Annotated in this window: 36 protein-coding genes, 2 tRNA genes and 3 pseudogenes; 31 read left to right on the top strand and 10 right to left on the bottom strand. The window is 55.2% G+C overall.

Going from position 1 to position 42,261, the window contains the following annotated elements:
• The 17 genes and pseudogenes from B472_RS15735 to B472_RS15655 form a co-directional block, all read left to right on the top strand.
• Positions 1-86, top strand: a pseudogene (locus tag B472_RS15735) (elongation factor Tu); the annotation flags it as partial.
• A 12-nt stretch (positions 87-98) separates the two neighbouring features.
• A tRNA-Trp gene (locus B472_RS15730) sits at positions 99-174 on the top strand.
• 99 nt (positions 175-273) lie between these two features.
• The gene (gene secE / locus B472_RS15725; protein ID WP_019428458.1) at positions 274-657 is read left to right on the top strand and encodes a preprotein translocase subunit SecE; all 384 of its coding nucleotides are present in this window, start codon (positions 274-276) and stop codon (positions 655-657) included.
• On the top strand, positions 657-1,238 hold the full coding sequence (gene nusG / locus B472_RS15720) for a transcription termination/antitermination protein NusG (RefSeq protein WP_019428457.1): 582 nt from the start codon (positions 657-659) through the stop codon (positions 1,236-1,238). The genes secE and nusG overlap by 1 nt, the downstream gene beginning before the upstream one ends.
• 117 nt (positions 1,239-1,355) lie before the next feature.
• On the top strand, positions 1,356-1,787 hold the full coding sequence (gene rplK, locus B472_RS15715; RefSeq protein ID WP_019428456.1) for a 50S ribosomal protein L11: 432 nt from the start codon (positions 1,356-1,358) through the stop codon (positions 1,785-1,787).
• Positions 1,788-2,483 carry a 50S ribosomal protein L1 gene (gene rplA / locus B472_RS15710; protein ID WP_019428455.1) on the top strand — a complete coding sequence of 232 codons (696 nt, stop codon included), beginning with the start codon at positions 1,788-1,790 and terminating at the stop codon, positions 2,481-2,483.
• A gap of 254 nt (positions 2,484-2,737) precedes the next feature.
• Entirely contained in the window at positions 2,738-3,244 is a 507-nt protein-coding gene (gene rplJ / locus B472_RS15705; RefSeq protein ID WP_026039834.1) for a 50S ribosomal protein L10, read from the top strand.
• A 40-nt stretch (positions 3,245-3,284) separates the two neighbouring features.
• Positions 3,285-3,659, top strand: a complete 375-nt coding sequence (gene rplL / locus B472_RS15700) for a 50S ribosomal protein L7/L12 (protein ID WP_019428453.1) — start codon at positions 3,285-3,287, stop codon at positions 3,657-3,659.
• A gap of 252 nt (positions 3,660-3,911) precedes the next feature.
• Positions 3,912-8,036 (top strand): DNA-directed RNA polymerase subunit beta, encoded by a 4,125-nt coding sequence (gene rpoB / locus B472_RS15695; RefSeq protein ID WP_019428452.1) that lies wholly within the window; start codon positions 3,912-3,914, stop codon positions 8,034-8,036.
• Between the two features lie 23 nt (positions 8,037-8,059).
• Positions 8,060-12,274 carry a DNA-directed RNA polymerase subunit beta' gene (gene rpoC, locus B472_RS15690; RefSeq protein WP_019428451.1) on the top strand — a complete coding sequence of 1,405 codons (4,215 nt, stop codon included), beginning with the start codon at positions 8,060-8,062 and terminating at the stop codon, positions 12,272-12,274.
• A 101-nt stretch (positions 12,275-12,375) separates the two neighbouring features.
• Positions 12,376-13,809 carry a 16S rRNA (cytosine(967)-C(5))-methyltransferase RsmB gene (gene rsmB / locus B472_RS15685; RefSeq protein ID WP_081505009.1) on the top strand — a complete coding sequence of 478 codons (1,434 nt, stop codon included), beginning with the start codon at positions 12,376-12,378 and terminating at the stop codon, positions 13,807-13,809.
• Positions 13,769-14,404 carry a DUF4390 domain-containing protein gene (locus B472_RS15680; RefSeq protein WP_116798708.1) on the top strand — a complete coding sequence of 212 codons (636 nt, stop codon included), beginning with the start codon at positions 13,769-13,771 and terminating at the stop codon, positions 14,402-14,404. Before rsmB ends, B472_RS15680 begins: the two co-directional genes overlap by 41 nt.
• Position 14,405: 1 nt before the next feature.
• Positions 14,406-16,703 (top strand): ATP-binding protein, encoded by a 2,298-nt coding sequence (locus tag B472_RS15675; protein ID WP_019428448.1) that lies wholly within the window; start codon positions 14,406-14,408, stop codon positions 16,701-16,703.
• Positions 16,704-16,721: 18 nt separating this feature from the next.
• Entirely contained in the window at positions 16,722-17,384 is a 663-nt protein-coding gene (locus B472_RS15670) for a response regulator (protein WP_026039833.1), read from the top strand.
• Between the two features lie 54 nt (positions 17,385-17,438).
• Positions 17,439-17,514 (top strand) — tRNA-Phe (locus B472_RS15665).
• 226 nt (positions 17,515-17,740) lie between these two features.
• Positions 17,741-19,036, top strand: a complete 1,296-nt coding sequence (locus B472_RS15660; RefSeq protein ID WP_133176116.1) for a site-specific integrase — start codon at positions 17,741-17,743, stop codon at positions 19,034-19,036.
• 16 nt (positions 19,037-19,052) lie between these two features.
• Entirely contained in the window at positions 19,053-19,547 is a 495-nt protein-coding gene (locus tag B472_RS15655) for a hypothetical protein (RefSeq protein ID WP_019428445.1), read from the top strand.
• 7 nt (positions 19,548-19,554) lie between these two features.
• Here B472_RS15655 and B472_RS15650 read toward each other — a convergent pair whose 3' ends face one another.
• On the bottom strand, positions 19,555-20,157 hold the full coding sequence (locus B472_RS15650) for a hypothetical protein (RefSeq protein ID WP_019428444.1): 603 nt from the start codon (positions 20,155-20,157) through the stop codon (positions 19,555-19,557).
• Positions 20,154-21,365, bottom strand: coding sequence for a S1C family serine protease (locus B472_RS15645; RefSeq protein WP_157951993.1), 1,212 nt, complete (start codon positions 21,363-21,365; stop codon positions 20,154-20,156). Before B472_RS15645 ends, B472_RS15650 begins: the two co-directional genes overlap by 4 nt.
• Positions 21,366-21,741: 376 nt before the next feature.
• Here B472_RS15645 and B472_RS15640 point away from each other — a divergent pair, with 376 nt between their 5' ends.
• The gene (locus tag B472_RS15640; protein WP_019428441.1) at positions 21,742-22,221 is read left to right on the top strand and encodes a thermonuclease family protein; all 480 of its coding nucleotides are present in this window, start codon (positions 21,742-21,744) and stop codon (positions 22,219-22,221) included.
• A gap of 54 nt (positions 22,222-22,275) precedes the next feature.
• Here the strand turns inward: B472_RS15640 and B472_RS15635 are convergent, their stop codons facing one another.
• The 4 genes from B472_RS15635 to B472_RS15620 form a co-directional block, all read right to left on the bottom strand.
• Positions 22,276-22,941, bottom strand: a complete 666-nt coding sequence (locus tag B472_RS15635; RefSeq protein ID WP_133176114.1) for a hypothetical protein — start codon at positions 22,939-22,941, stop codon at positions 22,276-22,278.
• Between the two features lie 93 nt (positions 22,942-23,034).
• Positions 23,035-23,463, bottom strand: a complete 429-nt coding sequence (locus B472_RS15630; RefSeq protein ID WP_019428439.1) for a DUF3293 domain-containing protein — start codon at positions 23,461-23,463, stop codon at positions 23,035-23,037.
• Between the two features lie 29 nt (positions 23,464-23,492).
• Positions 23,493-23,765 carry a hypothetical protein gene (locus B472_RS15625; RefSeq protein WP_133176113.1) on the bottom strand — a complete coding sequence of 91 codons (273 nt, stop codon included), beginning with the start codon at positions 23,763-23,765 and terminating at the stop codon, positions 23,493-23,495.
• A 123-nt stretch (positions 23,766-23,888) separates the two neighbouring features.
• Positions 23,889-24,497 carry an ADP-ribosylglycohydrolase family protein gene (locus B472_RS15620; protein ID WP_157951992.1) on the bottom strand — a complete coding sequence of 203 codons (609 nt, stop codon included), beginning with the start codon at positions 24,495-24,497 and terminating at the stop codon, positions 23,889-23,891.
• A 28-nt stretch (positions 24,498-24,525) separates the two neighbouring features.
• Between B472_RS15620 and B472_RS15615 the strand changes: the two are divergent.
• The 9 genes and pseudogenes from B472_RS15615 to B472_RS15575 form a co-directional block, all read left to right on the top strand.
• Positions 24,526-24,852, top strand: a pseudogene (locus B472_RS15615) (transposase); the annotation flags it as partial.
• A gap of 287 nt (positions 24,853-25,139) precedes the next feature.
• Complete coding sequence (locus B472_RS15610) at positions 25,140-26,717, top strand: ABC transporter substrate-binding protein (RefSeq protein ID WP_157951991.1); 1,578 nt, start codon at positions 25,140-25,142, stop codon at positions 26,715-26,717.
• 12 nt (positions 26,718-26,729) lie between these two features.
• Complete coding sequence (locus B472_RS15605) at positions 26,730-27,725, top strand: ABC transporter permease (RefSeq protein ID WP_040506130.1); 996 nt, start codon at positions 26,730-26,732, stop codon at positions 27,723-27,725.
• Complete coding sequence (locus tag B472_RS15600) at positions 27,700-28,572, top strand: ABC transporter permease (protein WP_238147464.1); 873 nt, start codon at positions 27,700-27,702, stop codon at positions 28,570-28,572. The genes B472_RS15605 and B472_RS15600 overlap by 26 nt, the downstream gene beginning before the upstream one ends.
• A complete protein-coding gene (locus B472_RS15595; protein ID WP_238147463.1) occupies positions 28,572-29,633 on the top strand; it encodes an ABC transporter ATP-binding protein in 1,062 nt (353 codons plus the stop codon). The genes B472_RS15600 and B472_RS15595 overlap by 1 nt, the downstream gene beginning before the upstream one ends.
• Positions 29,630-30,628 (top strand): ABC transporter ATP-binding protein, encoded by a 999-nt coding sequence (locus B472_RS15590; protein WP_081505007.1) that lies wholly within the window; start codon positions 29,630-29,632, stop codon positions 30,626-30,628. Before B472_RS15595 ends, B472_RS15590 begins: the two co-directional genes overlap by 4 nt.
• Complete coding sequence (locus tag B472_RS15585; protein ID WP_040506127.1) at positions 30,612-31,247, top strand: glutathione S-transferase N-terminal domain-containing protein; 636 nt, start codon at positions 30,612-30,614, stop codon at positions 31,245-31,247. Before B472_RS15590 ends, B472_RS15585 begins: the two co-directional genes overlap by 17 nt.
• A 60-nt stretch (positions 31,248-31,307) precedes the next feature.
• Positions 31,308-31,754, top strand: coding sequence for a cupin domain-containing protein (locus tag B472_RS15580; protein ID WP_019428430.1), 447 nt, complete (start codon positions 31,308-31,310; stop codon positions 31,752-31,754).
• A 34-nt stretch (positions 31,755-31,788) separates the two neighbouring features.
• Complete coding sequence (locus tag B472_RS15575) at positions 31,789-34,008, top strand: CaiB/BaiF CoA-transferase family protein (protein WP_019428429.1); 2,220 nt, start codon at positions 31,789-31,791, stop codon at positions 34,006-34,008.
• On the opposite strand, the gene B472_RS15570 is transcribed toward B472_RS15575, so the two are convergent.
• On the bottom strand, positions 33,983-34,975 hold the full coding sequence (locus B472_RS15570) for an AraC family transcriptional regulator (protein ID WP_157951990.1): 993 nt from the start codon (positions 34,973-34,975) through the stop codon (positions 33,983-33,985). The two genes, B472_RS15575 and B472_RS15570, sit on opposite strands and share 26 nt — an antisense overlap.
• Before the next feature lie 463 nt (positions 34,976-35,438).
• Between B472_RS15570 and B472_RS15565 the strand changes: the two genes are divergently transcribed.
• On the top strand, positions 35,439-36,029 hold the full coding sequence (locus B472_RS15565; protein WP_019428426.1) for a DedA family protein: 591 nt from the start codon (positions 35,439-35,441) through the stop codon (positions 36,027-36,029).
• 62 nt (positions 36,030-36,091) lie between these two features.
• Here the strand turns inward: B472_RS15565 and B472_RS15560 are convergent, their stop codons facing one another.
• From B472_RS15560 to B472_RS17505, 3 genes and pseudogenes are all read right to left on the bottom strand, one after another.
• A complete protein-coding gene (locus B472_RS15560) occupies positions 36,092-36,325 on the bottom strand; it encodes a hypothetical protein (RefSeq protein WP_157951988.1) in 234 nt (77 codons plus the stop codon).
• A gap of 548 nt (positions 36,326-36,873) precedes the next feature.
• Positions 36,874-38,427 (bottom strand): annotated as a pseudogene (locus B472_RS15550) (IS3 family transposase).
• Positions 38,428-38,490: 63 nt separating this feature from the next.
• Complete coding sequence (locus B472_RS17505; RefSeq protein ID WP_019428420.1) at positions 38,491-38,838, bottom strand: integrase arm-type DNA-binding domain-containing protein; 348 nt, start codon at positions 38,836-38,838, stop codon at positions 38,491-38,493.
• Positions 38,839-38,939: 101 nt separating this feature from the next.
• Between B472_RS17505 and istA the strand changes: the two genes are divergently transcribed.
• The 3 genes from istA (at position 38,940) to B472_RS15530 (ending at position 42,073) form a co-directional block, all read left to right on the top strand.
• Complete coding sequence (gene istA / locus B472_RS15540) at positions 38,940-40,460, top strand: IS21-like element ISLisp1 family transposase (protein WP_040506123.1); 1,521 nt, start codon at positions 38,940-38,942, stop codon at positions 40,458-40,460.
• Positions 40,453-41,268, top strand: coding sequence for an IS21-like element helper ATPase IstB (gene istB, locus B472_RS15535; RefSeq protein ID WP_019428418.1), 816 nt, complete (start codon positions 40,453-40,455; stop codon positions 41,266-41,268). Before istA ends, istB begins: the two co-directional genes overlap by 8 nt.
• Positions 41,269-41,329: 61 nt before the next feature.
• Positions 41,330-42,073, top strand: a complete 744-nt coding sequence (locus tag B472_RS15530; protein ID WP_019428417.1) for a GntR family transcriptional regulator — start codon at positions 41,330-41,332, stop codon at positions 42,071-42,073.
• Positions 42,074-42,261: the final 188 nt, after the last annotated feature.

The raw sequence follows: 42,261 nt of genomic DNA, 5'->3' as shown, positions 1-42,261 counted from the left end.
TTGCGATGGAAGAAGGCTTGCGCTTTGCCATCCGCGAAGGTGGCCGCACGGTTGGCGCTGGCGTTGTTGCCAAGATTCTTGCTTAATTCTTTTGATGTAGGGGTATAGCTCAATTGGCAGAGCGTCGGTCTCCAAAACCGAAGGTTGTAGGTTCGATTCCTACTGCCCCTGCCACCTGAAAAGGTGGAATTTTCAAGCCCGCTAGACCCTAGCGGGCTTCCTTGTCTGATAAGAGTCATCTGTTGAAGAGGCTCAACAAAGGTTTCAAGCCGTATGGCAACGTCCGAAGTTCAAACAGTGAATACTGCTGGTGACAAGATGCGATTGGCTTTAGCCATTGCATTGGTCCTGGCAGGATTGGTTGCTTACTACATGCTCGCAGCCCAAGGCAATTGGGTTCAGTGGGGTGGTTTGCTCGTGGCTTTGGTGGCGGCTGTGGTGGTCTTTTTCACCTCCGAAACCGGTCGCGAATTGGTGGCTTTTGGCCGAGATGCTGTTCGTGAAACCAAAAAAGTGGTTTGGCCTGAGCGCAAAGAAGCGCTCCAAATCACTTTGTACGTCTTTGCGTTTGTGGTGGTGATGGCACTTTTCCTGTGGCTCACCGACAAAACTCTCGAATGGGTTTTTTACGATCTGATTCTGGGGTGGAAAAAATAATGAACGATGTCGTCGTGAACGCGCCAATGGCAGGCTCCTCCACCAACCCGGACCTCAAGTGGTACGTGGTTCATGCCTATTCGGGCATGGAAAAAGCGGTTGAGCGCAACATCGTCGAGCGCATTGCGCGCTCGGGCATGGAAACCAAATTTGGTCGCATTTTGGTGCCCACTGAAGAAGTGGTTGAAATCAAGAACGGCCAGAAAAAAACCACCGAAAGAAAATTCTTTCCCGGTTATGTGCTGGTTGAAATGGTCATGGACGACGAAACCTGGCACCTCGTCAAGCACACCAACAAAGTCACCGGCTTTGTGGGCGGCGCCAAAAACCGTCCTGCCCCGATCTCCGAGGCCGATGTGGCCAAGATCGTGAACCAGATGCAAGAGGGCACTGACAAGCCGCGCCATAAGGTTGAGTTTGAAGTGGGCGAGTACATCCGCGTCAAAGAAGGTCCGTTTACAGACTTCAATGGCACGGTTGAAGAGGTCAACTACGAGCGCAACAAAATGCGCGTCTCCGTCACCATTTTTGGCCGAGCCACGCCGGTAGAGCTTGAATTTGGTCAGGTTGAGAAAACCTGATTTGTTTTTCCGGACAGGCGCTTCCCGACTCGGCGTCCGTCTTTGATCTTGAGTCGTTAACCCCGGGGAGCCGAGGGCCCAAAAGCCCAAAGCGTTAAAACCCGCAAGGAGAAAAGCATGGCGAAAAAAATCGTCGGCTTCATCAAGCTGCAAGTGCCAGCTGGTAAAGCCAACCCATCACCACCCATTGGTCCTGCACTGGGCCAACGTGGTTTGAACATCATGGAATTCTGCAAGGCGTTCAACGCCCAGACCCAAGGCGTTGAGCCAGGTCTGCCATTGCCTGTGGTCATCACGGCGTTTGCAGACAAGTCCTTCACCTTCATCATCAAGACCCCGCCCGCAGCGACCTTGATCAAGAAGTCACTGAAGCTCGACAAAGCTTCCACCAAGCCTGGCTTGGAAAAAGTGGGCAAGATCACTCGCGCTCAACTGGAAGACATCGCCAAAGCCAAGATGAAAGACTTGACCGCTGCCGATCTGGACGCGGCAGTTCGCACCATCGCTGGTACTGCCCGTTCCATGGGCGTGAATGTGGAGGGCGTGTAAATGTCCAAGCTCACTAAAAAACAAAAAGCCCTTGTTGGCAAAGTGGACAGCCTGAAGCTGTACGCCCTGGCCGATGCCTTGACCATGGTCAAAGAGTGCGCGACCGCCAAGTTTGATGAGTCCATCGACGTGGCCGTGCAACTCGGTATCGACGCCAAGAAGTCTGACCAGGTGGTGCGTGGCGCCGTGGTGTTGCCCAACGGCACCGGCAAAACTGCCCGCGTGGCTGTGTTTGCCCAAGGCGCTAAGGCTGAAGAAGCTTTGGCTGCTGGTGCGGACGTGGTCGGCATGGACGATCTGGCTGCACGCGTCAAGGCTGGCGACATGCCTTTTGACGTGGTCATCGCAGCCCCTGACGCGATGCGCGTTGTGGGTACTTTGGGTCAGATCTTGGGCCCACGTGGTCTGATGCCTAACCCCAAAGTCGGTACTGTGACACCAGACGTTGCCACCGCTGTGCGCAATGCCAAAGCAGGTCAGGTTCAGTTCCGTGTCGACAAAGCCGGTATCGTGCATGGCACCATCGGTCGCCGTTCGTTCGACACCGACAAGTTGCAAGGCAACTTGGCTGCACTGATCGAAGCTTTGGTCAAAGCCAAGCCTGCGACCAGCAAAGGCATTTACCTGCGCAAAGTGGCTGTCTCGTCGACCATGGGTGTGGGCGTTCGCGTCGACACGCAATCCATCTCGGCGTGATGGCAAAGATTTGAGGGGCTCGAAAGAGCGCCTCAATGTGGTGGGCCGCTGTCCTTGCAAAAGTACAGCGGGCCATCCAAGACCGTTGGTGCACACCCTGTGTGCTTAATCAACAAAGTCTCAAGACATCTTGAGATTTTGGGCCAACGCAGATGGCGATCCCGCTGCAGATGGATGAAGATCCAAAACAGTTGGTCGCTGCAAATAGGCGTGTTTCAGGGGCAACCCGAAAAGCACATACAAAGGAGTAGACCTTGAGTCTGAATCGCAGTGAGAAAGAAGCGGTCATTTCCGAAGTGACCGACCTCGCCGCTAAAGCTCAAACGCTTGTGATGGCGGAATACCGTGGTATCACGGTCGCTGACATGACCAATCTGCGTGTCAAAGCTCGCAGCCTCGGCGTTTCGCTGACGGTGTTGAAAAACACCTTGGCTCGCCGTGCTGTGGCAGGTACGCAGTTTGAAGTTGTCGCCGACCAGATGACCGGTCCGCTGATCTATGGCTTCTCTGAAGATGCAGTGGCTGCCGCGAAAGTGGTGGCTGACTTCTCGAAAACCAACGACAAGTTGGTCATTCGTGCAGGTGCATTCGCAGGCAAAGCTTTGGACGTGAACGGCGTTAAGCAATTGGCAAACATCCCTTCGAAAGAAGTTTTGTTGGCCCAGTTGTGTGGCTTGTTGATGTCGCCCATGTCGCGTACAGCCGTTGTGCTGGGTGCGCTGGCGGCCAAAAAAGGCGAAGGCGAAGCTGTTGCCGCTTGAGGCCAGCGTTCGTGTTTTAACCAATTGTTAGGAAATAAAAATGGCATTCGATAAAGACGCATTTTTGACCGCGCTGGACAGCATGACGGTCATGGAACTCAACGACCTGGTGAAAGCCATCGAAGAGAAGTTTGGCGTGAGCGCAGCCGCAATGGCTGCGCCTGCTGCTGCCGGCGGCGGTGCTGCTGCTGCTGCTGAAGAGAAGACAGACTTCAACGTCATGTTGCTCGAAGCTGGCGCCAACAAAGTGTCCGTGATCAAAGCGGTGCGTGAAATCACAGGTCTGGGCTTGAAAGAAGCCAAAGACTTGGTGGACGGCGCTCCTAAGGCGGTCAAAGAAGGCCTGCCAAAGGCTGACGCTGAAGCTGCCAAGAAGAAGCTGGAAGAAGCTGGCGCCAAGGCCGAACTGAAGTAATTCGGTTTTGTTCCAAGGCTGGAGTGTCCGAAAGGGCCTCCAGCCTTTGGTGCTTGAAGAGCACACCGAAAAGCGGCCCCTTTGAAGCTGTTTTTCAGTGTTTTCTGACCCGACTGCAGAAAACCCTTGGTTCGGGTTGCGTGCAATGCGCAATCGTCCGCCAAGGCTGGTAGAGGCCAGCCGCCAAGACCGTTGAGGGGGTGCAACAGCCCATTCAACACACAGTTCTGAAAGATCAAGCCCGGAGATCTCATGGCCTATTCATACACCGAACGCAAGCGAATCCGCAAAAGTTTCGGCAGCCGCGAAAGCGTGCTCGAAGTTCCTTACCTGCTGCAAATGCAAAAAGACGCTTACACGTCCTTCTTGCAAGCAGGTGTCATTTCATCCAAGCGCACACACGAGGGCCTGCAAGCCGCCTTTGAGTCGGCCTTCCCGATCGTGTCCCACAACGGTTTTGTGGAGATGAAATTCATCGAGTACAACCTGGCCAAACCAGCGTTCGATGTGCGCGAGTGCCAAACCCGTGGCCTGACCTTCTCGTCGGCCGTGCGTGCGCGCGTTCAACTCATCATTTACGACCGTGACTCTTCGACCTCACAAAACAAGGTGGTCAAAGAAGTCAAAGAGCAAGAGGTCTACATGGGCGAAGTGCCCCTGATGACCGACAAAGGCTCCTTCATCATCAACGGCACCGAGCGCGTCATCGTGTCTCAGTTGCACCGCTCACCCGGCGTGTTCTTCGAGCACGACAAGGGCAAGACGCATAGCTCGGGCAAATTGTTGTTCTCGGCGCGCATCATCCCTTACCGCGGTTCATGGCTCGACTTCGAATTCGACCCGAAGGACATCTTGTACTTCCGCGTCGACCGTCGTCGCAAGATGCCGGTCTCCATTCTGCTCAAGGCCATTGGCTTGAACCCAGAATCCATCTTGGCGAACTTCTTCGTCAACGACAACTTCCGCCTGATGGACAGCGGCGCCCAAATGGAATTTGTGGCCGAGCGTCTGCGCGGCGAAGTCGCCCGTTTTGACATCACCGACAAATCCGGCAAAGTGGTGGTCGCCAAAGACAAGCGCATCACCGTGCGCCACACCCGCGAGTTGGAGCAGTCCGGCACCACGCACATCAGCGTGCCCGAAGACTTCCTGATTGGCCGCGTGGTGGCCCGCAGCATTGTCGAAGCCGATACCGGTGAGATCATCGCCAAGGCCAACGAAGAGTTGACTGAAGCGCTGCTGAAAAAACTCCGCAGCTCTGGCGTGCAAGATCTGCCTTGCATTTACACCAACGAACTCGACCAAGGCGCGTACATTTCGCAAACCTTGCGCATCGACGAAACCGTGGACGAATTCGCTGCACGCGTGGCCATCTACCGCATGATGCGTCCTGGCGAGCCGCCCACAGAAGACGCTGTGCAAGCTCTGTTCCAGCGCTTGTTCTACAACCCCGACACCTATGATTTGTCGCGCGTTGGCCGCATGAAATTCAATGCCCGAGTGGGCCGTGGCGAGTCCACAGGTCCCATGGTGTTGACCAATGAGGACATCTTGGCCGTGGTCAAGATCTTGGTGGACCTGCGCAACGGCAACGGCGAAGTCGATGACATCGACCACCTGGGCAACCGCCGCGTGCGCTGTGTCGGCGAATTGGCCGAGAACCAGTACCGCACAGGTCTGGCGCGCATCGAAAAAGCCGTCAAAGAACGTTTGGGCCAAGCCGAGCAAGAGCCGCTCATGCCGCATGACCTGATCAATTCCAAGCCGATTTCTGCTGCCCTCAAAGAGTTCTTTGGTGCATCGCAGTTGTCGCAGTTCATGGACCAGACCAACCCCTTGGCTGAAATCACCCACAAGCGCCGCGTATCGGCCTTGGGCCCAGGTGGTTTGACCCGCGAGCGTGCCGGTTTCGAAGTGCGTGACGTGCACGTGACCCACTACGGTCGAGTCTGCCCCATTGAAACGCCTGAAGGCCCCAACATTGGTCTGATCAACTCCTTGGCTTTGTACGCCCGCTTGAACGAGTACGGTTTCATCGAAACCCCTTACCGCCGAGTGGTCGAGGGCAAAGTCACGATGGACATCGACTACCTGTCGGCCATCGAAGAAGGCAAATACGTCATTGCCCAGGCCAATGCCGCATTGGACAAAGACGGAAAGCTGACCGGCGACTTGGTGTCTGCCCGTGAAAAAGGTGAATCCATCCTGTGCGGTGCCGAGCGCATCCAGTACATGGACGTGTCACCAGCGCAGATCGTTTCGGTGGCGGCATCTTTGGTGCCGTTCCTGGAGCACGACGACGCGAACCGCGCTTTGATGGGTGCCAACATGTCGCGTCAGGCTGTGCCTGTGCTGCGCCCTGAAAAGCCCATGGTCGGCACTGGCATCGAGCGCGTTGCAGCGGTTGACTCGGGCACTGTGGTGACCGCTACGCGTGGCGGTATCGTCGATTACGTCGACGCGACCCGCATCGTGATCCGTGTGAACGACGCTGAAGCACTGGCCGGCGAAGTGGGTGTGGACATCTACAACCTGATCAAGTACCAGCGTTCCAACCAGAACACCAACATCCACCAGCGCCCCATCGTCAAGCGTGGCGACAAGCTGGCCAAAGGTGATGTGATCGCCGACGGTGCATCGACCGACCTGGGCGAAATCGCCATTGGCCAGAACATGCTGATCGCCTTCATGCCTTGGAACGGTTACAACTTCGAAGACTCGATCTTGATCTCTGAGCGTGTCGTGTCAGAAGACCGTTACACCTCGATCCACATCGAAGAACTCGTGGTCATGGCCCGCGACACCAAGTTGGGTGCCGAAGAAATTTCGCGCGACATCCCCAACCTGTCCGAGCAGCAATTGGGCCGTTTGGACGACTCCGGCATCATTTACGTGGGTGCAGAAGTGCAACCAGGCGATGTCTTGGTCGGCAAGGTCACACCGAAAGGCGAGACCACCCTGACGCCTGAAGAGAAACTGCTGCGCGCCATCTTCGGCGAAAAAGCCAGCGATGTGAAAGACACTTCATTGCGCGTGGACCAGGGCTCTCAGGGCACGGTGATCGACGTTCAAGTCTTCACCCGCGAAGGCATCGTGCGCGACAAGCGTGCCCAGCAGATCATCGACGACGAACTCAAGCGTTTCCGCTTGGATCTGAACGACCAGCTGCGCATTGTGGAAGCCGACGCATTTGACCGCATCGAAAAGCTGCTGGTAGGCCGCGTGGCCAACGGTGGCCCACAAAAGCTTGCCAAAGGCACCAAGCTCGACAAAGCCTACATGGAGTCGGTCGAAAAATTCCATTGGTTCGACATCCGTCCAGCCGAAGACGACGTGGCCATGCAACTCGAGTCCATCAAGAACTCGCTGGAGCAAACCCGCCATAGCTTCGATTTGTCGTTTGAAGAAAAGCGCAAGAAGCTCACCCAAGGCGACGAGTTGCCTGCGGGCGTGCTTAAGATGGTCAAGGTCTACTTGGCCGTCAAGCGCCGCTTGCAGCCGGGTGACAAGATGGCCGGCCGTCACGGTAACAAGGGCGTGGTCTCCAAGATCGTTCCTGTTGAAGACATGCCTTTCATGGCCGACGGCACCCCTGCCGACATCGTGCTCAACCCGCTGGGCGTGCCATCGCGCATGAACGTGGGTCAGGTGCTCGAGGTGCACTTGGGCTGGGCCGGCAAAGGCATTGGCCAGCGCATTGGCAACATGTTGCAAGCCGAAACCCAGCGCCTGGAAAAGATTGCCGAACTGCGCAAGTTGTTCGAGCAGCTCTACAACAGCATGGGCCGCAAAGAAGACCTGACGCAGCTGACCGACGATGAAGTGTTGGCCATGGCCGACAACCTCAAAGAAGGCTTCCCATTCGCCACGCCCGTGTTCGACGGCGCGGCCGAAGAGGAAATCCGCGCCATGCTGCACCTGGCCTACCCAGACGACTTGGCCAAAGCCAAGGGCCTGACCGCCACACGCACACAAGCCAACCTGTTTGACGGCCGCACGGGCGACGCCTTTGACCGTCCCACCACCATTGGCTACATGCACTTCTTGAAACTGCACCACTTGGTGGACGACAAGATGCACGCCCGTTCGACCGGTCCTTACAGCTTGGTCACACAGCAGCCGCTGGGTGGCAAGGCGCAGTTCGGTGGTCAGCGTTTCGGTGAGATGGAAGTGTGGGCATTGGAAGCGTATGGCGCCTCTTACGTTCTGCAAGAGATGCTCACCGTGAAGTCCGACGACGTGCAAGGCCGTACCAAGGTGTACGAGAGCATCGTCAAAGGCGAACACTCCATCGAAGCGGGCATGCCCGAGTCGTTCAACGTGCTGGTCAAGGAAATCCGTTCGCTGGGCCTTGACATCGAGCTCGAGCGTTCTTAATTCACAGGCAAAGGATTTAAACCATGAAATCACTACTCGACCTGTTCAAGCAGTTCACGCCCGATGACCATTTCGATGCCATCCGCATCGGCCTGGCATCGCCCGAAAAGATCCGTTCGTGGTCTTTCGGTGAAGTGAAAAAGCCGGAAACCATCAACTACCGTACCTTCAAGCCTGAGCGTGATGGTCTGTTTTGCGCCAAGATTTTTGGCCCCATCAAAGACTACGAATGCTTGTGCGGCAAGTACAAACGCCTCAAGCACCGCGGTGTGATCTGCGAGAAGTGCGGCGTTGAAGTCACGCAGACCAAAGTGCGCCGCGAGCGCATGGGCCACATCGATCTGGCCGCGCCTTGCGCCCACATCTGGTTCCTCAAGTCCTTGCCATCGCGTTTGGGCCTGGTGCTCGACATGACACTGCGCGACATTGAGCGTGTCTTGTACTTTGAAGCGTATGTCGTGACCGACCCCGGCATGACCCCGCTGAAAAAGTTCGGCATCATGTCCGAGGACGACTACGACGCCAAGATCAAGGAATACGGCGATGAATTCGTCGCCAAGATGGGCGCCGAAGGCATCAAGGAATTGCTGCAAAGCATCGACATCGAAAGCGAAATCGAGCGCCTGCGCGGTGACTTGACCGGCTCCGAACTCAAGGTCAAGAAAAATTCCAAGCGCCTCAAAGTGCTGGAAGCTTTCAAGAAGTCGGGCATCAAGCCCGAGTGGATGGTGCTCGAAGTGTTGCCCGTGTTGCCACCGGACCTGCGTCCTTTGGTGCCACTGGACGGTGGCCGTTTTGCCACCTCCGACCTGAACGACCTGTATCGCCGCGTCATCAACCGCAACAGCCGTCTGCGCCGCTTGCTGGAGCTGAAGGCGCCCGAGATCATTGCGCGCAACGAAAAGCGCATGTTGCAAGAAGCCGTGGACAGCTTGCTGGACAACGGCCGTCGCGGCAAAGCCATGACCGGCGCCAACAAGCGTGCTTTGAAGTCTTTGGCCGACATGATCAAAGGCAAGAGCGGTCGTTTCCGTCAGAACTTGCTGGGCAAGCGCGTCGATTACTCCGGTCGTTCTGTCATCACCGTGGGCCCAACGCTCAAGCTGCACCAGTGCGGTTTGCCCAAGTTGATGGCCATCGAGTTGTTCAAGCCGTTCATCTTTGCCCGTCTTGAGTCGATGGGCATCGCCACCACCATCAAGGCGGCCAAGAAAGAAGTCGAAGCCGGTACACCGGTGGTCTGGGACATCTTGGAAGAGGTCATCAAAGAGCACCCCGTGATGCTGAACCGTGCGCCTACCTTGCACCGTTTGGGCATCCAAGCTTTTGAGCCTTTGCTCATCGAAGGTAAAGCCATCCAGTTGCACCCCCTCGTTTGCGCGGCCTTCAACGCCGACTTCGACGGTGACCAAATGGCTGTGCACGTGCCGCTGTCGGTCGAAGCCCAGATGGAAGCCCGCACCCTGATGCTGGCTTCGAACAACATCTTGTTCCCAGCTTCCGGCGAACCCTCCATCGTCCCGTCGCAAGACGTGGTGCTGGGTTTGTACTACGCCACGCGTGACCGCATCAATGCCCGTGGTGAAGGCCTGATCTTTGCCGACATCGGTGAAGTGCAGCGCGCCTTGGACGCCGACGCCGTCGAGTTGACGGCCAAAATCAACGTGCGCATGACCGAGTGGACCAAAGACAAAACGACCGGTGAATTCACCCCGTCTGTGTCGATGGTGGAAACCACCGTGGGCCGTGCTCTGTTGTCAGAGATCTTGCCCAAGGGCCTGCCCTTCAGCAACCTGAACAAGGCGCTGAAGAAGAAGGAAATCTCTAAGCTGATCAACACGGCATTCCGCAAGTGCGGCTTGAAAGAGACGGTGGTGTTTGCCGACAAGTTGTTGCAAAACGGTTTCCGTTTGGCCACACGCGCCGGTATCTCGATTGGTATCGACGACATGTTGGTGCCGCCTGAGAAGCCCGCCATCATCGAAGCCGCCGAAAAAGAAGTCAAAGACATCGAGCAGCAATACGTCTCGGGTCTGGTGACCTCTGGCGAGCGCTACAACAAGGTGGTGGACATCTGGGGCAAAGCCGGTGATGTCGTCTCTAAAGTGATGATGGACCAACTCCGCAAAGAGAAGACCATCGACCGTCACGGCAACGAAGTCGACCAAGAATCGTTCAACTCGATTTACATGATGGCCGACTCCGGTGCCCGTGGTTCTGCTGCGCAGATCCGTCAGCTGGCCGGCATGCGTGGCCTGATGGCCAAGCCAGACGGCTCCATCATTGAGACCCCCATCACGGCGAACTTCCGTGAAGGCCTGAACGTGTTGCAGTACTTCATCTCGACACACGGTGCCCGTAAAGGCTTGGCCGACACGGCTTTGAAGACCGCCAACTCGGGTTACCTGACCCGTCGTTTGTGCGACGTGGTGCAAGACTTGGTCGTGACCGAGCAAGACTGCGGAACCCGCAACGGTTCCCTGATGCGCGCCATCGTTGAAGGTGGTGAAGTGATCGAATCCCTGCGCGACCGCGCTTTGGGCCGCACCGTTGTCGAAGACGTGCTGCACCCCGAAACACGCGCTGTCATGGTCAAGACCGGCGTCATGCTGGACGAAGACATGTTGGACGAGTTGGAATTGGTCGGCGTGGACGAAGTCAAAGTTCGCACCGCCCTGACTTGCGAGACCCGCTTTGGTTTGTGCGCCAGCTGCTACGGCCGCGATTTGGGCCGTGGTGGCTTGATCAACACCGGCGAAGCTGTGGGCATCATTGCCGCTCAGTCGATCGGTGAGCCAGGCACACAGTTGACCATGCGTACCTTCCACATTGGTGGTGCGGCGTCGCGTGCGGCAGTGGCCTCCAGCGTGGAAGCCAAGTCCAGCGGCACGATTGGTTTCAATGCCACGATGCGTTATGTGACCAACACCAAAGGCGAGTTGGTGGTGATTTCCCGTTCCGGTGAAATCGTCATCTCCGATGCGGGTCGTGAGCGCGAGCGCCACAAAGTGCCGTACGGTGCGATCTTGGCCATCAAGCCCGACCAAACCATCAAGGCCGGCGTCATCTTGGCCAACTGGGATCCGTTGACACGTCCCATCATCACCGAGTTTGCCGGTAAGGTTCAATTCGAAAACGTCGAAGAAGGCCTCACTGTGGCCAAGCAAATGGACGAGGTCACGGGCCTGTCCACCTTGGTGGTCATTGACCCCAAGCGCCGTGGTGCTGCCAAGGTCATTCGCCCCCAGGTCAAGTTGATCGACGCCTCTGGCAAAGAAGTCAAAATCCCCGGCACCGACCATTCGGTGACGATTGGCTTCCAGATCGGCTCGCTGATTCAGGTGCGCGACGGCATGGACGTGGGCCCAGGCGAGGTGCTGGCCCGTATCCCTGTTGAAGGTCAAAAGACCCGAGACATCACCGGCGGTTTGCCACGTGTGGCCGAACTGTTCGAAGCCCGTACACCCAAAGACAAGGGCATGCTGGCCGAGATGACCGGTACCGTGTCGTTCGGTAAAGAGACCAAGGGCAAAGTCCGCTTGCAGATCACCGATCCAGATGGCAAGGTCTGGGATGAACTGATCCCCAAGGAAAAGAACATCCTGGTGCACGAAGGCCAGGTGGTCAACAAGGGCGAAAGCATTGTGGACGGCCCTGCAGACCCACAAGACATCCTGCGCCTTTTGGGCATGGAAGAGCTGGCCCGTTACATCGTCGACGAAGTCCAAGACGTGTACCGTTTGCAAGGCGTGAAGATCAACGACAAGCACATTGAAGTGATTGTTCGTCAGATGCTGCGCCGCGTCGTGGTCGAGAACATCGGTGAGTCCACCTACATCTCTGGTGAGCAGGTGGAACGCTCCGAAATCCTCAATACCAACGAAGCTTTGCAGCGCGAAGGCAAGATCCCAGCGACCTTCAGCAACTTGTTGCTGGGTATCACCAAAGCCTCCTTGTCGACCGACTCGTTCATCTCGGCCGCTTCCTTCCAGGAAACGACCCGTGTGTTGACCGAAGCGGCCATCATGGGCAAGCGCGACGAGTTGCGCGGCTTGAAGGAAAACGTGATCGTGGGTCGTTTGATTCCCGCCGGTACAGGTTTGGCCTATCACAAGGCCCGCGCCGTGAAAGACGCGATGGACGATGCCGAGCGCAAAGCCATTGCCGATGCAGAAGCGGCGGACTTGGCCGGTGAGTCGACTGAAGACACTGTCACAGACGCAGGCGAAGCCGCCTGAGCGATGAAGTCACCGGCCCCCCGGTGACCCTTGAACAGCCCCTGTACCGCCAAGTGGTCAGGGGCTGTTTCATTTTCTAACAGGCATTCACGGCCCACACCATGACCCCAAAGCCACGCGCCCATCCCCTCCCAAGGTCCCCGCGAACGACCGTCAAAGCTTCCGAAGCACTGGGGCCGGGTCAGCCGTCCCAGCAGGGGCCCTCCAACCATTCGGCACCCTTGTGGCAACTGCTGCAAGCGACTGCAGCGGTGGTGCAGAGTGTGCGAGCAGGGCGTTCTTTGACGCCTGAAATCGAAGCGGTGCCCCCCGAACTGCGCCCCGGTGTGCAAGCGCTGGCTTTTCAGGTCATGCGGCAACTGGGACGCGCGATCGCGCTGCGCGAACAATTGGCCAGCAAAGCCCCACCACCGGCTGCCGACGCTTTGCTGTGTACCGCCTTGGCCTTGAGCTGGCAAGCCGCTGCGGCGCCTTACCCGGTGCACACCTTGGTCAACCAAGCGGTTGAAGCCGCGCGCCAGCAAAGAACGACGCACGCCCAAAGCGGTTTCATCAACGCCTGTCTGAGGCGCTTCATGCGTGAACGTGAAGACTTGATGGCCCTGACCGACACCAACCCACAAGCCTTTTGGAATCACCCCCTGTGGTGGATCGAGCGCCTGCAAGCCGAATACCCAGGTCAATGGCAAAGCTTGCTGGGCATGGCACAGCAGCCCGCGCCCATGAGCTTGCGCGTCGATCCCAGCCACCACAGCGTGGCCGAATACCAAGCGCAGTTGCTGGCCTTGGGCTTGCCCGCCAAAGCTGTTGGGGCCACAGGCCTGCAGTTGGCAAAGGCTGTGCCGGTGACCCAGTTGCCCGGCTTTGCCCAAGGCCATGTTTCGGTGCAAGATGCTGCAGCCCAAGTGGCCGCGCCTTTGTTGCTGCAAGGCCGTGATGCCACCCAGCCCTGGCGTATCTTGGACGCTTGTGCTGCCCCGGGCGGCAAGACCGCTCACTTGTTGGCTTGTTACCCCCAAGCCCGGGTGCTGGCCCTTGATGTCGATGCCCGCCGCTGCCAGCGGATTGGTCAGAACTTGCAACGTTTGGGTGTTCAGGCAGAGGTTCGTGCAGAAGTTCGCGCCGCAGATGCGGCTCAGCCCGCCAGTTGGTGGGATGGCCAAAGCTTTGATGCCATCTTGTTGGATGCCCCATGCACCGCTTCGGGCATCGTGCGCAGACACCCTGACGTGCGTTGGCTGCGTCGACCCAACGACAGCGCCAAGCTGGGTCAAATTCAAGCGCAATTGCTCAAAGCGCTTTGGCCGCTCTTGGCGCCGGGCGGGCGGTTGCTTTACTGCACCTGTTCGGTCTTTCGTTCCGAAGGGGATGAAACCGTGCAAGCGTTTCTTCAGCGCAACACCAATGCCCAATTGCTGCCATCTCCCGGCCATTTGATACCGGGTCATACTCCCACAGGTCTTCCGGTCGTGGACAATGCATTGGGTGAACACGATGGGTTTTATTACGCACTGCTGGAAAAAGAACGGGCTTGAGCTGCTCAGCAGCCTGGTGCGGCTGTTGTGCGTTGGCATCTTGTCTATTTCCGCAGCTTGGGCGCAAAACGCCAGCATGGAGCTGACCGAGCTCAAAGCGCTGCGCGAGAACGGCAACTTGGTGCTCAACGCTCAGACGTCTTTGGAGTTGGGCCCTGTCTTGGAAGATGCCTTGGTCAAGGGCCTGGCACTGCACTTTGTGGCCGAAGCCGAGATTTTGCGAGACCGATGGTATTGGACCGATGCCCAAGTGAGTGTGAGCCACCGCTACTACAGGCTGGCTTTTCAACCCCTGACTCGGCGTTGGCGTTTGAATGTGTCGTCAGAACCGATCGCGGGCACCGGTTTGGCGGGCAGCATCTCGCAAAATTTTGACACCCTGGTGGAAGCCCTGAGCGTCATTCGCAGGCAGTCTGCATGGCGACTGGTGGACCTCCAAAGTCTGAGCCCCGACGCTCGGCAGCGCATTCGCTACAACTTCAAGCTGGATGTCTCACAACTGCCCAGGCCCTTTCAAATTGCTGCAGGCGGCCAATCCGATTGGAATTTGCAGGTCAGCAAAACACTCCGTTTGAGCCAGGACTTGGTGCGCTGACATGCCTTGGGCCCAAGCCTATCGCCAAAAGTTCACCAGCCTGCCCAAAGGGGCCAGTCGCTGGCTGTTGTTGGTGGGTGCCCTCAGCTCGGTCTTGATCGGGGTGGGTTTGCTGGTGCTCATGACGCAGGCCACCGACCAAAGCGAAAACTTCAACCACAACTACGAATGGCTGGTCGTCACCAACGCTGTTGTGGCCGGCGGTCTGTTGCTGACCATTTTGTGGGGTTCTATTCGGCTATGGTTGCGGCTGCGCAAAGGTCAGTTTGGCGCGCGCTTACTGGTCAAGTTGGCGGGCATCTTTGCCTTGGTGGGCGTGGTGCCTGGCGTGCTGATTTACGTGGTGTCCTACCAGTTTGTGTCGCGCTCGATTGAAAGCTGGTTCGACGTCAAGGTCGAAGCCGCGCTGGTGGCAGGCTTGAACTTGGGAAGGGCCACCCTGGATACCCTGAGCGAGGACCTGGCCAAACAAGCCAAAGCCGCAGCCGCCAACTTGGCAGAATCGGGCGAAGTGAACCCCGGTTTGGCCGCCGAAAAAATCCGCACACAGATTGGTGCCACCGATGTGGCCATCTGGACTTTGGGTGGACGCATGGTGGCCAGTGCCGGTCAGTCGCAATTTCAGATCCGTACCGAGCGGCCCACGCCGCTTCAATTCAGGGAGGCTCGCAAGAACGCGAGCTTGTCTTGGTATGAGGGCCTTGACGAATCTGCCTCTGGGGCAGACAAGGGCCGGATCAAAGTGCTGGTGCTGATCCCGCAGTGGAGCCTGGCACTGGATGAGGATCGGCGTCTTTTGCAAGTGGTGCAAGAACTGCCGCCTACATTGGTCAACAATGCCCTTGAAGTGCAGGCGGCTTACCGCGAATACCAGGAAAGGGCTTTGGCCCGTGAAGGTTTACGGCGCATGTACATCGGCACCCTCACCCTGAGTTTGTTCATGGCGGTTTTGGGCGCCATATTGCTGGCGGTGTTGTTGGGTAACCAATTGGCCAGACCCTTGTTGTTGTTGGCGCATGGCATGCGCCAAGTGGCTGCAGGCGACCTCAGGCCCAAGTTGGCTTTACAAGGCAAGGACGAGTTGGGCGGGTTGACGCGCTCATTCGCCGACATGACCCAACAACTGTCCGATGCCAGGGGCCATGTCGAGCGCAGTCTCAGTCAACTTGATCAAGCCCGAAGTAATCTGCAAACCATTTTGGACAACCTGACGGCCGGTGTCATGGTGCTCGACGCAGAAGGGCGCATACAGTCTGCCAACCCCGGGGCCACGCGCATCTTGCGTGTGCCCGTGGCGGCACACGACCAGCAAAGCATTTTGAGCCTGCCCGGACTGACCGACTTTGCCAAAGGCGTGGCTGAGCAGTTCACAGCCTTGGGCGCAGATACGGGCGTGCACGAACTTGACCACTGGCAAAAGTCGTTTGAAATCCACGCTGCTGGCCAAGGTTTAAGTCAAACCGGCGTGAACTTGCTGGCACGTGGCGCCGTCTTGCCTGACGGCATGCGATTGTTGGTGTTCGACGATATTTCAGAGATCGTGTCGGCTGAGCGGGCGCAGGCCTGGGGCGAAGTCGCCCGGCGTCTGGCCCATGAGATCAAGAATCCTCTCACCCCGATTCAGCTGTCGGCCGAACGCTTGGAGCGACGTTTGATTGGCAAGCTCGACGCTGCTGACGAGGTGGTGTTGGCCAAATCGGTGAAAACCATCGTGGACCAAGTGGATGCCATGAAGCGCTTGGTCAACGAGTTTCGGGACTACGCACGCCTGCCATCGGCCGAGCTCAAGCCATTGCAGCTCAATGAATTGATCACCGATGTCATGGCCTTGTACGCCACAGAACCCTTGGACACCACGCCGCGTACCAAAGTCATGGCCGAGCTTGATCCGGCATGCCCGGCCATACTGGGCGACGAGCAGCAACTGCGCCAGGTCATTCATAACTTGCTGCAGAACGCGCAAGATGCTTGTGAGTTGCGGGGTGACGCTGCGTCGCCAGCCCGTGTTCAGGTGCGCACCGAATGGCGTCCCGCTCGGCAACGCGTTCGGTTGACCGTGACCGATTCGGGTCCTGGCTTTGCGCCCCACATCCTCCAACGAGCGTTTGAGCCCTATGTGACCACCAAAGCGAAAGGCACGGGATTGGGCTTGGCCGTCGTTAAAAAAATAGCCGACGAACACGCCGCCCGCATCGAGATGGGCAACCTGCTGGAAGAGGGTGACATACAAGGCGCGCAAGTCTCGTTATCATTCGCGGTGGTGCAAGAAGCACAGGGGCCCCAAACGCCCACTTCATGAACAGAGACAAACAGGCATATGGCTAATATATTGGTGGTGGACGACGAGCTGGGCATTCGCGACCTGCTCTCCGAGATCCTTTTTGATGAAGGGCACCAGGTCGAGCTTGCCGAGAACGCAGCCCAGGCTCGCGAGGCCCGTCAAAACATGCGACCCGACTTGGTTTTGCTCGACATTTGGATGCCCGACACCGATGGCGTGAGCTTGCTCAAAGAGTGGGCCGCATCCGGGTTGTTGACCATGCCGGTGATCATGATGAGTGGGCATGCCACCATCGACACCGCTGTCGAGGCGGTCAAAATCGGCGCCCAAGCTTTCCTCGAAAAGCCCATTACCTTGCAAAAACTCCTCAAGGCGGTCGAGCAAGGTTTGTTGCGAGATCAAGTTCAACAAGCCATGCTCGCTGCAGCCCCGCAGCCCCTCTCCAGCACCTTGTCCATGTCCAGTTTGGTGGCCCATGAGACAGCCGCCACCCCCGACGTTCAACAAAGCTTTGAGCTGGACCGTCCGCTGCGCGAGGCGCGTGATGCTTTCGAAAAAGCCTATTTCGAATTTCATCTGGCCCATGAGGCCGGATCCATGACCCGCGTGGCAGAAAAAACAGGCTTGGAGCGAACCCACTTGTACAGAAAACTCAAGCAACTGGGTGTGGACCTGACACGCAGCAAACGCCACAGTTGAAAGGCCGCCACCAGCGCCTGAAAGTGCGTTTGACTCTGATATAATTTCGCTTCTGGCCCGGTAGCTCAGTTGGTAGAGCAGCGGATTGAAAATCCGCGTGTCGGCAGTTCGATTCTGCCCCAGGCCACCAAGATTCTTCTTGTAAAACAAGCACTTAGCTCCAAAAGCTAGGTGCTTTTTTTATGATTTTTCAATTACACGGTAATTACACGTTTTTTTTAAGGTTGACTCAAACCCCCGTCAGGCCTTAAAATACGGTTATGCGAGAAAAAGCAGCAGAGACCGTAGTCGTCCGATCAAACGAAATTCGCCTAGTGCGAAGGCCTGACTCTGATCGCTGGCAAGCCCATTACAAGGTGGATGCCATTGGCCGCTGGCTGCGTAAAGCTACGGGTACTGCAGATTTGGACAAAGCCCGTTCTATTGCTGAAGAGCAATGGATGGAGGCGCGCATCCTGGCTCGCTCAGGCCACCCAGTTATTTCCAAGAAATTCAAAGCTGTTGCAGAGATCGTCCAGCGAGATCTGGAAGTTAAGGTTGCAGCGGACAAGACCAAGCGCGGCAGCAACAACGACTACCTGGCGACCATCAAGGGCTACCTGATCCCGTTCTTTGGCAACTACAACGTGGACAGGATCACTACCGAGGTTTTCAATGACTTTTGCGAGTGGCGCAGGAACAAGGTGGGCAAAGAACTGAGCCAGAGCGCTCAGAGCAACCACAACGCTGCATTGAACCTGGTGTTCGACCATGCTGTGGAAAAAGGCTTCATGACCAGCCTGCAGCGCCCTGTGCTCAAAAATACAGGTGAGGCAGGGGGGAGGCGTCCAGACTTCTCGCTGAGGGAAATAGAGCTTATTTGTGCTCATTTGCCCGATTGGGTCAATGATGCCCGCTTGGAGCGCAGCCGAATGATTCGGGAACTGCTGGCCGTCTACATCCCCTTTGTGGCTGCCACTGGCATGCGTCCAGGCACCGAGATTGAGTTTTTGGAGTGGCGACACCTTGAGATCCACAAAGTGGGTGATGAGCCCGTTTTGTACGCACATATTCAACGGGGCAAGACCGTCAAGAAGAACAAGCCCATGGGGGCTGTTCTTCATCGCAGTTGCTGGTTACTTTTGGAAAAGATTCGTCAGTACACGCCAGAGTTTGCAGACAAGACTTTGGCTCAAGTTCTTGAAGAGAAGCATGCGGCTAAGATTTTCCGAATGAGGGATGGGACCCAGCCCAATCAGTTGAGCAAGCAATTCAAGCAATTGCTTATTGAACTCAAGATGTTGGATTGCCCTATCACTGGGGATGAACGAACTCTGTACAGCCTCAGGCACTATGCGATCACCCAGCTTGTTGCTAAGGGGCTGACAGCAGAGCAAATTCAAAGCCAAGTCCGAACCAGCGCGGTAATGATTGCCAAGTACTACAACCACATGAAGCCGTTGATGAACGCTGCGCAGTTCGCTGGGCAAGGTGCTGGGCAGGCTGGTGATGAGATCAGTCAAATCATCAACAACACACCCAATGACAACATGCTGCACTTTGCGGAAATCAGTACAGGTTTGAATCTCTCGCTGATTTTGCAGAGCAAGCCTGCAGTCGATGAACTGCGAGAGGCTTTAGCGCAAGCCTCTGCTGGCGCAGCCCCCAACTGAACGCGAGGAACTGGAGATGACTAGACCTGATCTCACGGCCGAAAAACCAGTTCGAGAACAGTTGCAGGAGCTGTTTGAACAGATGGCTCAGCGCTCGTTTGCTGCAAGTATGAACAGCCTCAACCGTGTGAACTTCTACGATGGCGTGACTGCTCGACTCGAGGCTGGTGGAGACATCTCAGAGGATGTACCTGAGGCTACAGGGCTATCACAGGATGAAGTTATGGCAGTAGCCCGGAAGCTGCGCCAGCAAGCTGCTGGCGCAGCCATCAGCGCATGGGAGCTGTCTGCGGCGCTGGCCAGCAGCTTTCGCACGACCGTACGGTCAGTGGCCGTTGAAGGCGAACTGATTCCTCAGTTTGATGTGGAGCATGTAGCGGAGACTGTTGAGGGGGCGGTTCGAATCGGTATCAAATCCTGGCGCAGGAACATTGGCGTGGAGGTCATCGGTTCTGATACTGCAGTCAACGCTTTGAACGCTCAGATGGCGTTGGGGGCGTTGGCGGCTTGAGGATCATTTATTTGTTCCATCCCGCCTTTTCCCAAAGCTCATCCAATCCCCGATCCAGACTCGCCGGAGCTGGAGCTACCCAATAAGCGGGGTATATGTTGCCCTCATACGGTAGGCTCTTCAAAGAGGCGGTGTCGTTTTGATCTGCCCAGTTTTGCAGGCCCACGACGCCCAGCGCAATGCTGCTTCCCATCGCCCAAACAAGTACAAGCTGCTTGTTGAGCAAGCCCCAAATCATCCGCAGTTGCACTAATGCGACCATGATTACCAAAACTGTGCGCATGATTTCATGGAAAGCGTGAGGCCACGGCCAACCCATGGCAAAAAACAACCAAGGCATGGCCAAAAGCAGAACGGTCACATCCACCAAGCCAGCAGTGGCCGTGATGGCGATGTTTTGGCTTATTTGCGGACGTCCGTGGACAGAGTAGGTGACCCATGACCAAGCCACTACCCAAGCGCTCATGAAGGCCAAGCGCTGTGCAAAGGTTTTGGCAAAAAATGCAGGGTCTGTGACCTCCAGACTGTAAGTCTGGTAATACCAAAAACTCATGCCCAAGAAGGCGAGGACTAGTGTCGAAGCCAGGGCGGGGACCAGACGCGCGTTCATGGCTTGGCTTTCTCGAAATTTGCATCAAAGGCCAAGCTGGACATGGACTTTCTGAGGATGGCTTTGGCGGTTGCATCGTCAAACCCATCCAGCCCCATGGCCACCACCAGCGCATTGGGCCCGGTCACCAATGGTGTGTAGCGAAAGCGGTATTCGTTCAGGTTGGGCAACTTGGTCAAGGCGCGGCGACAAGCGTGCAATTGCACCGTCAGGCCCCAGGGTACCTGTACGCGTTGTTCGTTGCATTGCCAGGGTGTTGAGTCGTCGGGCACCTTGCTGACACCCGATAGGCTGTAAAGCCTTCGCTCCACCAAATTGGCCATTTGCAAATCGTTCAGACCAGGGCCTTGCAGCAAAAACGATCCTGAAATAATACGTCCAGCTTGCTGCTCGTCCATCACGTACAAACCACTGGCAGATTCGCAGGTCTGCTTAACCATGCTGTAGCGCCACTTGGTGTTGGCTTGTCTTTCAGTGGCACATACATGTTCATTGGCCAAATCCGCACGTACGTTAAATGGCCCGAGTCTGCGCACGTTGTTCAAGCCACTGTCCAAGCGATGTAGCTGTTGGCGTCCAAACTTGGCAAATTGCCTAGAAATATCTGCCCGCAGCTGTGCGTTGTCCGGGACGCTTTGCTGGGCTGTTTGTTTGATCAATGCGCTGACTGCAGAAGAGGGTATTACCAAGCCAATCAACTGGTGCCTGGTGCTGGTGGCCACATTGACACCCACCACGCGTCCGCTGGTGTCCAAGGTGGGCCCACCACTCATGCCGCTGTTGATGGCGCCGCTGAACACAATCAGCGGTGATGACTGCTCATCGTGCATGCCGTTGAATGAGCCATTGACGATGCTGTAATCAAAAGATCCGGGTTTACCCACAGAAAACCCGTTCTCACCCTTGGCGGGCAGCGATTCACGCAATTCCAACAAGGGGGCATCGATGGGCGAGTCCAGCTGTAGAACGGCCAAATCATTGAGTACATCCACCGCAATCACCCGGGCGGTTTTCTTAAGTTCATTGGCCGCATGGACGGTCAGGTTGTGTGCTTTGGCGTCGTAGATGGCTTCGGTCACCGCGTGGTAGTTGGTGACCACCCAATCTTTGCGGTGGGCGATGAAGCCACTGGCGCTAGAGCTCAAACCCAGATTGCCGCTGACCTCGGTTCTGACCACCACCACCGATGGCCGAATACGTTTGAACAAAGTTTCGGCATTCGTGGCCTGGGCCCAAGAAAGATTCGACCCCAAAAAACCCACCAAAACAGCGCACCATTTAAAAAGGGACAACCATGTGTAAAACCGTGGAGGGAAATAGCGAGATGCATCAAGAAAAGGGTTGAACATCGAATTCATTAAATCTAATAATTTTGTAATGTTTTAGAGCAGTGTACGCAGGCGGTGAAATGGGCAGTTGGCGCCTTTATAAAACTGAATCGTCCACGATGCCCCCTTTTGCATGATCCAAGCCATTTTCTGACACGACAGGCTCATGCAATGAGCCTGCCAAAGACAGTGTCATAAAAATCAAAAACAATAAAAATGCCAATGCCTGTGACAAACTTCCACTATGAAGAGATTTATGTCACTGGTGGTGATGTTGCTGGGATTGTTAGTTTTTAACGTCAACGCGACAAATATCTTGCAAGGCCTGGTGGTTGGGGTGTCAGACGGCGACAGCCTTACCCTGTTGGATGCTGAAAAACGGCAGCACAAGATTCGACTCCAAGGCATTGACGCCCCAGAAATGAAGCAGGCCTATGGCCAAAAGTCCAAAGAATCGCTGTCGAAGTTGGTCTACAACAAAACCATCAAGGTCCATTGGTCCAAGAAAGATCGATTTGGCCGGACAGTCGGACAAGTGATGCTCGGCGACATCGACATTTGCCTTGAACAAGTCAGGCGCGGCATGGCTTGGCATTTCAAGGACTATCAAGACGAGCAATCCGTGAAGGACCGAGACCTTTATGACCGCTCTGAGGTAGAGGCCCGCGAGCTGCGCCTGGGCCTTTGGCAAGACGCTGCGCCCATTGAGCCCGCGGTATTCAGGCAGAAAAAATAGCAGCCCGTTCGCCTGAGTACGTGGCTGCTATAAGCGTTGGAAATTGGTTAAATTTCACAAGCGATAGCGAACAGGTGCTGTTTCCTTATCCTTCACTAAATCAGCCAGCAGCTCGCTGACTTTGCTTCGGTCTATGTCTTCGTATTCGTCCAAGGCTTTCGCCGCTTCTTCAAACTCGCCCAGTTCTCGGTGCAGTTCAACAATCTCTTCCAAGTGTTTCTTTCGCCTGTCTTCACTGTTGAGGAGAAGGAGCAGGGCACGCATATTGTCTTGTTGAACAAGGGTGGGCTCAAAAGGCGGGTAGGTGAAGGGGCTGCTGCTTGACCGGACGTAGGTTGGCGCAGGCACTTTGCGCAATTTTTGCCAAAAGCTTCGATTGTCCGGATTCGCCAGTGCCCAAGAGGCTTGGTTGGCAGCTTCTTCGGCATCGCGATGTGCGCGGTAGCGTTCTCGGTAGCTGTGGTTCAGGTGTTGCCAATACTCCAGCCGCGCAGCCATTTCCACTTGATCGTTTCGTGCTTGTGCAATGGCATTGGGCAAGTCGTCGTCATACACAGGGCTTGGGTGGTCCAACTCAGACTCATCCACCTCACCCAAATCCACCATCTCTCTGCGCAAATAAAAAGCGCCGCAAAGGCACTTGCGCAAACCGTATCCATTCGGCATGAGCCCACCCTCGGTGTGGCCGTCCGTCCAATACTCCCAGGCGGAGAAGTTCATGGACCGGTAACGAAGGGTCCGGTAAATTTTGCCGCAGCAGGGCGCTGCGCTGATGTTATAGCCGGCAATGCTGGTCATCGGTTTTATGGATATTCAAGGTTTAATTAACTCGGGCACGCCATCGCCTGAAGCCCACACAAATGCGTGTTGCTCGTAACGCCGCGCCAGTGACTTGGCAGCCTCCAGGTCCAGGCCCAGCACCAATACGCTTGCCTCACCCGGCCAGTTGTTGTTTGGGTGCTTTCCGATACCGTCGATGCAGATAAGTCCGCGCCTTTTGAGGTTGACTTTCAGCTGGTCCTGGCGGGCTTGGTTTTCTTTGGGGTGCAGGTTTTGGCTGAACGGGTTCCAAGCAGTGATGAAGGCCGCGCTCAGGACGTTGTGCTTGTCCATTAGTGCTTTGAGTTCCGAGCAGGGCTGGCCGATATGCATCGCGAAAGGAGCTTCATAATTCACGATGTAGTGGGTATCGGCGAAAGCTTGCAGCAGCTCGGCTGATAGCTGGTTTGATGTCTTGCTCATAGCTGCATCTTCTTAAAGTTTTGGGATCCTCATAAAAACCGATTCTGCAATGCCTGTTTCCTTCTAAGTTGTAGCCATTTACCCAGAAGCCATACCCAACGAATCAAATAAACCGCCGTGGCCAGAACACTGGTCATGAGCAGTGAAAAGGGGAGCATCAACTGTTTGGTCACCCCGTGTATTGCTAAATCAGAATCGTTGTCTAGATAAGGATCTGTTACGTACAACTGAACATAGCCCACAACGGTGTAGATGAGAAAGAAAGCGACTATTCCGATCAGTACTTTTTTATGAAAACTCATATTGGGTTGGCTCTGGAGCGATTTCGTTTTGGGGCTAGCCAATGCACATCGTAAAAGCGATCTTTTGGTGAACGCGGCGGTAAATCTCGTTGAAGGTTTGTAGCAGCTTAGTGGGCAGGGTGGTCATAGGCTAGCGTTCGCTTCTTGGTAGAGGGCGCTGATCACAGCTTGGATGTCTTTGGGCAGGTAGCCCCAAGCTTCGGCAGCCATGGTGTCGGGTATTCCGTGGAGGGCTTCTGCAATGCCCCCCGCAATCGCAGCGATGGTGTCACTGTCGCCGCCTAAGGACACAGCATTGCGAATGGCGTCTTCAAAGCTGGTCGAGTGCAGAGCGCAGCTGATAGCTTGTGGCACCGAGTCGATGGCTTTTTCTGTGCGCTTGTACGTGGGGCGAATATCGTCTGGCGTCAGATGCAGCGGGTAGCCGTAGCGCTCAATCAATCGCTGGCCTATGTCTTGGACGCTAGTTTTTTGCCTTGCCCAAAAAATGGCCAGGGCCACCGCTTGCGCTGAGTTCATGGCATCTGGGTGGTTGTGCGTGATGGCGGTCACTGTGTCAGACCAGCCGATGACCTCGGCTTCGGTGCTGGCCAGCAATCCCACAGGGGCAATGCGCATGGCCGCGCCGTTGCCCCAGCTGCCGTAGGGTTGCGGGTTGTTGTCCATGAACCATTCGGCAAAACGTTTCCCCCAGCCGCCGTTCTCGGCATATTTGCGACACCAGTCAATCATGGTGGTTTGCGGGTCGACGCCCTGCGTCAGCGCATCGGCCACGGCCAAAACCATTGACTACAGCTTGAGGCGCTGGAAAGCGTTGACGCGATTCATACAAGGCGGTCAATTTCCCGTGGACAACAATTGGATCGAAAAACAGATTCGGCCGATTGCGATTGGCAGTAACAACTGGTTGTTTGAGGACTTGCTGCGTGCTGGCCAAAGGGCAGCGGCAGTGATGAGTCTGATTCAATCGGCCAAGTTGACCGGGCACGATCCGCACGCGTCCCTAAAAGATGTGCTGACGAGGCTGCCGATGCACATGAACAGCCAAATTGAAGAGCTGCTGCCGCACTGCTGGACAAGGGTTTAGTGTCTAGGTGTCCAAGACGTGACGTGGACACGTATCTGCTAAACGGGCTAAGAAATTGAAAATCCAGATGGGATGGCCGGACACTTACGGTTTACCCCACAGGTTGTACTGATTTCGAAATGAATCGAGCAGATTTTGAAAGACACTCAAAATTTCACTTTCATAATCACGGTAAGAAATCGCTTCCTGATGGCAATTAAGAGCAGGATTCTTTTCGAGAACTACCGAATTAAACAAAGGATTTTTATATGGTTAATAGCAATTCAAATACATATAAATGCGTAATCTTGTCTGTTGCAATGTTTGCAATTACAGCGCTTGGCGTTCCGGCTGCAGCGCAAAGCGCAGCGGATATTGAAAGCGGCACTCTGAAATTTGCTCTTTCGCCCGAACCACCCTTTTTACTGACTGCGATTAACACTACTTTGCAAATGGGCATGGTGACATCAAAAGTCATGGAAAGCTTGCTTTATCTGGACAGCGATTTGAAACCACAGCCTCTGTTAGCTGAAAAATGGGACATCAGCGCAGATGGCCTGACCTACACCTTCAAGCTGCGCCCAAATGTCAAGTGGCATGACGGACAGCCGTTCACCTCGGCCGATGTCAGTTACACAATTTTAGAAGTGCTTAAAAAAGTACACCCTCGCGGTCGTACTGCTCTTGCGAAAATCACCAGTGTCGAAACGCCCGATCCACTGACCGCCATCATCAAGCTCAGCAAACCAGCGCCCCCGATGCTGACAGCACTCGCCTCCAGCTACGAATCTCCGATGATGCCCAAACATCTTTTTGTCGGATCCGACCCCGCCACGAATCCATACGTCAGCAAACCCGTTGGAACAGGCCCCTTTGTTTTCAAGGAATGGAAGAAAGGCGAGTTCATTCTTCTGGAGAAAAATCCCAACTACTGGCAAACTGGAAAGCCGCTTCTACGCCGCATCGTATTCCGGATCATCAATGACGCCTCTGCACGTGCAGCAAGTTTCGAAACTGGTGAAGTTCACATCGGCGGTCTGAGTCCGGTGCCGCTTACCGATATGCCGCGGATTGCCAAGAATCCCGCGCTCAGCGTGGAAACCCGTGGATACGCCTACATGTCACCCTACCTGCTGATGGAGGTTAATCTGCGCAAGCCACCCTTAAATGATGTGCGCGTGCGCCGTGCCATTGCACATGCAATTGATCGAGACCGTATGACCCAAGTTGTCTGGATGGGCTATGGCAAACCGGCTGTCAGCCCTATCCCGTCACAGGTCACAACCTTTCATTCAACCGATGTGCCCAAGTATGAATACAGCGTTGAAAAAGCCAAGAAACTTCTCGACGAAGCCGGCTTGAAGCCAGGCGCCAATGGCATGCGATTCAAAATGACCCATGACCTTTTTCCTCTGGGGTCTGACTACCAGCGTACCGGCGAATTTATCAAGCAACAACTGTCCCGGGTTGGAATTGACGTTGAACTTCGCAGCCAGGATTTACCTTCTTACTTGAGGCGCATATTTACTGAATACGATTTTGACAGCACCAGCGGGTACTACGGCGCCTTCGCAGATCCCACTCAAGGGGTGCAGCGACTGTTCTGGTCAAAAGCGATTCAGAAGGGCGTGGTGTTTACCAATGCCACCGATTATCGAAGCCCTGACATGGATCGAATCATCGAAGCCGCACAAGATGAAAACGATTTCACCAAGCGCCAGGCACTTTACCTAAGCATGCAACGTCTCGCCATGACAGATCTGCCCGTGATCCCTTTGATGGAAACACGCTTCATCACACTGTCCAGTTCAAAATTAAAGAAACATACCATCAGTGCCGACGGCGTGATTGGCGGAAACTTCGCTGACGCGTACTTCGAAAAATAATTGCTTCTGGTCATGAAATTGCTTCAGATCCAGTCTCCAATGCTGCGCTTGGTCGGACAGCGCCTGCTTAAGGCGATCCCGCTCGTCCTCGCCATTGTCATCTGCAACTTTGTTTTGCTCAAGCTTGCACCGGGCGATGCGGCCGAAGTGCTGGCAGGTGAGGCAGCGGCAGGTACGGCTGAATATCTGGCCGAATTGCGGGCTCGCTTCGGACTCGACCAGCCGGTATACATGCAGCTGTGGCATTACATTGTCAAGTTAGCCACGCTCGATCTGGGTTATTCGTTTCGACACAACCAAACCGTACTCTCTCTGATACTTGACCGGCTCCCAGCGACCTTGCTGTTGATGTTCAGCGGTATGGGGTTGGCGGTTGTTATTGGGGCGGTTTTGGGCGTACTGGCATCTCAACGCGTCAATCAATTCCGGGACAACATCATCTCGGTGTTTGCTATTCTTTCATTTTCCGTCCCTGTCTTCTGGTTAGGGCTAATGCTGATTGTTGTCTTCTCGGTAAATCTTGGCTGGTTCCCCGCAGGTGGCATGGAAACCATGGCCAGCGGGAAACATGGGGTGGCGCGCATGCTAGATATATTGCACCACATGGTGATGCCTGTCACCACACTCGGCCTGTTCTATGTTGCGCTATACACGCGAGTCATGCGCGCCTCAATGCTTGAAGTCTTCAACCAGGACTTCGTCACCACGGCACGTGCAAAAGGTCTGAGCGAACGGCGCATTACCTTCAGGCATGTCTTTCGCAACGCCTTACTCCCTATGGTGACGTTGGTCGGGGTTCAATTTGGCACCCTGCTTGGCGGCTCCGTGCTGGCTGAAACCGTTTTTTCATGGCCAGGACTCGGACGGCTCGCTTTTGAAGCGGTCTTTCAACGCGACATTAATTTGCTGCTTGGCATTTTGCTGATGTGCTCGGTTCTGGTTGTGGTGTCAAACATTCTGGTTGACGTGATGTATTCACAGCTTGATCCACGCATCAGGCTTCGCTAAAAAAATGAACCTATTTATCAACTTTGCTAAAAGATTTTGCCGAAATCGCTCGGCGGTCGTTGGCTTGCTGCTTTTAGTAGTTGTGGCACTTATGGCGATATCTGCGCCCTTGCTTTTTCCTGAGGATCCTTGGGATATGGTGACCACGCCATTTTTGTGGCCTGGCCAAGATCCAAAATTTCTGCTGGGTTCCGACATCATGGGGCGCGATCTGGCGAGCGGGCTGTTTCATGGCTCACGAATTTCGTTGCTGGTCGGCTTTACGGCCACGCTGGCCGCGGTATTACTGGGAACTGCGGTTGGCGCTATAGCAGGCTACTACGGGGGGCGGATCGACAGTGCATTGATGGCGCTTACCGAGCTCTTTCAGACCATTCCGCAATTTATCTTCGCGATTGTTGTCGTGGCGATTCTGGCGCCTACCGTCACCACCGTGACGTTTGCACTTGCGATTGTCTCGTGGCCCGCAATTGCCCGGCTTGTGCGGGCTGAATTTATGACGCTGCGTGAACGAGACTTTGTTTTGGCAGGCATATCCATCGGCATGAGCAATTTCCGCATCATCACCACCCAAATTCTGCCTAACGCACTGGGCCCGATCATCGTCACGGGCTCGCTCATGATCGCAACAACAATTTTGACCGAAGCCGGTCTCGCTTTTCTTGGACTCGGCGATCCTAACGTCATGAGTTGGGGAACAATTATCGGAGCGGGTCGCGACGCATTGCGCAGTGCCTGGTACATCACCGCCATCCCGGGCTTGGCCATTATGTTTACAGTGCTCGGTTTAAATCTAGTGGGCGAGGGCTTGAACGATGCGCTCAACCCACGCTTAAAGAATCGCTGATGAACAATACGCATGATGCACAGGCGCTTTCAATGCGCGATCCATCCATCGGCCCAGTGCTGGAAGTTAAAAATCTCAGCACGCATTTTCATACCTCTAAAGGCGTATTGAAAGCAGTAGATGGCGTGTCGTTAACCATTGGACGCTCGGAAATCCTAGCGCTCGTTGGCGAGTCAGGCTGCGGAAAATCCGTCACTGCGCTTTCAATCATGCGGCTCATCGCCTCCCCGCCCGGCAAGGCCGCAGGCGGCGAAGTGATATTTAATCGCCAAGATTTGCTAAAACTGAGTCCCGCACAAATGCAACAAGTGCGCGGCAACGGGATCGGCATGATCTTCCAAGAGCCCATGACCTCGCTAAATCCCGTTCTCACGATTGGCGAGCAAATTTCAGAAACCTTGATTGCGCATCGCGGTGAGAGTCTCAAAAGGGCTACTGAAAAAGCCTGCGAACTGCTGGACCTTGTGCGTATGTCCGCCCCACGGCAACGTCTTGACCAGTACCCCCATGAGCTTTCGGGTGGCATGAGGCAACGCGTGATGATTGCCATGGCGCTTGCCTGTGAGCCCAAGTTATTAATTGCCGATGAACCCACCACCGCGCTGGATGTCACGGTGCAAGCGCAGATCCTTGATCTGCTGCTGGAGATGCGCGAACGCTTGGGTATGTCGATTCTGCTCATCACGCACGACCTGGGTGTGGTTGCTGAAGTTGCAGATCGCGTCGCCCTGATGTATGCGGGCAAAAAAATTGAAGAGGCTTCGGTTTTTGATCTGTTTCAACGCCCGCAGCATCCTTACACACAAGGCTTGATCCAGGCAGCGCCCTCAGTTTCAGGCGGTATGGCAACAAGGCTGAAGGAGATCCGTGGGCAGGTTCCTGCGCTTCATGCGATGCCTGCAGGTTGCAGCTTTGCGCCGCGCTGCGAATGGGGCATTGACACCTGCCGCAGCACGCCGCCCGAGTTGAGTGAATCCTTTGCAGGCCACTTCGTCGCATGCCATCGGCGGCACGAGAGTACTTCGCAAACTTTTTCCACGAAAGAAAATCCCGCCTTATGACTCAAGAACTTCTACGCGTTGAAAAGCTCGTTAAGTACTTTGATGCCGGTCGCGGGCGTCGCGTACATGCCGTTGATGGGGTCAGCTTCAGTCTGGCCCAGGGTGAAACCTTAGGACTTGTCGGCGAATCTGGCTGCGGAAAGTCAACCCTAGGACGCACCATCATAAAATTATTGGTGCCCGATGCAGGTTCGGTGCACCTATCTGGACAAAATCTGTCCGACTTGAGCGACCAACAAGTCAAGCTCTTCCGCCGCGAAGCGCAAATGATTTTTCAAGATCCTTTCGCCTCGCTCAATCCCCGAAGCACCGTCGGGCGAGCCATTGAAGAACCACTGATTGTGCATGGCTTGGGCGATCGACGCGAGAGAGTTGCCCGCGTCTATTGGTTATTGGAACGGGTCGGGCTTCCACCGGATGCGGCACATCGTTACCCGCACGAATTCTCTGGCGGTCAGCGCCAACGCATCGGGATCGCGCGTGCATTGGCATTGAACCCAAAACTGATCGTATGTGATGAGCCTGTCTCCGCGCTTGATGTCTCTGTTCGCGCGCAAGTATTGAATTTACTGGCTGACTTGCGCGACGAACTCGGGCTTTCCTATCTGTTCATCTCGCACGACTTGTCCGTGGTGCAACATTTTTGCGATCGGGTCGCAGTGATGTATCTGGGTCGAATCGTCGAACTTGCGCCACGCAAAACACTTTGGCAGCAGCCACTGCATCCCTATACCCGCGCACTTCTGGAGGCGGCACCGTTGCCAGATCCGACAAGACGGCGCGGGCGCAGACAGTTACTGCAAGGCGAGATACCAAGCCCAATTGATCCACCCACGGGGTGTCACTTTCATTCAAGGTGTCCGCACAGGATCGAAAAATGCGAGACAGTAGTCCCCCCACTGGTTTCCAGGGCCGATGGCCATCAAGTGGCTTGCCATTTGGCTGACGAGTTTGACACATCAAAACAGAAAGGCAGCCATGTACAAGCTCATTAGTGCCACGCCCAGCCCCTATGCGCGAAAGGTGCGTATCCAACTGGCAGAAAAGGGGATTCCCTTTGAACTGATCACTGAAGTACCGTGGAACTCTGACACGCAAACACCCCTGCATAACCCCCTTGAAAAGCTTCCAGTTCTGATTTGCGATGATGGATCAAGCGTATTCGAGTCACGCTATATCAATGAGTGGATTGAGTACAAGCATCCGACACCGCCGCTCTTTCCAAAAGATATTGACGGAATTCTGGCCGTCAAACGCTACGAAGTCATTGCTGATGGCGCTTGCGACGCGCTGGTACAAATGTTCTTTGAAGTTGCACGCGATCCCGACAAACAGAGCAAGCCCTGGTTTGATCGTCAGGAACGCAAAGTGGATGGCGCCTTGCGGTCGTTCTCTGACTCGGTTGGATCCAAAAAATTTTGCCATGGTGACACACTGACGCTTGCCGATATTGCTGTCGGAACCTTGTTGCGCTACCTCACCGTGCGCTGGCCCGCCAAACCATGGCGCGAGCAATATCCAGGCTTGGCCGTCTACTCTGACCGTCTTGAAACGCGCCCTTCATTTGTGGCCACCGTGCCGGTGCCTCAGGTGATTCGGGACCGGGTCGCCTAGCTTCATACGCCTCTCGTATAAGAAATGACATAAAACAAATCATAAAGTTGGAGAACTCTAATGAAGAACCCGCCAGTTGCCGTTAGTCCAAATGAAGTTGAATCGATCGTGTCAGATTGGGTGGTTGGCAAGATTTTGTCCGAGCCTGCCATCACGGGCGTACATTCGTTAAGTGCAGTCTCTATTTATTTTGACCCCGGCCAGGGGCATACGCGCCACCAGCATACCGAAGCAGACCAGCTGATTTTCATCATTTCAGGCGAAGCCGAGATGATGATTGAATTTATCGAAGGTCAACCAGAGCACCGTTTAATTCGTACTGGCGATCTGGTCACCATTCCAAAAAACGCATTTCACTCCACTATGAACAACAGCTGGGAGCCCGTTAAAATTCTTGCGGTCTATTCACCTGCAGGTGTAGAAAGCGGCATGCGCAGTGCTGACAGCTTTAAAGTAATGGCTCCGGGCGTCGTTCCGGCGCGTCGGGACCCACCAACAGTAGCCTAGGTGTTGGATTGATGAAATCGAGTGAGGTTATGCGATGTCGGGCGCACTAACCGGTTTTCGTGTGCTTGATTTCGGGCAATATGTGGCGGGCCCTTTGGCCGCCATGCTTTTGTGTGATCAAGGTGCAGAAGTCATCCGGGTTGACCCTCCCGGAGGCCCCCGGGACCAGACCGCCGCTGGGGCAATTTTTAATCGGGGTAAAAAAAGCCTTGTGCTCGATCTGAAAAATGAAGTCGACAAACAACGCGCCTTGCAGCTGATCGACACCGCAGACCTTCTGATCGAGAACTTTCGGCCGGGAAAATTTTCCTCGCTTGGCCTAGGCTACGAAGCCCTTGCCCAGCGAAATCCGCGATTGGTGTATTGCTCCATGCCAGGTTTTGCGCATGATGACCCGCGCGCCTCGGTCGCAGGATGGGAGGCGATCATCGCGGCTGCCACTGATACCTACCGTCCCACCCCGGACAGCAATGGGTCCACGCCCAAGTTTTGGAATCTGCCCGTCGCATCCTATTTTGCGGCGATGCTGGCTGCAACTGCGGGTGTTAATGCGCTGAACGCGCAGCAGCGCGATGGCTTGGGGCAGCATATCGAAGTGGCACTGTTTGATGCGATGTTTACCGTCATTGGGGCCCGGGGCATGCAGATGCCCACAGCTGTAGATATGTCGCTGGATTTCACCGGCTTTGGCGTCTACGAATGCCAAGATGGCCGTTACGTTCATTTTGCTCCTGTGGCACCCCGTTTCCTGGACTGGTTTGCAGAAGCAGCAGGCGTTGCACGATGGGCGACTGAGGGCTTACTTGACCGCGCTGCGCTTTCGAGCTGCCCTGAAACTGCCTTGCGCTTGAGGTCTAAGTTAACCGTCTTATTTAAAAAACGCACTGCACTGGAGTGGGAGACCTTGGCCGACAAAGCAGGCGTGCCGTTGACCGTCTGCAGAACAACTGTCGAGTGGTCAGACACAGCGCATGCCTTGACTTCGCAATCGGTTGTGTCGCTAAATGATTATGAATATGGCACAATGAAGCAACCGGGCATACCGGTTCGACTTTCGTTATCAAAAGAGAAAATTCAGGGTCCAAGACACCCACTCAATGCAGAGCGGTCGACCATCGTTGCCGACCTCTTGCAGCCAAACGCACAGACCGCACGGCGTGCAAACGTAAAAGTCGACCCTCATTGCACAGCTCCTGCGTTGCAAGGGGTGCGTGTACTGGACCTCACTCAGATCTGGGCCGGCCCGACTGCGGCGCGGGCCTTGGCCGAATTTGGCGCTGATGTCATCAAAATCAACAGCCCGCACGAACCGATCATGTCGCATTACGATGTCAATCGAGGAAAACAAAGCATCTTGCTCGACTTCAAAGATAAAAAGGACATGGATTTCTTTCGGAAGTTGGTCAAATCTGCTGACGTCGTCATCCAAAACTTCACTCACGGTGTAGCAGAACGGCTGGGTATCGGCTACGACGACCTCGTTAAGATCAAACCCGAAATCATCTACGCCTCCGTCAGTGCTTTTGGCTATGACGGCCCCTGGTGCAGTAGGCGTGGCTACGAAGTGCAGGCACAAGCTGCCGCCGGGGCACAGGTCGATTTCGGCTGGCCTGATCAAGCCGCTCGGCTGCCCTACGAAATAAACGACTACGGCACAGGCGTGCTGACGGCCTTTGGGCTGTCGCTGGCACTGCTACATCGCGCGCGCACCGGCTGGGGCCAACAGGTCAATAGTGCGCTTGGGTACACCGCGACGTTGTTCCAGTCTCTGCGCTTTGCGCAAATGGCACAGGCCCACAATACGCCCTCTGCATCCTCAGCTGCACTGGGCATGCATGCACTTTATCGTTTGTATGAAGCGCGTGATCAATGGTTTTTCTTCGTGCTTGACCGCGAGTCACTATGGCGTCTACAGCAAATACTTGATCTGCCTTCGCTAGGTACGCTATCTGATACGGGTCAACAAGAATTGCTCACTTGTACCTTCATCAAACAACCGCTCGATTTTTGGGTTAGCAAACTGGATGCCTGCGATCCGGGTATCCATCGCTTAGTCACAGTGCAAGAGTTGATGTCAGATCCATGGGTTGTTCAGCATGGGCTGAGTTTGACTCGGGAACATAAAGATATTGGCATGATCAGAACTATCGGGCCTGTTGCAAGGCTATCGCGTACGCCTCTGGTAGCTGGCCATCCGGCAACACCACCAGGCTCAGATCACGCGGCAGTCATGCAAGCGTTAGCTGCACGTTAAAAGATGTGGCAGAGCCTTGACCGGGCGCGCCTTTCTCGTGACGGTACGCTTTGGGTGATAGTCCAACCTTCTTTTTAAACGCTGTTGCAAAGTGGCTCTGGCTTGAAAAGCCCGTTGTCAAAGCTACTTCCGAGATCGGCAATTCGGTCTCAACCAAAATGCGCGAAGCCTTTGCGATTCTCCGCTCAAGCAAATACTGATGCGGCGAAGTGGCATGGTGTTTTTGAAACAAACGCTTCAAGCCACACACGCTCATATTCGCCTGACTGGCGATCACCTCAAGCGAGAGGTCTTCGCCCAGCGAGCGATCAATGAAGTCCTGAACTCTCGCCATGCTTGATCGAAAGTTTTCGTAGCACGGCGATATGGCTTGATTTTTTTCGGTATTGATTGAATGGGCTTTAAGCAGCTGTGTTGCGAGTGTCCAGGCCAGGGTATCGACAAAGGCAGGTGTGGTCGCGGGTGCTGAATGCTGCAAGGACTCTAAAACCGCCAAAGCCAGTTGCTCCAGCAATGGATCCGTCGCACCCAGACGAATCGCTACCTTTACATGAGGCCGCCCAAACACATGCCTGCTCACAGCCTCAACCAGCTCTTTTTTCAAATAAAGCATCAGCATTTCTGACGAGCCTCGTCGAGTCCACTGGGAAGACTCGTCAGCTGGAATAATCAAGAATTGCCGCGGCGATAGAGTCGCATGCTGTGCTACTGAACTGGCGGCGACCCTCACCCGCAATTGAGCAGGCCCTCTCAAACAAAATCCAATGCAATAGTGGCCAGTCGGATTGAGCGTCCCGGACCAACTATTGACCGTTGCAACAGCCACATACAAATTTGACCAGCCACGACCCTCACTCTGAAGAAGCAGTTTATTTCGGTCCCAACGTTCGATGCTGTGAGTCTGCTGCACATCAAACTCTTGTTCGAGGTTTTCAGTTGAAACGGTAGAGGTATAGAGTTTTTGCATGGCAATGTCCCACTTAAACTGCTGTCTGAATTTCGGAGTCCACTTCATTCTCGCAGAACTGCGAATAACTGTTGTTTGTCGCATCCGGGTGGCGCTCGCTATGTTTCTGCCACAGTAACATCAGCGTTATGCCTTTGCGGCGCAACTCTTGGTGAATACGGCCATAGTCGTCAGGGACGTAGTGTTGAATAGCATCCAAATCTGAGCCACTGAAGTCAATCCCATCAAGTCCATCCGAGGTCGGGGATACCAGCTTTGCATTGACTTGGAGATTCAATAAGCAAGGCTTGGCTGGGTGGTCATGTGTCGCTGAAAACTGTAGGCTCAGATCGGGGATGCCACCGAGTCAAGGCAATGAGTGCCCGCAACGCTCACGCCATCACGATCGGTACGGACTTCATGGTTAAAAGTGACGAAATAGACTGCTGCGCTATGATTAAATTTTGTACCGTGTGATTCAAAATTGAGCTTCCCAACTGATCTCGCTTCGTTCCTTGAGTTGTTGCGCCTGCACGGTCATGAGGCCTACGGCCTGATCTTCGCATTCTCTGCCTCGCACAACATGCTGTTCACGCTTTTTGCAGGCTATGCCTCCAGCTCAGGTGCTCTTGACATTGGCACACTGATTGCGGTCGTCTGGGCGGGCAGTTTTCTGGGTGATGCGATCCGCTTCTGGATCGGACGTCGCTTCGGAATCCAATGGCTTTCCCGATTTCCAAGGCTTCACCGCACCAGCCAGATCGTGGTCCGTTTGGTGGATCGCTACTATTTATGGCTGATTCTGTTTCATCGCTATCCGCACGGCATTCGCGGGGTCGCAGGTTTTGCCTACGGAATGTCACGGTTACCATGGCCCACATTCCTGGCATTCAATTTCGTCGCGGCTGGACTTTGGTCCGGTGCAGTTCTTTCAGCTGGCCATGCGTTTGGCCACATCTCGGAGAAGCTAATGAACGATGCTTTCTCTGGTGTTGGCATGGTAATGCTGGTTGTTTTTCTCGTGCTGTCATGGCTTCTAAGCAGGAAACTTGAGCGCGTCGCCGAGCAAAGTTGAGCCTCTGCAAAGAACCCTGGCCGCACAAGTGGCCTGGATTTAACCCGAGAAGCAACTGACATTTATTTGGCTTTTGGATTGATGCCGCTGAACGGCCCAGGGTTTTGAAGAGGCCACACTTTGAGAAAAAAAACCATGAGCCAACTCATAGCCGTATTGCCCAACAGCACGGTGCGCTTTTCTCTCTTGCTGTTGGTGAGTTGCTCACGCAACTTCATGCGCCGGACCTTCAGTCCAGCATGAATGCGCACCAGATCAGTTAAATATGCATGGTCAGCGCGCAACGCCATGGCCACGGGGCTGACTGATGGATGCATCCGTTTTTGTACGAGGGGCAGCAGCGAGTCAACCAGGCCCTTGTTGAGAATCGCCTATCAAACCACCCAAGCCCAAAGTGATGGCGTCGTTCGGGTAGAAATTCAGGTTGTTGTATTCGCGCAAGTTGGTGCGCCCCACCCCGCCATCAGGTAAGTTTTTTTGCCCCACTGAGCATTGACAGATCCGCCCAAAAACCCGCCACTTGCCGCTTGCATGGAGGGGATCAACTTTCCCCAATCGGTGTCAAGCGTGTATTGTTAACCTAGACGTATTTGGTGAAACTGACCGGCTTGATCATATTGGCCGATCCACATGGCGTGGGCTTGTGTGTTGGCACGCAAGTTCAGGTCGGTTGCGTTGGGTTGATGGGTGGTTTGATAGACGGAAGGCGTGAGTTTGAACTGCCATGCAAAGTTGCCCTCTGGTTCAGGCGTTGAAACTGCTTGCCCCGTGCTGATGGGCATGGCGCTGTTGACGCCGACCGAAAACTGACCACCTGGGGGTGCAGCTAAATTCTTGGACTGTTTTATGCTGTAAATCCCAAGCTTTTTCGGTATTGGATGGGACTGAGTGACCCTAATGACACTTTGATTCGTTTCTCGTTGTACCAGCGAATGTAGACGTCAACGCTCTGGATGAACTGCTCGAGGGTGATGCCCTGCCAGTCGCGCGGATAGAACAGCTCAGTCTTCAATCTCCCAAAAAATCCTTCACAAGCGGCGTTGTCAGGTGAACATCCTTTACGCGACATAGACCGAACCAGCTTTGCATTACTCATACGCGAGAGCCAGCCGGGCCAGCGATAGTGGGCGCCACGATCTGAATGAACAATAGGTCTGCTCTCACTGACAGTCACTGTATCGATGGCCGTATCCAACATCGTATTGACCAACTCAGCATCAGGGCGGGTGCCAAGCGTCCAACTTACAACCAGACCGTCGAAACAATCGACTATTGGCGAGAGGTACACCTTGCCAGCAGGGATCTGAAACTCCGTGATGTCCGTCAGCCACTTTTCGTTTTGGATGGCAGCTTGGAAATCCCGATTGATGATGTTTTCTGGAGCCGGGCTGATCTCACCAAGGTATGAACCATACCGTCGCTTTTTGTTGACCGTAGCAGTCAAACTCTCTTGCTTCATCAGGCGTACTACGACCTTCTCAGAAATATGCAATTGATGTTAAAGCAGGGCCGAACGGATCCGCCTATAACCATAGCAGCGGTAGTTGCTATGAAAGATATCGACCATGGCGACTCGGGCGGCTGCATATTTGTCCGACATTCTCAGGCGTGAGCAATGGTAGAAGTAAGAGCTGCGTGCCAACTTCAGTTCGGCCAACAGTTCTGTGAGCGAGTAAATGTGTTTCAGGGCGTCAACCAGCATCGTCTTGTCCCGGTTCCCCAGGAGCTGAGGGGCGACGCCCAGATCTTTTTTTAGAAGTTCATTGGCCTTCTTCAATAGGTCATGCTCAAGCTGCAAGCGCCGGATGTTGCCCTCAAGTACGTTGACTTGCTGCTGAAGCTCGGTGACGCTTTGAGAGCGGGGATTCGGGTCGGGAGTGGATTCGTGATGACGTTTTATCAATGCGGGTGCCTCTGGTCCGAGTAGCTCATTCTTCCAGTTGTACAGCGTCGGTCGGCATACCTTGACCTTCTTGGCAATTTCCTCAGCACTGGTGTCTCGGATGCACAACTCGAGGACGGCTGCCTTCTTGGTCTCCATGGGATGTTGCATATTAGGTGCGCGGCCCACCATTCGTATGCGCACCTCAGGGTGTAGTTCGTCAAGCCATTTCGAAAAAGTATCGCGGCTCGGATAGCCCAAAACCCTCAAAGTAAACGCAATACAGTGGCCATGGTCAAGGTAGTGCTGAACAGCGTGCTGCTTTTGCTCAACGGTGAACCTATCCCGTGAGCGGTTGTATCCAGCCCGAAGGGATTGCTTGGCAATGAACTCCCGGTACCAGCCGATGAGCGTGTTCTTTGTCGGATAACCCAACTGACGGATGGTGACTCCCAGACGCTTGCCTAGCTTCAGATAAAGCCGGACAGCCTTGATTCGATCTTCGTATGAATACATGAACTACCTCCAGGTAGTCCAAGTTTTTAGCAGCATCCCCAGGTGGTCAATATTGGATCGGCGTCAACAGTCTGCATGCTTTGCGTTTTTCCAGCTTGAACGGTGTGCCTCAATGTAGGCGCTGGCGCACTGGTCGAACCTCATAAGCCGGGCCTTGGCCATATCAGAATCGAGCTGTTGCTGCCGTTTGGCCTCTAGCGGGTTGACACCCTCAATTACCAGCTTACGAGCGTCTGTGGCCTTTTGCCGAGCTTCAGCAAGCGTTATCGTATGGACTGGACCTAAGCCCATTCCAAAAGCCTTACCCTTGATCATGTACCGATACAGCCAAGACTTGACTCCAGCTTTGGTGATCTGAAGTGTCAGACCACCCCCGTCACCGTAAAGCCCTGGGGCTGTTTGTTGAATCACAACCAAAACTGAGCCAGTTTCGGAGCTTTACACGTTGAAATTTGAGCCACCCCACAAGCTACCCTGCTTATTTTTTGTGCAGGGTGGCAGGAGTGATCAACGTGAGTACATTGAGCAAATTACGTCGTCTTGTTTTAAGAGACAACGTGTCCATTCGCGAGGCTAGCCGCCAGCTTGGAATTTCCCGCAATACGGCCAAGAAGTGGCTGGAGCAATCCGAGATGGTGGAGCCCCGCTATCCCAAACGGGCGTCAGGACCAGGCATATTGGGTCCCTACGAGGAGGTGCTTACGCAGTGGCTCAAGTCCGACAGCCACCGCAACAAACGTGAGCGCCGAGGCACCAAGGCGCTGTTTGAGGGGCTGAGGGCGCTGGGTTACCCGGGCAGCCGGGGCCCGGTTTACACCTTTGCCCTGCGTTGGCGCAAAGAGCAGGACTTGGCGGCCAAGGGCCAAGGTTATGTGCCCATGCACTTTGACATGGGCGAAGCCTTCCAGTTTGACTGGAGCACTGAATACGCGGTCATTGGCGGTTTGCGCAGGCGTTTGGACTTGGCGCACACCAAGCTGGCGGCCAGCCGGGCGTTTGTGCTGTCGGCCTATTACAACCAGGCGCACGAGATGCTGTTCGAGGCGCACGCCCGGGCCTTTGCCGTGTTTGGCGGGGTGACCAAGCGCGGGATCTACGACAACATGAAGACGGCGGTGGACAAGGTGGGGGACGGCAAGAAGCGCACCATCAACGCCCGCTTTGAGACGATGACGGGGCACTACCTGTTTGATCCCGAGTTCTGCAACCGTGCAGCCGGCTGGGAGAAAGGCATTGTTGAGAAGAACGTTCAAGACCGACGCCGCGGCATCTGGCGCGAAGCCAGCGAGCGGCGCTGGAATTCACTTGAAGAGCTCAATGCCTGGCTGCAAAAGGCCTGTGTCGAGGCCTGGGAGCATCTACAGCATCCTGAGTGGGTGCACATGACGGTGGCCGATGTGTACCAGGACGAGCGGCTGCGGCTGATGCCCAACCCCCGGCCCTTTGATGGCTACATCGAGCATCCGGCGCGGGTGTCCTCCACATCGTTGATCAGCTTCCAGCGCAACCGCTACAGCGTGCCGTGCGAGTGGGTCAATGCCATGGTGAGTGTGCGGGTGTACCACGATCACCTGATGGTGGTCTCGCCAGATGGGGAGTTCATCCGGATCAAGCGCTGCTTTGAGCGGGACCAGACGATCTACGACTGGACGCACTACATCGCGCTGATCGAGCGCAAGCCTGGGGCGCTGCGCAACGGCGCCCCATTCAGGACGATGCCCGAGCCATTGCGGCAATTACAGGACCAGTTATTACGGCACCCGGGTGGCGATCGGGTCATGGCGCAGGTGCTCAATGCAGTCACCTTGCACGGTCTGGAGGCGGTGCTGGTGGCCGTGGAGCTGGCCTTGCAGACTGGAAGGGTCAGCGCTGAGCATGTACTGAACGTCCTCTCGCGCCTGAAGGAGCCCAGTCGCAACAACGAGCCGGTGCACACCCACCTGAGCCTGAACAAGCCATCACAAGCCAATGTGGATCGGTATGACCGACTGCGGGCCCAGCAATGGAGAGATCAGGAGGTGAACCATGCTTGACATGATTGCTGACTTCAAGGAGTTGGGACTGCACGGCATGGCCAGTGCCTGGCCAGAGGTTCAAGGCACGGCCCGCATCAAGTCGCTGGACCACGAAACGGTGCTGATGCAATTGATCAAGGCCGAGAAGGCGCAACGCGAGGTGCGCTCCATGGCTTATCAGATGCGTGTGGCCCGATTCCCGGCGCATCGTGATCTGGTGGGCTTCGACTTCACGCAGGCCCATGTTGATGAGGCCTTGGTCCAGAAGCTCCATGGGCTAGAGTTTGTGAACTCAGCGCACAACGTGGTGTTGGTGGGAGGCCCTGGCACGGGAAAAACCCATCTGGCCACCAGTCTGGGCGTTCAGGCTATCCGTGCGCATGGCAAACGCGTGCGGTTCTTCTCCACGGTCGAGCTGGTCAACGCCCTGGAGCTGGAGAAGGCGCAAAACAAGACGGGCCAGATGGCCTACAGGCTGATGTACGTGGACATGGTGATCCTGGATGAGATGGGCTATCTGCCATTCACCCAGTCCGGTGGGGCACTGCTGTTTCACTTGCTCTCCAAGCTGTACGAGCGCACCAGCGTGGTGATCACAACCAACCTGAACTTCTCGGAATGGAGCAATGTGTTTGGGGATGCCAAGATGACCACGGCCCTGCTGGACCGGCTGACGCATCACTGCCACATCGTGGAGACCGGCAATGAGAGTTGGCGGTTCAAGCATTCAACGGCAGCCGCCACACCCACCAAACCTCAGCGGGCAAAAGCCCAGAAAGGAGAAGCCAAAGCCCCAGAGCAGATAGACTTATCCACAACCAACTGAACAAAACTTCCCTAAAACCAGTGGCTCAATATTCAACGTGAACACTGGCTCAGTTTGGCTGATGAATCAACATTCCGGACCTTTATCTGCTGCGACCCCCCAAGAACGCCCGTCCCGCGCAGAGGACGTTTACGTGCAACTCAAACGCGATGTAGGTGAGTTCAGGCTGGTTCCAGGAGATCGATTTACAGAGAACGAGGTCTGCGAACGCTTGGGCGTTTCGCGAACCCCTGTTCGTCAGGCGTTAGTCAGGCTGCAGCAGGAAGGCTATGTGGAAGTGTTGTTTCGAAGCGGCTGGCGGGTGCTGCCGTTCGACTTCGACAAGTTCGAGCAACTGTATGACCTACGGATGGTGCTCGAATCCACAGCCGCCCAGCGCCTGTGCAGCGACGCCCCGGTATGTGGCAGCCAAGTTGATCGGTCCCGTTTGAACGAACTCGCCTCTATTTGGTTGGTTGCCCCAGAAGAACGCAGTACCGATGGTGTCTTGGTCAGTCAGTTGGACGAAGCATTCCACTGCAGTCTGGTCGAAGCCGCTGGCAACGCCGAACTGACCAGGGTGCATCGCGATATCACAGATCGCATCCGCATCATCCGCCGACTTGATTTCACCCAAGCCTCACGTATCACGGCAACGTATGAAGAACACGCCCAGATTCTTCAAGCCATTTTGTCTAAGCGCGTCGACCAAGCATGCATGCTGCTGAGGGCACACATCGGCAGCAGTCAGGCCGAAGTACGAAAGATTACATTGCACCAAGTACACATTGCCCGGGACCGGAGTGTTATGGCTCCTTCTACCTAATTTTGGGGTAGAAGCGGTCCATCGCCTTGCCGATACGAAATGACAGGTTCCGGCGGCCGCCTAAATAGGGACCTAAAAACCTGACCGGCTGCTACCAGCCTAAAGCCGCCCCTTAGACTTCTCCACAAACACTTCTTCCATGACCAAGGGGGTTCCCCGGCACATGAACTATGGATTGGAAATCCGAT

It is taken from the genome of Limnohabitans sp. Rim28 (assembly GCF_000293865.2).
GTDB lineage: Bacteria > Pseudomonadota > Gammaproteobacteria > Burkholderiales > Burkholderiaceae_C > Limnohabitans_A.
This window is presented reverse-complemented; position numbering and strand designations above follow the sequence as displayed.

Excerpts from the sequence above, each read along its gene's own strand:
- secE (WP_019428458.1), top strand. The coding sequence starts at position 274 with ATGGCAACGTCCGAAGTTCAAACAGTGAATACTGCTGGTGACAAGATG.
- nusG (WP_019428457.1), top strand. The coding sequence starts at position 657 with ATGAACGATGTCGTCGTGAACGCGCCAATGGCAGGCTCCTCCACCAAC.
- rplK (WP_019428456.1), top strand. The coding sequence starts at position 1,356 with ATGGCGAAAAAAATCGTCGGCTTCATCAAGCTGCAAGTGCCAGCTGGT.
- rplA (WP_019428455.1), top strand. The coding sequence starts at position 1,788 with ATGTCCAAGCTCACTAAAAAACAAAAAGCCCTTGTTGGCAAAGTGGAC.
- rplL (WP_019428453.1), top strand. The coding sequence starts at position 3,285 with ATGGCATTCGATAAAGACGCATTTTTGACCGCGCTGGACAGCATGACG.
- rpoB (WP_019428452.1), top strand. The coding sequence starts at position 3,912 with ATGGCCTATTCATACACCGAACGCAAGCGAATCCGCAAAAGTTTCGGC.
- rpoC (WP_019428451.1), top strand. The coding sequence starts at position 8,060 with ATGAAATCACTACTCGACCTGTTCAAGCAGTTCACGCCCGATGACCAT.
- rsmB (WP_081505009.1), top strand. The coding sequence starts at position 12,376 with ATGACCCCAAAGCCACGCGCCCATCCCCTCCCAAGGTCCCCGCGAACG.
- B472_RS15680 (WP_116798708.1), top strand. The coding sequence starts at position 13,769 with ATGGGTTTTATTACGCACTGCTGGAAAAAGAACGGGCTTGAGCTGCTC.
- B472_RS15675 (WP_019428448.1), top strand. The coding sequence starts at position 14,406 with ATGCCTTGGGCCCAAGCCTATCGCCAAAAGTTCACCAGCCTGCCCAAA.
- B472_RS15670 (WP_026039833.1), top strand. The coding sequence starts at position 16,722 with ATGGCTAATATATTGGTGGTGGACGACGAGCTGGGCATTCGCGACCTG.
- B472_RS15655 (WP_019428445.1), top strand. The coding sequence starts at position 19,053 with ATGACTAGACCTGATCTCACGGCCGAAAAACCAGTTCGAGAACAGTTG.
- B472_RS15650 (WP_019428444.1), bottom strand. The coding sequence starts at position 20,157 with ATGAACGCGCGTCTGGTCCCCGCCCTGGCTTCGACACTAGTCCTCGCC.
- B472_RS15640 (WP_019428441.1), top strand. The coding sequence starts at position 21,742 with ATGTCACTGGTGGTGATGTTGCTGGGATTGTTAGTTTTTAACGTCAAC.
- B472_RS15635 (WP_133176114.1), bottom strand. The coding sequence starts at position 22,941 with ATGAACTTCTCCGCCTGGGAGTATTGGACGGACGGCCACACCGAGGGT.
- B472_RS15630 (WP_019428439.1), bottom strand. The coding sequence starts at position 23,463 with ATGAGCAAGACATCAAACCAGCTATCAGCCGAGCTGCTGCAAGCTTTC.
- B472_RS15625 (WP_133176113.1), bottom strand. The coding sequence starts at position 23,765 with ATGAGTTTTCATAAAAAAGTACTGATCGGAATAGTCGCTTTCTTTCTC.
- B472_RS15620 (WP_157951992.1), bottom strand. The coding sequence starts at position 24,497 with ATGATTGACTGGTGTCGCAAATATGCCGAGAACGGCGGCTGGGGGAAA.
- B472_RS15605 (WP_040506130.1), top strand. The coding sequence starts at position 26,730 with ATGAAATTGCTTCAGATCCAGTCTCCAATGCTGCGCTTGGTCGGACAG.
- B472_RS15595 (WP_238147463.1), top strand. The coding sequence starts at position 28,572 with ATGAACAATACGCATGATGCACAGGCGCTTTCAATGCGCGATCCATCC.
- B472_RS15590 (WP_081505007.1), top strand. The coding sequence starts at position 29,630 with ATGACTCAAGAACTTCTACGCGTTGAAAAGCTCGTTAAGTACTTTGAT.
- B472_RS15585 (WP_040506127.1), top strand. The coding sequence starts at position 30,612 with ATGTACAAGCTCATTAGTGCCACGCCCAGCCCCTATGCGCGAAAGGTG.
- B472_RS15580 (WP_019428430.1), top strand. The coding sequence starts at position 31,308 with ATGAAGAACCCGCCAGTTGCCGTTAGTCCAAATGAAGTTGAATCGATC.
- B472_RS15575 (WP_019428429.1), top strand. The coding sequence starts at position 31,789 with ATGTCGGGCGCACTAACCGGTTTTCGTGTGCTTGATTTCGGGCAATAT.
- B472_RS15570 (WP_157951990.1), bottom strand. The coding sequence starts at position 34,975 with ATGCAAAAACTCTATACCTCTACCGTTTCAACTGAAAACCTCGAACAA.
- istB (WP_019428418.1), top strand. The coding sequence starts at position 40,453 with ATGCTTGACATGATTGCTGACTTCAAGGAGTTGGGACTGCACGGCATG.
- B472_RS15530 (WP_019428417.1), top strand. The coding sequence starts at position 41,330 with ATGAATCAACATTCCGGACCTTTATCTGCTGCGACCCCCCAAGAACGC.